This window comes from Streptomyces sp. NPDC004658 (genome assembly GCF_040609555.1).
In the GTDB taxonomy this organism is placed as follows: Bacteria; Actinomycetota; Actinomycetes; order Streptomycetales; family Streptomycetaceae; genus Streptomyces.
Genome location: NZ_JBEXKG010000008.1, coordinates 1 through 56,245, shown reverse-complemented (window position 1 = coordinate 56,245; position 56,245 = coordinate 1). Strand labels below are relative to the sequence as shown.

General features: G+C 72.8%; 49 protein-coding genes and 3 pseudogenes (1 of these 52 cut by a window edge). 25 read left to right on the top strand and 27 right to left on the bottom strand.

Translation table 11 applies throughout. The features are described 5' to 3' along the window. Positions 1-864 carry the 5' portion of an acetyl-CoA C-acetyltransferase gene (locus tag ABZV94_RS05715; protein ID WP_356337536.1) on the bottom strand. Its footprint begins 357 nt before the window's first position, so the window shows 864 of its 1,221 coding nt (coding positions 1-864); the start codon lies at positions 862-864; the stop codon falls past the left edge of the window. A gap of 131 nt (positions 865-995) precedes the next feature. After that, positions 996-2,015: an SGNH/GDSL hydrolase family protein gene (locus ABZV94_RS05710; RefSeq protein WP_356337534.1), complete on the bottom strand. Its 1,020-nt coding sequence runs from the start codon at positions 2,013-2,015 to the stop codon at positions 996-998. Between the two features lie 157 nt (positions 2,016-2,172). Here ABZV94_RS05710 and ABZV94_RS05705 point away from each other — a divergent pair, with 157 nt between their 5' ends. Then, a complete protein-coding gene (locus ABZV94_RS05705; RefSeq protein WP_356337532.1) occupies positions 2,173-3,564 on the top strand; it encodes a cystathionine beta-synthase in 1,392 nt (463 codons plus the stop codon). Between the two features lie 340 nt (positions 3,565-3,904). On the opposite strand, the gene ABZV94_RS05700 is transcribed toward ABZV94_RS05705, so the two are convergent. Further along, positions 3,905-4,759, bottom strand: a complete 855-nt coding sequence (locus tag ABZV94_RS05700) for a helix-turn-helix transcriptional regulator (RefSeq protein WP_356337530.1) — start codon at positions 4,757-4,759, stop codon at positions 3,905-3,907. Positions 4,760-4,906: 147 nt separating this feature from the next. On the opposite strand from ABZV94_RS05700, the gene ABZV94_RS05695 reads away from it, so the two are divergent. After that, complete coding sequence (locus tag ABZV94_RS05695) at positions 4,907-5,668, top strand: SDR family oxidoreductase (RefSeq protein WP_356337528.1); 762 nt, start codon at positions 4,907-4,909, stop codon at positions 5,666-5,668. Positions 5,669-6,164: 496 nt separating this feature from the next. Here the strand turns inward: ABZV94_RS05695 and ABZV94_RS05690 are convergent, their stop codons facing one another. Beyond that, positions 6,165-6,614 carry a hypothetical protein gene (locus ABZV94_RS05690; RefSeq protein WP_356337526.1) on the bottom strand — a complete coding sequence of 150 codons (450 nt, stop codon included), beginning with the start codon at positions 6,612-6,614 and terminating at the stop codon, positions 6,165-6,167. Positions 6,615-6,810: 196 nt separating this feature from the next. Here ABZV94_RS05690 and ABZV94_RS05685 point away from each other — a divergent pair, with 196 nt between their 5' ends. Both ABZV94_RS05685 and ABZV94_RS05680 read left to right on the top strand, forming a co-directional pair. Next, the gene (locus tag ABZV94_RS05685; protein ID WP_356337524.1) at positions 6,811-7,653 is read left to right on the top strand and encodes a MurR/RpiR family transcriptional regulator; all 843 of its coding nucleotides are present in this window, start codon (positions 6,811-6,813) and stop codon (positions 7,651-7,653) included. 132 nt (positions 7,654-7,785) lie between these two features. Next, entirely contained in the window at positions 7,786-8,340 is a 555-nt protein-coding gene (locus ABZV94_RS05680) for a hypothetical protein (RefSeq protein ID WP_356337522.1), read from the top strand. 7 nt (positions 8,341-8,347) lie between these two features. Here ABZV94_RS05680 and ABZV94_RS05675 read toward each other — a convergent pair whose 3' ends face one another. The 5 genes from ABZV94_RS05675 to ABZV94_RS05655 form a co-directional block, all read right to left on the bottom strand. Beyond that, positions 8,348-8,722, bottom strand: a complete 375-nt coding sequence (locus tag ABZV94_RS05675) for a hypothetical protein (RefSeq protein ID WP_030341435.1) — start codon at positions 8,720-8,722, stop codon at positions 8,348-8,350. 10 nt (positions 8,723-8,732) lie between these two features. Next, positions 8,733-9,212, bottom strand: coding sequence for a roadblock/LC7 domain-containing protein (locus ABZV94_RS05670; protein WP_356337519.1), 480 nt, complete (start codon positions 9,210-9,212; stop codon positions 8,733-8,735). A gap of 31 nt (positions 9,213-9,243) precedes the next feature. Continuing rightward, on the bottom strand, positions 9,244-10,080 hold the full coding sequence (locus tag ABZV94_RS05665) for a transcriptional regulator (RefSeq protein WP_356337517.1): 837 nt from the start codon (positions 10,078-10,080) through the stop codon (positions 9,244-9,246). Further along, a complete protein-coding gene (locus ABZV94_RS05660; RefSeq protein WP_356337514.1) occupies positions 10,077-10,460 on the bottom strand; it encodes a hypothetical protein in 384 nt (127 codons plus the stop codon). Before ABZV94_RS05660 ends, ABZV94_RS05665 begins: the two co-directional genes overlap by 4 nt. 149 nt (positions 10,461-10,609) lie before the next feature. Further along, positions 10,610-12,022: a diaminopimelate decarboxylase gene (locus ABZV94_RS05655; protein ID WP_356337512.1), complete on the bottom strand. Its 1,413-nt coding sequence runs from the start codon at positions 12,020-12,022 to the stop codon at positions 10,610-10,612. 139 nt (positions 12,023-12,161) lie between these two features. Between ABZV94_RS05655 and hutU the strand changes: the two genes are divergently transcribed. Genes hutU through hutI form a run of 4 tightly spaced genes read left to right on the top strand, consistent with a single transcriptional unit; the run spans position 12,162 to position 17,615 of the window. After that, positions 12,162-13,826, top strand: a complete 1,665-nt coding sequence (hutU, locus tag ABZV94_RS05650) for a urocanate hydratase (RefSeq protein ID WP_356337510.1) — start codon at positions 12,162-12,164, stop codon at positions 13,824-13,826. 47 nt (positions 13,827-13,873) lie between these two features. Further along, the gene (locus ABZV94_RS05645) at positions 13,874-15,076 is read left to right on the top strand and encodes an allantoate amidohydrolase (RefSeq protein ID WP_356337608.1); all 1,203 of its coding nucleotides are present in this window, start codon (positions 13,874-13,876) and stop codon (positions 15,074-15,076) included. Further along, positions 15,073-16,410 (top strand): formimidoylglutamate deiminase, encoded by a 1,338-nt coding sequence (locus ABZV94_RS05640; RefSeq protein WP_356337509.1) that lies wholly within the window; start codon positions 15,073-15,075, stop codon positions 16,408-16,410. Before ABZV94_RS05645 ends, ABZV94_RS05640 begins: the two co-directional genes overlap by 4 nt. A gap of 29 nt (positions 16,411-16,439) precedes the next feature. Beyond that, complete coding sequence (gene hutI / locus ABZV94_RS05635; RefSeq protein WP_356337507.1) at positions 16,440-17,615, top strand: imidazolonepropionase; 1,176 nt, start codon at positions 16,440-16,442, stop codon at positions 17,613-17,615. 33 nt (positions 17,616-17,648) lie between these two features. Here the strand turns inward: hutI and ABZV94_RS05630 are convergent, their stop codons facing one another. Together ABZV94_RS05630 and ABZV94_RS05625 are read right to left on the bottom strand one after the other, a co-directional pair. Then, positions 17,649-19,199, bottom strand: a complete 1,551-nt coding sequence (locus ABZV94_RS05630) for an RICIN domain-containing protein (RefSeq protein ID WP_356337504.1) — start codon at positions 19,197-19,199, stop codon at positions 17,649-17,651. A gap of 232 nt (positions 19,200-19,431) precedes the next feature. Beyond that, a complete protein-coding gene (locus ABZV94_RS05625; protein WP_356337502.1) occupies positions 19,432-20,328 on the bottom strand; it encodes an RNA polymerase sigma factor SigF in 897 nt (298 codons plus the stop codon). A 246-nt stretch (positions 20,329-20,574) separates the two neighbouring features. On the opposite strand from ABZV94_RS05625, the gene ABZV94_RS05620 reads away from it, so the two are divergent. The 3 genes and pseudogenes from ABZV94_RS05620 to ABZV94_RS05610 all read left to right on the top strand — a co-directional run bounded on the left by ABZV94_RS05620 (position 20,575) and on the right by ABZV94_RS05610 (position 22,843). Next, positions 20,575-20,952 (top strand): STAS domain-containing protein, encoded by a 378-nt coding sequence (locus ABZV94_RS05620; protein ID WP_356337500.1) that lies wholly within the window; start codon positions 20,575-20,577, stop codon positions 20,950-20,952. Between the two features lie 441 nt (positions 20,953-21,393). Continuing rightward, positions 21,394-21,972 (top strand): ATP-binding protein, encoded by a 579-nt coding sequence (locus ABZV94_RS05615; RefSeq protein WP_356337498.1) that lies wholly within the window; start codon positions 21,394-21,396, stop codon positions 21,970-21,972. Positions 21,973-22,137: 165 nt separating this feature from the next. Beyond that, positions 22,138-22,843: pseudogene (locus ABZV94_RS05610) on the top strand (LPXTG cell wall anchor domain-containing protein). A 513-nt stretch (positions 22,844-23,356) separates the two neighbouring features. On the opposite strand, the gene ABZV94_RS05605 reads toward ABZV94_RS05610, so the two are convergent. Next, complete coding sequence (locus tag ABZV94_RS05605; RefSeq protein ID WP_356337496.1) at positions 23,357-24,862, bottom strand: oligopeptide:H+ symporter; 1,506 nt, start codon at positions 24,860-24,862, stop codon at positions 23,357-23,359. 493 nt (positions 24,863-25,355) lie between these two features. On the opposite strand from ABZV94_RS05605, the gene ABZV94_RS05600 reads away from it, so the two are divergent. After that, positions 25,356-26,033 (top strand): response regulator transcription factor, encoded by a 678-nt coding sequence (locus tag ABZV94_RS05600; RefSeq protein WP_030653180.1) that lies wholly within the window; start codon positions 25,356-25,358, stop codon positions 26,031-26,033. Between the two features lie 34 nt (positions 26,034-26,067). Further along, entirely contained in the window at positions 26,068-27,339 is a 1,272-nt protein-coding gene (locus tag ABZV94_RS05595; RefSeq protein WP_356337493.1) for an ATP-binding protein, read from the top strand. Positions 27,340-27,350: 11 nt separating this feature from the next. Here the strand turns inward: ABZV94_RS05595 and ABZV94_RS05590 are convergent, their stop codons facing one another. Continuing rightward, entirely contained in the window at positions 27,351-27,854 is a 504-nt protein-coding gene (locus ABZV94_RS05590) for a GtrA family protein (RefSeq protein WP_356337491.1), read from the bottom strand. A gap of 183 nt (positions 27,855-28,037) precedes the next feature. Between ABZV94_RS05590 and ABZV94_RS05585 the strand changes: the two genes are divergently transcribed. From ABZV94_RS05585 to ABZV94_RS05575, 3 genes are read left to right on the top strand one after another with little or no spacing between them, the layout of a single operon-like run. Continuing rightward, entirely contained in the window at positions 28,038-29,177 is a 1,140-nt protein-coding gene (locus ABZV94_RS05585) for a 5-(carboxyamino)imidazole ribonucleotide synthase (RefSeq protein WP_356337489.1), read from the top strand. Further along, positions 29,174-29,698, top strand: coding sequence for a 5-(carboxyamino)imidazole ribonucleotide mutase (gene purE / locus ABZV94_RS05580; protein ID WP_356337487.1), 525 nt, complete (start codon positions 29,174-29,176; stop codon positions 29,696-29,698). The genes ABZV94_RS05585 and purE overlap by 4 nt, the downstream gene beginning before the upstream one ends. Further along, positions 29,695-30,897: a dipeptidase gene (locus ABZV94_RS05575; RefSeq protein WP_356337485.1), complete on the top strand. Its 1,203-nt coding sequence runs from the start codon at positions 29,695-29,697 to the stop codon at positions 30,895-30,897. Before purE ends, ABZV94_RS05575 begins: the two co-directional genes overlap by 4 nt. A 57-nt stretch (positions 30,898-30,954) precedes the next feature. On the opposite strand, the gene ABZV94_RS05570 is transcribed toward ABZV94_RS05575, so the two are convergent. Both ABZV94_RS05570 and ABZV94_RS05565 read right to left on the bottom strand, forming a co-directional pair. Next, on the bottom strand, positions 30,955-31,350 hold the full coding sequence (locus ABZV94_RS05570; RefSeq protein WP_356337483.1) for a VOC family protein: 396 nt from the start codon (positions 31,348-31,350) through the stop codon (positions 30,955-30,957). Positions 31,351-31,371: 21 nt separating this feature from the next. Then, a complete protein-coding gene (locus ABZV94_RS05565) occupies positions 31,372-31,740 on the bottom strand; it encodes a VOC family protein (RefSeq protein ID WP_356337481.1) in 369 nt (122 codons plus the stop codon). 86 nt (positions 31,741-31,826) lie between these two features. Between ABZV94_RS05565 and ABZV94_RS05560 the strand changes: the two genes are divergently transcribed. Then, a complete protein-coding gene (locus tag ABZV94_RS05560; RefSeq protein WP_356337478.1) occupies positions 31,827-32,333 on the top strand; it encodes a CGNR zinc finger domain-containing protein in 507 nt (168 codons plus the stop codon). A gap of 94 nt (positions 32,334-32,427) precedes the next feature. Here ABZV94_RS05560 and ABZV94_RS05555 read toward each other — a convergent pair whose 3' ends face one another. Further along, positions 32,428-33,771, bottom strand: a complete 1,344-nt coding sequence (locus tag ABZV94_RS05555) for a UDP-glucose/GDP-mannose dehydrogenase family protein (RefSeq protein ID WP_356337476.1) — start codon at positions 33,769-33,771, stop codon at positions 32,428-32,430. Positions 33,772-33,962: 191 nt separating this feature from the next. Between ABZV94_RS05555 and ABZV94_RS05550 the strand changes: the two genes are divergently transcribed. Continuing rightward, positions 33,963-35,120: an acyl-CoA dehydrogenase family protein gene (locus ABZV94_RS05550; RefSeq protein ID WP_356337474.1), complete on the top strand. Its 1,158-nt coding sequence runs from the start codon at positions 33,963-33,965 to the stop codon at positions 35,118-35,120. Between the two features lie 86 nt (positions 35,121-35,206). Further along, positions 35,207-35,575, top strand: a complete 369-nt coding sequence (locus ABZV94_RS05545; protein ID WP_356337472.1) for a four-helix bundle copper-binding protein — start codon at positions 35,207-35,209, stop codon at positions 35,573-35,575. 63 nt (positions 35,576-35,638) lie between these two features. Here ABZV94_RS05545 and ABZV94_RS05540 read toward each other — a convergent pair whose 3' ends face one another. After that, positions 35,639-36,973: an LCP family protein gene (locus ABZV94_RS05540; RefSeq protein ID WP_356337470.1), complete on the bottom strand. Its 1,335-nt coding sequence runs from the start codon at positions 36,971-36,973 to the stop codon at positions 35,639-35,641. 119 nt (positions 36,974-37,092) lie between these two features. Here ABZV94_RS05540 and ABZV94_RS05535 point away from each other — a divergent pair, with 119 nt between their 5' ends. Next, positions 37,093-37,653, top strand: a complete 561-nt coding sequence (locus ABZV94_RS05535) for an acyl-CoA thioesterase (RefSeq protein ID WP_356337468.1) — start codon at positions 37,093-37,095, stop codon at positions 37,651-37,653. A gap of 10 nt (positions 37,654-37,663) precedes the next feature. On the opposite strand, the gene ABZV94_RS05530 is transcribed toward ABZV94_RS05535, so the two are convergent. Beyond that, positions 37,664-39,031, bottom strand: a complete 1,368-nt coding sequence (locus ABZV94_RS05530; RefSeq protein ID WP_356337465.1) for an LCP family protein — start codon at positions 39,029-39,031, stop codon at positions 37,664-37,666. Between the two features lie 281 nt (positions 39,032-39,312). Between ABZV94_RS05530 and ABZV94_RS05525 the strand changes: the two genes are divergently transcribed. Next, entirely contained in the window at positions 39,313-40,344 is a 1,032-nt protein-coding gene (locus ABZV94_RS05525) for a glycosyltransferase family 2 protein (RefSeq protein WP_356337464.1), read from the top strand. 61 nt (positions 40,345-40,405) lie between these two features. Here ABZV94_RS05525 and ABZV94_RS05520 read toward each other — a convergent pair whose 3' ends face one another. From ABZV94_RS05520 to ABZV94_RS05505, 4 genes are all read right to left on the bottom strand, one after another. After that, entirely contained in the window at positions 40,406-41,992 is a 1,587-nt protein-coding gene (locus ABZV94_RS05520; RefSeq protein WP_356337462.1) for an LCP family protein, read from the bottom strand. Between the two features lie 157 nt (positions 41,993-42,149). Then, complete coding sequence (locus ABZV94_RS05515; RefSeq protein WP_356337460.1) at positions 42,150-43,907, bottom strand: LCP family protein; 1,758 nt, start codon at positions 43,905-43,907, stop codon at positions 42,150-42,152. Positions 43,908-44,159: 252 nt separating this feature from the next. After that, positions 44,160-45,341 carry an LCP family protein gene (locus ABZV94_RS05510; RefSeq protein ID WP_356337458.1) on the bottom strand — a complete coding sequence of 394 codons (1,182 nt, stop codon included), beginning with the start codon at positions 45,339-45,341 and terminating at the stop codon, positions 44,160-44,162. A gap of 124 nt (positions 45,342-45,465) precedes the next feature. Continuing rightward, a complete protein-coding gene (locus tag ABZV94_RS05505) occupies positions 45,466-46,221 on the bottom strand; it encodes a TIGR03089 family protein (protein ID WP_356337456.1) in 756 nt (251 codons plus the stop codon). 128 nt (positions 46,222-46,349) lie between these two features. Between ABZV94_RS05505 and ABZV94_RS05500 the strand changes: the two genes are divergently transcribed. Further along, positions 46,350-47,780 (top strand): peptidoglycan recognition protein, encoded by a 1,431-nt coding sequence (locus tag ABZV94_RS05500; protein ID WP_356337453.1) that lies wholly within the window; start codon positions 46,350-46,352, stop codon positions 47,778-47,780. Between the two features lie 225 nt (positions 47,781-48,005). Next, entirely contained in the window at positions 48,006-49,088 is a 1,083-nt protein-coding gene (locus tag ABZV94_RS05495) for an NDP-sugar synthase (protein ID WP_356337451.1), read from the top strand. Positions 49,089-49,209: 121 nt separating this feature from the next. Here ABZV94_RS05495 and ABZV94_RS05490 read toward each other — a convergent pair whose 3' ends face one another. The 4 genes from ABZV94_RS05490 to ABZV94_RS05475 all read right to left on the bottom strand — a co-directional run bounded on the left by ABZV94_RS05490 (position 49,210) and on the right by ABZV94_RS05475 (position 53,179). Further along, complete coding sequence (locus ABZV94_RS05490; protein ID WP_356337449.1) at positions 49,210-50,232, bottom strand: DNA-3-methyladenine glycosylase 2 family protein; 1,023 nt, start codon at positions 50,230-50,232, stop codon at positions 49,210-49,212. Positions 50,233-50,345: 113 nt separating this feature from the next. Then, positions 50,346-51,671 (bottom strand): coenzyme F420-0:L-glutamate ligase, encoded by a 1,326-nt coding sequence (locus ABZV94_RS05485; protein WP_356337447.1) that lies wholly within the window; start codon positions 51,669-51,671, stop codon positions 50,346-50,348. Further along, on the bottom strand, positions 51,668-52,627 hold the full coding sequence (gene cofD / locus ABZV94_RS05480; protein ID WP_356337445.1) for a 2-phospho-L-lactate transferase: 960 nt from the start codon (positions 52,625-52,627) through the stop codon (positions 51,668-51,670). Before cofD ends, ABZV94_RS05485 begins: the two co-directional genes overlap by 4 nt. A 33-nt stretch (positions 52,628-52,660) precedes the next feature. Beyond that, positions 52,661-53,179 carry a cysteine dioxygenase family protein gene (locus ABZV94_RS05475; protein ID WP_356337443.1) on the bottom strand — a complete coding sequence of 173 codons (519 nt, stop codon included), beginning with the start codon at positions 53,177-53,179 and terminating at the stop codon, positions 52,661-52,663. A 688-nt stretch (positions 53,180-53,867) separates the two neighbouring features. Here ABZV94_RS05475 and ABZV94_RS05470 point away from each other — a divergent pair. Beyond that, positions 53,868-54,131 carry a WhiB family transcriptional regulator gene (locus ABZV94_RS05470; RefSeq protein WP_003975777.1) on the top strand — a complete coding sequence of 88 codons (264 nt, stop codon included), beginning with the start codon at positions 53,868-53,870 and terminating at the stop codon, positions 54,129-54,131. 199 nt (positions 54,132-54,330) lie between these two features. Next, a pseudogene (locus ABZV94_RS05465) lies at positions 54,331-56,145 on the top strand (glycosyltransferase); the annotation flags it as partial. Between the two features lie 4 nt (positions 56,146-56,149). On the opposite strand, the pseudogene ABZV94_RS05460 reads toward ABZV94_RS05465, so the two are convergent. Beyond that, positions 56,150-56,245, bottom strand: a pseudogene (locus ABZV94_RS05460) (4Fe-4S binding protein); the annotation flags it as partial.

The window sequence follows — 56,245 nt, the reverse complement described above, 5'->3', positions numbered from 1 at the left end:
GATCCGGGCGAGCGGGGTCAGGCCCAGGTCGCGGGCCTTGGTGTCGGACATGATGACGAGCGCGGCGGCGCCGTCGTTCAGCGGGCAGCAGTTGCCGGCGGTGACGAGACCGTCGGGGCGGAAGACCGGCTTCAGGCCCTGCACGGCCTCCAGGGTGACGCCGGCGCGCGGGCCGTCGTCCTTGCTGACCACCGTGCCGTCGGGGAGGGTCACCGGGGTGATCTCGCGCTCCCAGAAGCCGTTCTTGATGGCTTCCTCGGCGAGGTTCTGCGAGCGGACGCCGAACTCGTCCATCTCCTGGCGGGTGACGCCCTTCCAGCGGGCCAGGTTCTCGGCGGTCTGGCCCATGGCGATGTAGGGGTCGGGCAGCAGGCCGTCCTCGCGCGGGTCGTGCCAGGTCGTGCCCTCCTGTTGGGCGACGGACGCGGTGCGGGCCTCGGCCTCGGCGAACAGCGGGTTGTGCGTGTCCGGCAGGCCGTCGGAGCTGCCCTTGCGGTAGCTGGAGACCATCTCGACACCGGCCGAGATGAAGACGTCGCCCTCGCCGGCCTTGATGGCGTGCAGCGCCATGCGGGAGGTCTGCAGGGAGGAGGAGCAGTAGCGGGTGATCGTGCAGCCCGGCAGGTGGTCCATGCCCATCTGCACGGCGACGATCCTGCCGAGGTTGTGGCCCTGCTCGCCGCCGGGGAGGCCGCATCCGAGCATCAGGTCGTCGATGTCCTTGGGGTCCAGCTCGGGGATCTTGGCGAGCGCCGCCTGGATGATGGTGGCGGTGAGGTCGTCGGGGCGCAGGTCCTTCAGGGAGCCCTTGTTCGCGCGGCCGATGGGGGAGCGGGCGGTCGAGACGATCACGGCTTCGGGCATCACGGCTCCAGTGGCGGATTTGTTCGGGCAGGGCAGGTGGGAAGTTACCCGTACGTATGGGCCAGGTCACCGGTGTCGCGGTGTGACACTGACCGCAATTGTCTAAGCGCTTGCTTGGCCGCCTGGAGAGGTCACAGCGAGGGGGTCGCCGGCTCGGCCTCCGGTACGCGGCGCCGGCGCCTCCGCTTGAGCAGGGCCCACGGCCCTCGCGGACCGGTGGGCATGGCCGCCGTCACCTCCGTGCCGGCCTCCGACGCGGCCTCGGCCGCCGCGCGGGCCACCGGCAGGAAACCCTCGCGGCGCGACACGTCCGGCCGCTCCTCCTCCGCCGGCCACAGGCCCAGCGCCGCGCACACCGTGGGCAGGACGGCCATGGCCGCGGTCGCGTAGCCCTCGGCCGACGGGTGGTAGTTGTCCGGCCCGAACAGCTCGCGCGGATTCGCCTCGAACTCGGGACCGAGCAGGTCGCCCAGCGACACCGTGCGCCCGCCCTGCTCCACCACCCCGATCGTCTGGGCCGCCGCCAGCTGCCGGGACGCCCGCCGGGCCAGCCAGCGCAGCGGCTGCTGCACCGGCTCGATCGTGCCGAGGTCCGGACAGGTGCCGACCACCACCTCGGCGCCGGCCGTGCGCAGCCGTCGTACCGCCGCCGACAGGTGCCGAACCGAGCGGGTCGGGTGCATCCGGTGGGTCACGTCGTTCGCGCCGACCATGATCACGCAGATGTCCGGGACGGGCGTGGGCGCGGACAGCACCAGCGCGACCTGGCGGTCCAGGTCGTCGGACCGGGCCCCGGGCACCGCCACGTTCCGCAGCTCCACCGGGCGTTCCGCCACCGCCGCCAGCCCCGAGGCCAGCAGCGCCCCCGGGGTCTGGCCCGCGCGGTGCACGCCCTGCCCCGCCGCCGTGGAGTCGCCGAGCATGGTCAGGCGCAGCGGAGGTTCGCCGGGGATGTCGTACGCGTGCCCGTACACGCCGTCGGCCACCGGCACCCGCCCGCCGCTGCCGTTGCCCACATGGCGCCGCGCCAGCCGCACCTCCGCCAGCACCAGACCGACGACGGCCGCGCCGATGAGCCCGACCCCGCCCCCGCCGTACGCCGCCCCGGCCGCGATGCGCCGGGCCACCCGTGCCCTCGACATCCTCGTCATGCGTCGCCGCCACCTCCTCGTAGCCGTATCCACTCCTTGCCCCGTACGGACCGTGCGCCAATCTCGACGGGCAGTGAACGACCGCTCGCGCCACGCGGCTGGCCTTAGGCTGGCGGCACCACTACGAACAGTTCTTTTGCAGCGACCGGAGACAACGGTGCGATACCACGACTCGATGATCAGCCTCGTCGGCAACACCCCGCTGGTGCGGCTCAACAACGTGACCAAGGGCATCCAGGCGACCGTCCTGGCCAAGGTGGAGTACTTCAACCCGGGCGGTTCCGTGAAGGACCGCATCGCCCTGCGCATGATCGAGGCCGCGGAGCAGAGCGGGGAGCTGAAGCCGGGCGGCACGATCGTCGAGCCGACCAGTGGCAACACCGGCGTGGGACTCGCCATCGTGGCCCAGCAGAAGGGCTACAAGTGCATCTTCGTGTGCCCGGACAAGGTGAGCACCGACAAGATCAACGTGCTGCGCGCGTACGGCGCCGAGGTCGTCGTGTGCCCGACCGCCGTGGCCCCGGAGCACCCGGACTCGTACTACAACGTCTCCGACCGGCTGGTGCGCGAGACGCCCGGCGCCTGGAAGCCCGACCAGTACTCCAACCCCAACAACCCGCTCTCGCACTATCACTCGACCGGCCCCGAGCTGTGGGAGCAGACCGAGGGGAAGATCACCCACTTCGTGGCGGGCGTCGGCACCGGCGGCACCATCTCCGGCACCGGCCGCTACCTGAAGGAGGCCAGCCAGGGCAAGGTCAAGGTCATCGGCGCCGACCCCGAGGGCTCCGTGTACTCGGGCGGCTCCGGGCGGCCGTACCTGGTCGAGGGCGTCGGTGAGGACTTCTGGCCGACCGCCTACGACCGCACCGTCGCGGACGAGATCGTCGCCGTCTCCGACAAGGACTCCTTCCAGATGACCCGCCGGCTGGCCAAGGAGGAGGGCCTGCTGGTGGGCGGCTCCTGCGGCATGGCCGTCGTGGCCGCGCTGAAGGTCGCCGAGCGGCTCGGCCCGGACGACGTCGTGGTCGTCCTGCTGCCCGACAGCGGCCGCGGCTACCTCAGCAAGATCTTCAACGACGAGTGGATGGCCGACTACGGCTTCCTGGAGGACGAGGGCCCCAGCGCCCGCGTCGGTGACGTCCTGAGCCACAAGGCGGGCGGCTCCATCCCGTCCCTGGTGCACATGCACCCGGAGGAGACCGTCGGCCAGGCCATCGAGGTGCTGCGCGAGTACGGCGTCTCGCAGATGCCCGTCGTCAAGCCGGGCGCCGGCCACCCGGACGTGATGGCCGCCGAGGTCGTCGGCTCGGTCGTGGAACGGGAGCTGCTCGACGCGCTGTTCAGCAAGCGGGCCTCGCTGGAGGACCCGCTGGAGAAGCACATGTGCGCCCCGCTGCCCCAGGTCGGCTCCGGCGAGCCGGTCGGCGACCTGATGCAGGTGCTGGGGGCGGCGGACGCCGCGATCGTGCTGGTCGAGGGCAAGCCGACCGGTGTGGTCAGCCGGCAGGACCTGCTGGCCTTCCTGGCCAAGGGCGGCACCAAGTAGCCCTGTTGTGCGAGGGGCGGGGTTCGCGGAAGTGGTACGAGCGTGTCACGTTCGCGCAGCACCCGCTTAACACGGGTCCGGCACAGTAGGGGATGTCGACGGGGAGGGAGCGGCTCCTCTCCCCGGTCGGCGCCGAACGGCGCCAAGGACCTCCGGAGCGGCTCCCGGACCTCCATGGACGCCACGGACGCGTAGGCCCGGCCCTGACCCGGCGCGCGTCCCTCGCGGGGACCGCCGTCGTCCCGCCCCCCGGAAACGGGGGTGCGGCGGTCCCCGCGCACACCTTCCCGCCCGAACGCGCGCCCCCTGCGCGGACGCGGTCGCTCCCCGTCGCGGTTCCTCAGTCGCCGGCCGCGGCCGTCGTCGCGTTCCAGCTCCCCAGCATGGCCAGCCGCTCCGCCGTCTCCGAGCCCGGCTCCGGCGTGTACACCACGATCGTCTGTTCCGGGGCCGACGGGATCGTCAGGGTCTCGTACGGCAGGGTCAGCACGCCCGCGACCGGATGCCGCACCTTCTTCACGCCGAACGCGCACTCGCGGACCTCGTGGTCCGTCCACAGCCGGCGGAAGTCCTCGCTCTTCAGGATCAGTTCGCCGACCAGCGCGCACAGGCCGGGGTCGTCGGCGTACCGGCCCGCCAGCAGCCGCAGCTGGGCCACCGTCTGCGCGGCCACCGCCGTCCACTCCGGGTACAGCTCCCGGGAGGCGGGGTCGAGGAAGACCAGCCGGGGGACGTTCCGCTCGGCCGGTGCGAGGCGGCTGAATCCGTTGACCGCGTCGCCGAGCGCGTTCCAGGCGAGCACGTCCATGCGGGGGCCCAGCACGAACGCCGGGCTGCGCTCCATGCCGTCGAGGAGGATCTGCACGCCGGGCCGGACGCGGGGCGCACCGGCGGGCTTGCGCCGCTGCCGGCGGGGGCGCGCGACCGTGCGCAGGTACGCGTGCTCGGTCTCGTCCAGCCGCAGCACCCGCGCGATCGCGTCCAGCACGGCGTCGCTGACGCTGGTGCCCCGGCCCTGCTCCAGCCGGATGTAGTAGTCGACGCTCACTCCCGCGAGCTGGGCCACCTCCTCCCGGCGCAGGCCGGGCACCCGGCGCCGCCCGTGCGCGGGCAGCCCGACCTCCTCCGGCCGGATGCGGGCGCGGCGCGAGCGCAGGAAGTCGCCCACCTCTGCTTCGTTCCAGTCCCCGTCCATACGCCGATCGTAGGGGAGCGGTGGCCGTCCATCCTGGTACTGGCAGACCCAGGAAAACCGCATCCCTGGGTACGGCGGCCGGCGGCGACGAGAGTGGTGCCGACCGCCGGGGAGCCGCCCCGGCGGGCCAGCAACGAGGGAGCACCCATGTCGTACGAGAACCTGTCCGGCCGTACCGCCGTGGTCACCGGAGCCGCCAGCGGCATCGGCGAGGCGGTCGCCCTGCACCTGGCCGCCGAGGGGGCGCGGGTGGCGCTGCTCGCCCGGCGCGCGGACCGGCTGGAGGCGCTGGTGGAGAAGATCCGGGCGGCGGGCGGCGAGGCGCTCGCGGTGACCGCCGACGTCACCGACGACGCGTCCGTGGAGGCCGCCCGGGACCGGGTCCACGAGGCGTTCGGCGCCGTCGACCTCGTCGTCAACAACGCCGGTGTCATGCTGCCGAACCCCGTCGAGGAGGGCCGGCTCGACGAGTGGCAGCGGATGCTCGACACCAACGTCACCGGTGTGCTGCGGATCATCCGCGCCTTCAGCGCCGACCTGCTGGCCGCCGCGGCCGAGGGGCGCACCGCCGACCTGGTGAACGTCTCCTCCATCGGCGCCCACGTCACCTTCCCGAACTACGCGGTGTACGGGGCGACCAAGGCGGCCGTCACCTACCTGTCGCAGAGCCTGCGCGGCGAGCTGGGGCCGCGGGACGTCCGGGTCACCAACATCGAGCCGGGGCTGACGGAGACCGAGCTGGCGTCGCACATCGGCAGCGCGGAGCTGTCCGGGCAGCTGGACGCGATGTTCGGGGCGCTCGGGGGGCTCTCCGCGGCGGAGGTCGCCGACGTCGTCGCCTACGCCACCAGCCGCCCCCGGCACGTCAACCTGCGCCAGATCATGGTCCTGCCGACCCGGCAGGCGTGACCCCGCCGAACCCGGCACCCGCCCCGACGGCCCCGCGCCCTCGACGACCCCCCGCGCCGGTCACCGTCCCGCGCCGGGCGGTCGCCGAGGTCCCGCCGGTCGCCTGTTCCGCGCCGGGCGGTCGCTGCGGTCGCGCCGGTCGCCTGTTCCGCGCCGGGCGGTCGCTGCGGTCCCGTCGGTCGCCTGTTCCGCGCCGGGCGGTCGCCGCGGTCCCGTCGGTCGCCTGTTCCGCGCAGGGCCGTCGCACAGTCCTGGGGGCCACTTACCCCGCGCCGGGCGGTCGCTGCCGTCTTGCCGGTGGCTCGTTCCGCGCAGGGCCGTCGCACGGTGCTGGGGGTTACTTGCTCTGCGCAGGGCGGTCGCTGCCGTCTTGCCGGTGGCTCGTTCCGCGCAGGGCCGTCGCACTGTGCTGGGGGTTACGCGCTCTGCGCGGGGCTGTCGCTGCCGTCCTGCCGGTGGCTCGTTCCGCGCAGGGCCGTCGCCGTCGGCCCGGTGGTCACTCGCTCCGTGCCGGGTCGTCGTCGTCGCGTCGGCGGCCGAGGAGGTCGGGGTTGAGCCGTACGGCCTGCACCGCGTTGACGCCCACGATGCCGAGCCAGGTGACCACCATCCCGGACAGCCCGGCCACCGCGCCCGCGATGGCGGACAGCGGGATCGCCAGGACCAGCGTGATCAGGGCGAAGCCGTACCGCTCGCCCCAGGAGTCGGCCGGCCTCGGCCGCCGGGTCTCGCGGGCCGTCGCCATCTGCCGCTCCGCCAGCCGACGCCGCACCCGGCGGTCCACCGCGTCGTCGATCCGCTGCTCGACCTTCTCCAGGAAGGACTCCACCAGCGCGGAGTCGTAGTCGTCGCCCAGTTCCCTGCGGGCGCGCACGGTCGCGTCGAGGTCCTTCCGGAGGTTCGGGTCCGTCCTGAGGCCGGCGTCCCGGGGGTCGAGTGTGCTCATGCCGGTGAGCCTAGGGAGCGGCCGGCTCGACGGCACTGGGGCTAGCCCCCTTTCGGAGCCGAGCCATGCGCTCTTCCCGCGCCGGGCTGTATAACTGTATACAGCGACACGCTGCCTGAATAGGTGGTCCGTGTTCGTCCATGCCTCGGCGCTGTACTCTCCCGGGGCGTCGAGGAATCCGGAGGGGGAGTACGTGATGAGCGGGACCGACAGCCCTGCCAACCGCCTGCAGGCGCTCTTCGAGGGCCACCGGCTCACGCCGACCCAGCGCCGCATCGCGCACAGCATGGTGCGCCGGGCCGCCGACGTGCCCTTCCTGTCCAGCGTGGAGCTGGCCGAACTGGCCGGGGTCAGCCAGCCGTCGGTGACCCGGTTCGCGGTCGCCCTCGGCTTCGACGGCTATCCCGCCCTGCGCAAGCACCTGCGCGAGGTCGTCCCGGCCGAACCGGCCGCCGAGGTCTCCGCCTACAACGAGTACCAGCAGGCCGTCGAGGCCGAGATCGAGAACCTGAGGCACCTCGCCGAACTGCTCGCCGACCCGCGCCCGGTGCAGCGGGCCGGCCGGATCCTCGCCGCCTCCCGCCCGCTGCCGGTGCTCGGCCTGCGCGCCGCCGCCTCCCAGGCGTACGGCTTCGCCTACTTCGCCGCCAAGGTCCACCCGGACGTCCGGCTGCTCAACGAGGGCGGCACCATGATCCACGACCGCATCGACGCCGCCGTCCGCGCGGGCGCCACCGCCCTGCTGTGCTTCGCGCTGCCCCGCCACCCCCGCGAGGTCGTGGACACCCTCGCCTACGCCAAGGACGCCGGCCTGACCGTGGTCACCGTCGCCGACTCCGCGTTCGCGCCGGTCGCCAAGCACTCCGACCTGCTGCTGCCCGCCGCCGTCGGCACCGGACTCGCCTTCGACACCGCGTGCGCGCCGATGCTGCTCGGCCGGGTGCTGCTGGAGGCGCTCTGCGACGACCTGCCGGACGCCCAGGCCCGCCTGGAGGAGTTCGACGCGAAGGCGGCGGCCCGCGGCCTGTTCGTCGAATGACCGGGCCCGGGCACTCTCAGATTCGTCTCAGGTTCTGCTATTAGCTTCCCTGCGAGGCACATGCGCTGTGGACACGTGACACGGGAGGCTGACGTGGCGCGCGGAGGACGCGGAGGACAGGGACTGGCTCGGGTGGCCGTCGTCGTACGGGCGGGGGCCGCACCGCTGTGGTGGCTCGGCGTGGTCGCCGCGGGGATCGGGGCCGTGCCGGAGGGAGTGACCGGCCGCCGGATCGGCGTGCTGGCCGGGGCGGCGCTCTTTCTGATCGGCGCGGCCGTCGTGGCACTCGTCCGACGGGGCCGGTACGGCGCCCTCGCCCGCGAGGCGGCCCGCGCGGGCAAGTACGACGTCCTGCAGGACCGGGCGGTGACCGTGCGCGCCTGGCGCCGGGGCCACCGCTGGTGGCTGCTGCTGGGCTGGGCGCTCGCGCTCGGCTCCGCCTTCGCCGTGCCCGCGGCCGGCGGCATGCTGCTGGCCGGGCTCGGCACCGGGCTGCGCCTGAAGGCGGCGTGGCTCGGACGGCTGGAGCGCGCCCGGGAGACGCTGCTGTGGGTGCGCGTCGACTGGCTCGACCGGCGCGGCGGACGCCCGGCGGGCAAGGCCGTGAAGGCCCTGCGCGCCACGGGTGTCGCGGCCGGCGACGCGGCCCCGGGCGGGGCCCGCCGCCGTACCGCCGCACTGGCCTGACCGCCCGTCAGACCTCCAGTTCCTCCTCGATCCGCTTCAGCTGGTGCCGGGCCATCGCCAGGTTGGCCCGGCTGGAGTCGAGGACCAGGTACAGGAACAGGCCGTTGCCGCCGCGACTGCTGAGCAGGCGGATCAGGTGGTACTGGTCGGACAGGGTGATGAGGATGTCCTCGATGCCCGCCTTGAGGCCGAGCATCTCCATCGTGCGCATCTTGGCGCGGATGACGTCGGTGTTGCCGGCTGCGGCCACGTTCAGGTCGAAGCTCTTGCTGCCGCCCATCGTGCCCAGCGCCATCCCGCTGGTGTAGTCGACGAGCGCGACACCGGTGGCGCCCTCTATGGAGGTGAGGGCTTCCTTCAGCGCGGTCTCGGTGTTGGCCATGGTGGTCCTTTCAGCTGTCGGTTGCGGTGCGCGCCTCGGCGGCCGTGGTGCGGGGCGCGCGGGAAGTGCGGGTCCGTGCGGGGGTGGTCCTCGGGAGCGGGCGTGCGGCCTCGGCGGCGTCCAGCAGCTCCCCGATGCGGGCGCCGGCCCGGCGGCCCTCCAGGTGCAGCCGGCCGACGTTGACCCGGTCCTCGGCGAGCAGGGTCAGGACGGCGGTGCGGCCGGCCGCGTAGGTGGCGATGTAGCCGCGCTCGCCGCGCACCAGCAGTTCCCGGAAGCCGCCGTGCCCGGTGGCGTCGGTGACCCGCACGGCGACGCCGAGCGCGGCGGCGGTGAGCGCGGACAGGCCCTCCGGGTCGACCCCGGGGGTGTCGTGGGCGACGACGAGGCCGTCGACGCCGGCCGCGAGGGCGCCGGTGAGCTGCGGTACGCGGGTGCGCAGCCGGACCAGCTCGTCCAGGACGGTCCGCAGGTCCTCTTCGGCCACCATCAGGTCTCTCCTCTCGGCGGGGCGGTGCCGTTCAAAGCGCCTCCAGCGCATCCCTGAGCCTCTTCAGCAGCGCGATGTCGGGGTCGGTGGTGACCTGGGCGAGCGGGAGTGGGGGCGGCGGGGCGGGGGGTGCCGTGGGCAGGGGTGCGATCTGCCCGGCCGCCGTGAGCCGGCGCACGTCGACCAGCGTGTGGAACGCCTGCCGGCCCAGGTTCCGGGCGATGTCGGCGGCCGTGCGGACGCCGTCCACGCGGTCCAGCACGGCCCGCTGCCGGGGTGTCACCGGGGTGGCGGGGGCGGCCCGGCGGGCCGGCGGGGTGGGCCCGGCCGGGTCCGCGCGGATCAGCGGTGCGGTGTCGGCGGCCGGGTCGGGCCACAGCCGGTGCAGCAGCAGCCGGCGGCGCAATGTCTCGCGTTCCAGCGCGACCACCGGGACGGAGGGCAGCGGGCCCAGCCGGGGGGTGGAGTCGTACCGGAACCGTCCCGGGGTGCTGCTCGGCGCCAGCGCGAAGTACCCGGCGTCGTACAGCGCGTCCAGATGGCACAGCTCCAGCGCGCCCGTGGGTAACACCCCGGAGCGCAGGAGGAGTTCGGCCGCGGGCAGGGCGCCCGTGGTGCGGGCCGCCGCCTGCTGCCAGGCGGTGGCCGCGAGGGTGCCGTGGGCCGTGAGGAGCACGTCGAGGCCAGGGGCCAGGGGGCTCTCGGCGTGCACCACCCGGCCCTCGGCGAGGTGCAGGACGCCGTGTTCGCGGACCAGGACGCCGGTGGCCCGCTCCTCGGCGAGCCGGGTGAGCATCGGGGACAGGGCGCGCCCGGCCTCCTTGTCCCGGACCGGGAGGGCCGGCGGCGGGGTGCTGACCACGGTCATCCCAGCACCAGCCGGGCGGCCATCTCACCGAGCCGGATCCGGGCGAGCGCCAGGTTGCCCTCCTCGCGGCCGAGCCACAGGTGCAGGAACACGCTGCTGTCGAAGGACGTGTCCACGAAGCGCAGCAGGTGGTAGCTGTCCCCGTTGCTGATGATCACGTCCTCCACCGGGGGCAGGTCCTCGCCGCCCGCCGCGAAGGTGCCGTGCTCCGCGGCCATCCGGGCCAGTTCGGCGGCCTCGGCCGCGGTCGTCTCGTGGTCGCCGCCGGGCGCCTCACCGACCGCGCCGAGGGCCAGACCGCTCGTCCAGTCCACCAGCGCGGCCCCCCGGGCACCGGGCAACCGCATCGCTTCCAGCAAGCACTCGTCGATTCCGGGCACCGTGGCTCCCCTCCCGCCTGGGACTCCGGCTGAGTGACGCCGACACTACGCAACGTGTGTGCGGGAGGTGGAGCCTTTGGCATTTTCCGTTGGAACATGCGTCGGGCGTACTAGTGTGGGTCAACTTGGCCGCGGTGCGCGGGAGTTGATCATCGAGGGGCGGCGGGTGCGCCGGTCGCGCCCGGGAGGCCGGTCAGCGCGGAGGCGTGCGCCCCTCCCGACTCCGCCACCACCTCCTCGACGGTCTGCGGCTCCCGTACGGTCGCGAAGGCGACGCCCTCCTCGCCGTCCGGCGCGTAGCCGTAGATGCCCGGCCGGGCGAGGGAGTTGTAGGCGTAGTGGTGGGCGAAGTAGTACGCGCCCGTGTCCAGCGCCGCCGCGTAGTCACCCTGCTCCAGCAGGGGCAGCGCGCGCCCCTCGGCGAGCAGGTCGCCCGAGAAGCAGGCCGGGCCGGCCACGTCCTGCACCACCTCCGGCCCCGCCTTCGGCCGCCCCGCGGCGTCGTACGCGGCGATCCGCAGCGGCCAGGCCCCCGGCACGTACACCGTCCGCGTCGCCACCTGCACGCCCGCGTGCGTCACCGCGATCCGGCGCCCGCCCGCGCTCTTGGCGTACTCCACCCGGGCCACCACCGTCCCGTGCTTGGCCAGCAGCGACCGCCCGAACTCGGTCACCAGCCCGTACCGCCCGTCGAACAGTCCCGGCACCTGCTCGGCCAGCAGCCGCGCGTACCGGGCGTACGACGGCGTCGTCTCCTCCGACGCGAGGTTCACCGGCAGCCCGCCGCCGATGTCGACCGTGTCGACCTGCCGCCGCCCGGCGACCGCGTTGATCTCCTCCGCGAGCGCGTACACCTCCGCCGCACCCCGCGCCAGCAGCGGCAGCGGGATGCCCTGCGAGCCGGTGTGCGCGTGCAGCCGGGTCAGCCACGGCCGCTGCGCGTACGCCCGGACGACCCAGTCGCGCGCCCCCTCGTCGCGCAGCGCCACCCCGAACTTCGAGGTCCGCGTCGCCGTGGAGGTCGCCCCGATGGTGCCGCCGCCGATCTGCGGGTTGACCCGGAGCCCGAGCGGGGAGCGGGTGGGCGTGTCGCGCACCAGGGCGTCGAGCCGGTGCAGCTCCTGCGGGTTGTCCGCGTTGACCGCGACGCCCAGGGCCAGCGCCTCGCGCAGCTCCGCCGGGGTCTTCGCCGGCGAGTCCAGTACCGTCCGGGCGGGCGGCACCCCGGCCGCCCGGGCCAGCGCCAGCTCGCCGGGGCTCGCCACCTCCGCGCCGATGCCCGCCTCGTGCAGCAGCCGCACCACCGGCACCAGCGGCGTCGCCTTCACCGCGAAAGCGTGCAGCACCGGTGTGCCGGGCGGCACGACCGCGTCGAACGCCGCCCGCAGCGCCGCCGCGGACTCCCGGATGCCGACGACGTCCAGCAGGCCCACCACGGCGGCGTCCGGGCCCAGCAGTCCCCGCTCGACGGCCGCCCGCACGGCCCGGTCCCGCCGCGCCGCCCGTCCCCGGGCCTCGCTCCCGACGTCCTCGGCGTCCTCGGCCGTCTCGATCTCCGCCACGGCTTCTCCGTCCTGTCTCGGCTACCGGTGCTTCCAGCCAAACACCCGCCACGCGCGGACGGGGCCGTCCCCGTGTATTGACTAGCTCTATTCAGGAAGACAGGATGTGAATAGACGTAGGCACAGGAGGAGGCAGACGATGTCGGGACCCCGCCCCGTACGAGCACCGCGCGGCACGGAACTGAGCGCCCTGGGATGGCAGCAGGAAGCCGCCCTGCGCATGCTGCAGAACAACCTCGACCCCGAGGTCGCCGAGCACCCCGACAAGCTCGTCGTCTACGGCGGCACCGGCAAGGCCGCCCGCGACTGGCGCTCCTTCGACGCCATGGTCCGCACCCTGAAGACCCTCAAGCAGGACGAGACCATGCTGGTCCAGTCCGGCCGCCCGGTCGGCGTGATGCAGACCCACGAGTGGGCGCCGCGCGTCCTCATCGCCAACTCCAACCTGGTCGGCGACTGGGCCAACTGGGAGGAGTTCCGCCGCCTGGAGGCCCTCGGCCTGACCATGTACGGCCAGATGACCGCCGGCTCCTGGATCTACATCGGCACCCAGGGCATCCTCCAGGGCACCTACGAGACCTTCGCCGCCGTCGCCGCGAAGAAGTTCGGCGGCACCCTGGCCGGCACCATCACCCTGACCGCCGGCCTCGGCGGCATGGGCGGCGCCCAGCCGCTCGCCGTGACCATGAACGACGGCGTCGCGATCTGCGTCGACTGCGACCCGCGGGCCATCGAGCGCCGCATCGCGCACCGGTACCTCGACGTCAAGGCCGACTCCCTGGACCACGCGCTCCAGCTGGCCGTGGAGGCCCGCGACGCGCGCCGCCCGCTGTCCATCGGCGTCCTCGGCAACGCGGCCGAACTGGTCCCCCAGCTCCTCGCGATGAACGCCCCCGTCGACATCGTCACCGACCAGACCTCCGCCCACGACCCGCTGTCCTACCTCCCGGTGGGCGTGGCCTTCGAGGACATGGCCTCCGAGGCCGCCAAGGACCCGGCCGGCTTCACCACCCGCGCCCGCGAGTCCATGGCGCAGCACGTGGAGGCCATGGTCGGCTTCATGGACGCCGGCGCCGAGGTCTTCGACTACGGCAACTCCATCCGGGGCGAGGCCCAGCTCGCCGGCTACGACCGGGCGTTCGCCTTCCCCGGCTTCGTCCCCGCCTACATCCGCCCGCTGTTCTGCGAGGGCAAGGGCCCCTTCCGCTGGGCGGCCCTGTCCGGCGACCCGGCCGACATCGCCAAGACCGACAAGGCGATCCTGGAGCTGTTCCCCGAGAACGAGTCCCTCGCCCGGTGGATCAAGATGGCCGGCGAGCGGGTCCACTTCCAGGGCCTGCCCGCGCGCATCTGCTGGCTCGGCTACGGCGAGCGGGACAAGGCCGGCGAGCGGTTCAACGACATGGTGGCGAGCGGTGAGCTGGCCGCGCCGCTGGCCATCGGCCGCGACCACCTCGACTGCGGCTCCGTCGCCTCGCCGTACCGGGAGACCGAGGCCATGCTCGACGGGTCCGACGCGATCGCCGACTGGCCGCTGCTGAACGCCATGGTCAACGTGGCCTCGGGCGCCTCCTGGGTGTCCATCCACCACGGCGGCGGCGTCGGCATGGGGCGGTCCATCCACGCCGGACAGGTCACCGTGGCCGACGGGACCAAGCTGGGCGGCGAGAAGATCCGGCGCGTTCTCACCAACGACCCCGGGATGGGCGTCATCCGGCACGTGGACGCGGGCTACGACATCGCGGAGTCGGTCGCGGCCGAGCGGGGGGTCCGGGTGCCCATGCGTGAGGGTGACGAGGCGTGACCCAGGCCCAGGAGCCGCAGCCGGGCGGGGGCAGCTCCTTCCACGAGATGTGGGCGGAGCTGCTCCCCGTCGGGCGGCACCCCGAGTCGCGCGGTTACCGGCGCTACGCCTGGACCGGGGCCGACGCCGAGTGCCGGGCCTGGTTCAAGGAGCAGGCTGAGGCCCGGGGACTGGCGTACGAGCTCGACCGGAACGGGAACCAGTGGGCCTGGCTCGGCGACCCCGCCGCCGGGGACGCCGTCGTCACGGGCTCCCACCTCGACTCCGTGCCGGACGGCGGGGCCTTCGACGGGCCCCTCGGCGTCGTGTCCTCCTTCGCCGCCCTGGACGAACTGCGCGGCCGGGGCGCGGAGTTCGCCAAGCCGCTCGCCATCGTCAACTTCGGCGACGAGGAGGGCGCCCGGTTCGGGCTCGCCTGTGTCGGCTCCCGGCTCACCGCCGGGCAGCTGACCGTCGAGCAGGCCCACCGGCTCACCGACGGGGAGGGGATCAGCCTGCCCCGGGCCATGGAGGCGGCCGGGTACGACCCGGACGCCATCGGGCCCGACCCCGGGCGGCTGGCCCGGATCGGCGCCTTCGTGGAGCTGCACGTCGAACAGGGCCGCGCGCTGGACCTGTCCGGCGACCGGGTCGGCATCGCCAGTGCCATCTGGCCGCACGGGCGGTGGCGGTTCGACTTCCGGGGCGAGGCCAACCACGCCGGCACGACCCGGCTGGTGGACCGCCGCGACCCGATGCTGTCGTACGCCGAGACCGTGCTCGCCGCCCGCCGCGAGGCCGCACTCGCCGGTGCCGTCGCCACCTTCGGGAAGATCGCCGTCGAGCCCAACGGGGTCAACGCCATCCCGTCCCTCGTGCGCGGGTGGCTCGACTCCCGCGCCGCCGACCAGGACACCCTGGACACGGTGGTGGGCGGCATCGAGAAGGCGGCCCGGGAGTACGCCGACGCCCACGGCGTCGACCTCGACGTCGTCCGGGAGTCCTTCACCCCGGTCGTGGAGTTCGACCACGCCCTGCGGGACGAACTCGGCCGCATCCTGGGCAAGGACGCCGGCCTCACGGTGCCCGTCCTCGGGACCGGCGCCGGACACGACGCCGGGATCCTCTCCGGAAGCATCCCGACCGCCATGCTGTTCGTACGCAACCCCACCGGTGTCTCGCACTCCCCGGCCGAGTTCGCCGCCGAGGACGACTGCGTGGCCGGGGTGCGCGCACTCGCCGACGTACTGGAAGGACTGGTCCGCAGGTGACGAAGGGGACCTACTGGCTGGAGCACGCCTGGCTCGGCACCTATGTCGAGCCGGGGGTCACGGTGGAGGTGGCGGACGGGCGGATCGGCGCCGTCCGCACCGGGACGCCCACTCCGCCGCCCGGCGCCGAGGTGCTGCGCGGGCTCACCCTGCCCGGGCTCGCCAACGCCCACAGCCACGCCTTCCACCGGGCGCTGCGCGGCACCGTCCAGGTCGGCTCCGGGACCTTCTGGACCTGGCGGGAGGTGATGTACTCCATCGCCGACCACCTGACCCCGGAGACCTACCACGCCCTGGCCCGCGCGGTGTACGCCGAGATGGCCCTCGCCGGCATCACCTGTGTCGGCGAGTTCCACTACGTGCACCACGCACCCGGCGGCACCCCCTACGCCGACCCCAACGCCATGGGGGAGGCGCTGATCGCCGCCGCCGCCGAGGCCGGCATCCGGATCACCCTCCTCGACACCTGCTATCTCTCCTCCGGCTTCGGCGAGCCGCCCACCGCCCACCAGTTGCGGTTCTCCGACGGCAGCGCGGAGGCCTGGGCCGAACGCTGTGCAGTTCTCAAGGAGCGGGACCACGCGCGGATCGGTGCGGCGATTCACTCCGTACGGGCCGTACCCGCCGGGCAGTTGGCGACCGTGGCGCGCTGGGCCGAGGAGCGGCGGGCCCCGCTGCACGTGCACCTGTCGGAGCAGACCGCCGAGAACGACGCCTGCCTCGCCGCGCACGGCCGCACGCCCACCCGGCTGCTCGCCGACCACGGCGTCCTCGGGCCGCGCACCACCGGGGTGCACAACACCCACCTCACCGACGAGGACATCGCCCTGCTCGGCGACTCGGGCACCGGCACCTGCATGTGCCCGACGACCGAACGGGACCTGGCCGACGGCATCGGCCCGGCCGTCGCCCTCCAGCGGGCCGGCTCCCCGCTCTCCCTCGGCTCCGACAGCCACGCCGTCATCGACCTGCTCGAAGAGGCACGCGCCATGGAGCTGAACGAGCGGCTGCGCTCCCGCACCCGGGGCCACTGGACGGCCGCCGCCCTGCTGCGGGCCGCCACCGCCGACGGCCACGCCGCCCTCGGCTGGGACGACGCCGGCACCATCGAGCCCGGCGCGCTCGCCGACCTGACGACGATCGCCCTGGACTCGGTCAGAACGGCCGGGCCACTGCCCAGGCTGGGCGCCGAGACGGCCGTATTCGCGGCGAGCGCGGCGGACGTACGGCATACGGTCGTGGGCGGCCGGCACGTCGTACGCGACGGCGTGCACACGCTCGTACCCCATGTGCCGCAGGCGCTGGCCGCCGCCGTCGACGCCCTGCGCGGCTGAGCCACGCCGACCCCCACGAGGACGACACCATGAGCAGCAGCACCGTCATCACCAACATCGCCACGCTGGTCACCAACGACCCCTCCCTCGGTGACGGCTCCCCCCTCGGCCTGGTCCAGGACGCGGCCGTCGTCCTCGACGGCGACCGTGTCGTGTGGACCGGTGAGTCAAGCAAAGCACCCGCCACCGACAACCGGGTCGACGCGAGCGGCCGGGCGGTGCTGCCGGGCTTCGTGGACTCCCACTCCCACCTGGTCTTCGCGGGCGACCGGACGCAGGAGTTCAACGCCCGCATGTCCGGCCGCTCCTACACGGCCGGCGGCATCCGCACCACGGTCGCGGCCACCCGGGCCGCGAGCGACGCGGAACTGGAGGCGAACCTCACCCGTTACCTCGACGAGGCCCTCCGCCAGGGCACGACCACCTTCGAGACCAAGTCGGGCTACGGCCTCACCGTCGAGGACGAGTCCCGCGCCCTGCGCCTCGCGGCGAAGCACACCGACGAGGTGACGTACCTCGGCGCGCACATCGTCTCCCCGGACTACGCCGACGACCCGGCGGCCTACGTCGCCCTCGTCACCGGCGAGATGCTGGACGCCTGCGCGCCGCACGCCCGCTGGATCGACGTCTTCTGCGAGAAGGGCGCCTTCGACGGCGACCAGGCCCGCGCGATCCTCACGGCCGGCAAGGCCAAGGGCCTGCACCCGCGCATCCACGCCAACCAGCTCTCCCACGGCCCCGGTGTCCAGCTGGCCGTCGAACTGGACGCGGCCAGCGCCGACCACTGCACCCACCTCACGGACGCCGACGTGGACGCCCTGGCCCACAGCTCGACGGTCGCCACCCTGCTGCCCGGTGCCGAGTTCTCCACCCGCGCCGAGTGGCCGGACGCCCGCCGCCTGCTGGACGCGGGCGTGACGGTCGCCCTCTCCACCGACTGCAACCCCGGCTCGTCCTTCACCTCCTCCCTCCCCTTCTGCATCGCCCTGGCCGTCCGCGACATGCGGATGACCCCCGACGAGGCGGTCTGGTCGGCCACGGCGGGCGGCGCGGCGGCCCTGCGCCGCACGGACGTCGGCCGCCTGAGCCCGGGGGCCCGGGCGGACCTGATGCTCCTCGACGCCCCCAGCCACGTCCACCTGGCCTACCGGCCGGGCGTGCCGCTGGTCAGCGGGGTGTGGCGCGGGGGCGTACGGGTGGTGTGAGCGGGGCCCGCCGGAGCCGGTGCGCGGCCGGTCTCACCCGGCCCCGGCCCGCCACCGCTGCTCCCGGCTGCCGTCCAGGGGCCTGAGGGCCACGCCGCGACCGTCCTGCGGGGTGACCGCCGTCTCGATGGCGATGTGCGGGCGGATCGTGCCGTCCGCGTCGACGGTGAAGCGGAGGTTCTCGCCGTTGCGGCCGTAGACCGCGTCGCACTCCCAGATGCCGACGCCCCGGTCGACCGAGCCCCGGCTGTCCAGGCAGAAGTCCTCGTCGGCCGCCGAGCGGAGCACGCCGAGGCCGGGGTCGACCCGCCAGCGCTGGGTGGGCGAGGAGGAGCAGGGAGCCGTGACGACGTCGTTGCCCTCGGACAGGTCGCCGTAGCGGATGTCCAGGCACCGGTCCGTGGCGAGGTTGACCACCTGCGCGGACGAGGTGCCCGGCGGCTGGGGCGGGGGCGTCGGCCGCGGTGTGTTGCGGTGCGTGGGCGGCGCGGTCGGCCGGGGGGAGGTCCGCGCCGGCGTGGGGGACGTCGACGGGCGGGTGGGGGAGGGGCTGGGCGACGGGGACAGGGAGGGGGACGGGGCGGGGGTGACGGAGACGGTGGCCGTCACCGTCGTCGCGGGCGGTACGGGGGTCGCCGCCGCCGGCTGCTGGTCGGCGGGGCGCGCCGGGGTGAGCGTGAACACCAGCAGCGGGGTCAGCGCCACCCCGAGGCCCGCCGAGGCCAGCAGGACGCGGCGCCGGTGCGGGCGACGGGGCGCGTCCACCGCGGCGGACCCGGCGGGATCGGGCGGCTCCTCCTGTCGCAGGTACGCCGTTCCGCGCCAGGGCAGCAGGCCCTCGGCCAGGCTCTGCCGCGGGGCGTCCCGCAGCGCCCGCAGATCCTCGAACGCGGCCGTGCAGTGCGGGCAGCGCGCCATGTGGGCGTCCAGGTCGGCGCTGTGGCGCGGGGCGTCCGGCCGTACCGCCTCCTCGATCAGCCGCCGGAAGTCCGCGCAGCGCGGGTCGTCCGAGGCGGCCAGGCGGTGCCGCAGGCAGGCCTGCGCCAGGGCCTTGAGGGCCTGCGGGGTGCCGTGGGCGACGTCCGCACGGCTCAGGCCCACGAAGGCGGCGGTGCGCTCCACGGGTTCGGCGTCGAGGACGCCGTACCAGAGCAGGCCCTGGGTGCGCGACGGCAGCGACTGGAAGGCCGGGAGGAGCGGCGGGGTCGGGCCCTCGGGGCGGCCGGTCGCGCCCAGCACCAGCAGCAGCCCCGGGTCGATGCCCGCGGAGCGCTCGTCGCGCGCCCAGCCGGCCGCCAGCCGGGCGGTGAGCAGCAGGAGCCGGTGACGCAGGGGGACGGCCGGCTCGACGCCCCTGGCCGTCTCGCGGGCCGCCGTGGCGAACGCCTCCGCCGCCAGCCTGCGGGCCGCCGGCTCGCTCACCGCGCACAGCCGGGCGTAGCCGAGGACCGCCGGGTGGTGCCGACGGCGCAGCTCCTGCAGCGCCGCGTACGCCGTGTGCGTGGGGGAGCGCAGCAGTTCGGTCAGCCGGGCGTCCGGCGCCTCCGCGTGCTCCCCTGCCGTGGCGTGGTCCCCCTCGGCCATGTGACACCCTCCGTCCCGCGAAGGCAGCTGACGTACCAGCCGGTTTGGGGGGCCATAGTGGTGGAGGAGGCGGGCGCTGGAAAGAGGTTTCCGCGGGTAACCGCATAACGGTTGGGGAGTTGGGGACCCGGCAACCGGTGGGGCAGGTCCGCCGGGGACGCGGAAGCGGCCCGGCACCGTCGGCCGAGCCGCTTTCCACACCGCTGAGGGCCGGTGTCACCGAGGGCCGGTGTCACTCCTCCAGCGTCAGCCCCTTGCGCAGCCGTACCAGCGTGCGCGACAGCAGCCGGGACACGTGCATCTGGGAGATGCCGAGTTCCTCGCCGATCTCCGACTGGGTCATGTTCGCCACGAACCGCAGGGAGAGGATCTTCCGGTCCCGGGAGGGGAGTTCGGCGATCAGGGGCTTGAGCGACTCGATGTACTCGATGCCCTCCAGCCCGTGGTCCTCGTACCCGATCCGGTCCGCGAGCGCGCCCTCGGACTCGTCCTCCTCCGGCTGGGCGTCCAGCGACGAGGCGGTGTAGGCGTTCGAGGCGGCCATGCCCTCGACGACCTCGTCCCGGGAGATGCCGAGCCGCTCGGCCAGTTCCGCGACCGTGGGGGCGCGGTCCAGCTGCTGCGCCAGCTCGTCGCCGGCCTTGGCCAGGTCGAGCCGCAGCTCCTGGAGCCGGCGCGGGACGCGCACGGACCACGAGGTGTCGCGGAAGAACCGCTTGATCTCGCCGATGATGGTCGGCATCGCGAAGGTGGGGAACTCGACGCCGCGCGAGAGTTCGAAGCGGTCGATCGACTTGATCAGGCCGATGGTGCCGACCTGGATGATGTCCTCCATCGGCTCGCTGCGGGAGCGGAAGCGGGAGGCGGCGAACTTGACGAGCGCGAGGTTGAGCTCGACGAGCGTGTTGCGGACGTACGCGTGCTCGTGCGTGCCTTCCTCCAGCGACTCCAGGCGCTCGAAGAGGGTCTTGGACAGGGCCCGCGCGTCGACCGGGCCGATCTCGTCGTACGGGGGGATCTCCGGGAGTCCCTCGAAGAGGTCGAGGGCGTCGATGGGATGATCCAGTTGTTCCGGTGGGGGTGTCGACGTCGCGATCGGGGTAGGCGATGCGTCGAGCCGGGGTGACATGGGTGTCCTCCATCGTTCTCGGCATATGGCTGCCGAAGCCAGTACGTGCACTGCGGTGTGCGGCGCCTCCGAAGCCGGCGTGTAGGGGTGTGTGTCCTTACTAGGCCTACCCGCTGCACCGAGCGAGTCGCAAGTGCGTTCTGTCGCTATATGTCCGTTTCTGTGCGGATGTTCGGGTGTCGGAGTGCGCATGGAAGGCGTAATGTTCGAGGGCATCAGCAGCCACGACCTCGGGAGAGAGACGGCATGGACCACGGGACGGTCGGCAGCGCACAGTCGGGCCGGCTTCTGGTGGAGGTGCGGGAAGAGGGCTCCAGCGCCGTTGTGACACCGGCGGGTGAGCTCGATCACCACACCGCCGATCTTTTGCGTGAGCCCCTCGACGACCTTCTGGCCAAGGGCTTCGCGCGGCTCGTGGTGGACTGCTCGCGCCTGGAGTTCTGCGACTCCACGGGGCTGAACGTCCTGCTCGGCGCCCGCTTGAAGGCGGAGGCCGCCGGCGGCGGGGTCCACCTGGCCGGGATGCTGCCAGTGGTCGCCCGCGTGTTCGAGATCACCGGGGCCGAGGCGGTCTTCACCGTCCACGACTCCGTGGAGGCGGCCCTGGCCGACGGTGCGGACTGATCCGCCCCCGGTGTTCGACCGGTCCTGCGCGGCTTCCGATGGGCGTTACATGCATCACGCCCGAAACGGGGGGTGTTCCGTCGGATCGGTCGGGCAGGAGAGGGCAGAGGAAGGCGGGAGGCGTTCTGCCGGCCGTCGGCCGTCGGTCACCGGACCCCGGGGCCGGCGGGCGCCCGGGACGGGGCGTACGACCTGCGGACGGGCGGGTATGGATCCCTGGCCGGGCGGCGGGCGGACGACCGCCGGGGCGGTGTGCGGACGCCGCGCGGACGATCGGACGGACGGCGTCCGGCGGCGTGCGGAGGAGATGCCGACCGGAGGGCGTACCGGGCGTCGGCGGCGCCAGGCCTTCCGCAGGAGTGACCGGCCGCAGACCGTCGGCCGGACTTGTTGACCGGACTTTTGAATCGTGAACTGGTGAATCGGTGAGGTGAAGCGCTGATGAGCACCACCCGGCCTTACTCGCCGGGCGACCGCGGCCCGGAGCCCAGCGGCGCTTCCGGGGCGTCCGAGGGGGCTGTGCCGGCTGTCGGCGCAGCCACGGGGGCAGCCGCGCCGTCCGTGCCGTCCGGGCCGCCGGGCCCGGCCGACGGCACCCCGCAGACCCGGGGCCGTCAGGTCCGCAGACTGCGCCTGGAAGGCGAGAGCGGGGTCGTCCCGCTCGCCCGCGACTTCACCCGCCAGGCGCTGTACGCGTGGGGCTGGCTGCCCGCCGCCGGGGCCGATCAGCGGGCCGCCGCCGAGGACGTGCTGCTCGTGGTCTCCGAACTGGTCACCAACGCCTGCCTGCACGCCGAGGGCCCGGACGAACTGCTCCTCTCCTGCGACAACAAGGTGATCCGGCTGGAGGTCTCCGACCGGGGCGCCGGCCAGCCCGCCCCGCGCACCCCGCACCGCGCCGGCCGGCCCGGCGGGCACGGCATGTTCATCGTGCAGCGCCTGTGCCTGGACTGGGGCGTGGTCCGTGCCCCCGGCGCGCCGGGCAAGACGGTCTGGGCGGAGCTGGGCGCCCCCGCCTGAGGGCCGGCGGGCTCCACCCGGGTCCCGGCCTCCACTCCGACACCGCTTCGCGCACGCCGGATCACCACGGCTCCGGCGTGTGACGTGTCTTCCTTCCTCACGGCCCCGGGCGTACCTTGACGGCCACTTCTGATGCGCCGTCAGGAATGAATGGGTGGACCGAACGTGTCGTACCCGAAACGAACCGCCGCGCTCGCGTCCGCCGCGGCCCTGGCCGGCTCGGCGGTGCTGCTGGCCGCGCCGGCGGCCCACGCCGGCGTCGTCCGACGTCGACTACCGCTGCCGGACGCCGATCGGGGTCAAGGCCGCCCTCTCGCCGATCGACATCAAGGGCGTCAGGAGCGGGAGCGGCTACAGGACCACCATGTCCTGGCAGAAGGGCGTCTCCTCCAGTCCGGTCGAACTGGGCAAGGGGGCGATGAACCCCGGCGCCACGATCAAGCTGGGCGGTGCCGACAGCGGCACCCTCGCCGTCAGCGGACCCGCCAACGACGCGGCCGTCCCGGCCGACACACCGATCAAGATCAGCGACCTGAGCGGCACCTGCACGCCGAAGAGGAGCGGCAAGGTCGCCTTCACCGCGGGCACGCTCACGATCAAGGCGCTCGGTACGACGACGACCTGTACGCCGACGAACGGTCCCGGCCCGTCCCTGACCCGGGACGTGACAGCGGCCGCCGGCTCGTCGTCCTCCTCGGGCGGCTCCTCGTCGTCGTCCTCGGCCGGTGGCACCCCCTCCGGCGGCCGGCTTCCGCAAACCGGCCCCGAGGACTCCGCGGTCGCCCTCGGCACGCTCGGCGGCACGGTCCTGCTCGCCGGCGCGGCGGGCGCGCCGTGGCTGACCCGGCGGGGGCAGACCGCTCGGCACTGACCCGGACCGGCCCTCCCACGCGCCCCGCAGAGGCCGGCCCGACCCGACCGCGACCCGGTCCGGGATGGCCCCACCGCACCCGTCCGGGCCGTCTCCCCGCACGGCGTCGCCCAGGCCCTGGCCGGACCGCACGCCACCTCCCCGGCCACCCCCCGCCGAACCGGGCGGCGCGGCGGGCGGCACGTCGACGTCGGGCGGTTCCTCGGGCTCGGCGGCGACGGGTGGCGGCGGCGGTGACGGCGGCCTCGCCGAGACCGGTGCGGGTGACCACGGCGCCCTGAAGGCACTGGGCCTGGTGGCACGGCCATCCTGCTCGGGGCGGCGGTGTTCACGGTGCTGCCACGGCGCGGGACGCGATAGCCGGCCCCAGGCCCGCGGGCGACTGCGCCGACGGCCACCGCCGTACGCCGGCCGCCGAGGCACGACCACGGCGTCGGCGCCCCGCACCCCGGCACGCACGGAGGGCCACCACGCCCAAGGACGTGGTGGCCCTCCGCCGGCCGGGTCCGGCGACTAGTTGACGTCGCCCATCAGCTTCTTCACCTTGCCGCGGTACATCCACACCGCGACACCGGCGACCACGGCGAGCGCGGCCTCCAGGGCGACGAAGCCCATCCTGTCGAGGTTGACGCCGCCGATGGCGGGGTTGGACAGCAGGGCGGTGACGGAGTCGCCCGCGGTCACCGCGAGGAACCAGACGCCCATCATCTGCGAGGCGTACTTCGTCGGCGCCATCTTCGTCGTCACGGACAGACCCACCGGCGACAGCGTCAGCTCACCGATGGTCTGCGCGAAGTAGATGCCGACCAGCCACAGCGCCGCGGCCTTGTGGCCGCCCTCGGCGATGGACAGCGGGGCGAGGAAGACGAAGAAGGACGCACCGACGAGCAGCAGACCGGAGGCGAACTTCACGATCGTGCTCGGCTCCTTGCCGCGCTTGTTCAGCCACAGCCACAGCCAGGCGAAGACGGGCGCGAGAGCCATGATCATGACCGGGTTGACCGACTGGTACCAGGAGACCGGGAACTCCCAGCCGAAGATGGTGTTGTCGGCGCTCTTCTCGGCGAACAGCGAGAGGGTGGAGCCGCCCTGGTCGTAGATCATCCAGAAGACGGCGGCGGCCACGAAGAACCAGATGTACGCGGACACCTTGGAGCGCTCGGCCGGCTCCAGGTCCTTGTCGCGCAGGATCCGGGAGATGACGAGGATCGGCACGATCAGGCCGATGAGCGTGAGCGGGATCAGCGCCCAGTTCAGGGTGAAGTGGCCGGTGCCGCCGACGATGCCGTAGAAGACGACGGCGATGGCCAGCCAGATCAGGCCCTTGCGCAGGGTGGACGCCTTCTCGGCGGGCGTCAGCGGGGTCGGGACCTCGCTGCTCCGGGCGCTCAGGTGGCGGCCGCCGAGCAGGTACTGGGCGAGACCCAGCGCCATGCCGAGCGCGGCCAGCGCGAAGCCCAGGTGCCAGTTGACGTTCTCACCGACGGTGCCGATGACCAGCGGGGCGACGAACGCACCGAGGTTGATGCCGATGTAGAAGAGCGTGAAGCCACCGTCGCGGCGCGGGTCCTGAGGGCCGTCGTAGAGGTGGCCGACCATCGTGGAGATGTTGGCCTTCAGCAGACCGGAGCCGATGGCGACGAGGACCAGGCCGACGTAGAAGCTCGCGGCGGCGGGCAGCGCGAGGCACAGGTGGCCGAGCATGATGACCAGGCCCGCGACGGCGACCGTCTTGCGGGGGCCGAGGACGCGGTCGGCGAACCAGCCGCCGGGCAGGGCGAGCAGGTACACGAGCGACAGGTACACGGCGTAGATCGCCGTCGCCGTGCCCGCGCTCAGGTGCAGGCCACCCGGGGCCACCAGGTACAGCGGGAGAAGGGCCCTCATGCCGTAGTAGGAGAAGCGCTCCCACATCTCGGTCATGAAGAGAGTGGCCAGTCCGCGGGGGTGGCCGAAGAAGGTCTTCTCGGAACCGGGGGTGCCCGGTCGGACCGAGTCCTTCGTCAGGCTGGACGCCATGGTCGTTCCTTGCTGGTCGGGACGCGCGGTGGAGCGTTGCGCGCCCGGTGGGGGTGTCGGCCGGCACCGGCGGGGTCGGCCGCCCACCCCCACGCCCAGGGGGAGTCCGCCCCGGATCGCGGAGCGGCGGACGGCGACCACCGGGATCCACGCCCTGGGACGCGTCGGTGCGTCCGGAGCCCGGCCAGAGGTCATTCCTTTCAAGGCTGGTCTGGGCCAGCCCGCACACAAAGAAGACCCTCAGCGTCAGATGCCCGCCAAAGGTCCCCGGTGTACTACAGGCGTTCAGGTCACCATACGGCAGGACACTGCCGGATATGGAAGGACTTGAGACACGGATCACAGGTGTCGCGGGAACCGCAGAACCAGATTCGAAGGTCTCTCCTACGATCGCATCCCCAGGTCAATGGTTCGTACCAACAGCATACGAAGGTAAGAGGGCCGGGGGCCGATCACACCCCGGCACCGCACGCGGGCGGTCTACCATCACCTCATGACCCGTGTACTGCTCGCCGAGGACGACGCGTCCATCTCGGAGCCGCTGGCCCGCGCCCTGCGCCGGGAAGGTTACGAGGTCGAGGTGCGCGAGGACGGACCCGCCGCGCTCGACGCCGGAATGCAGGGCGGCGTGGATCTGGTCGTGCTGGACCTGGGCCTGCCCGGCATGGACGGCCTGGAGGTCGCCCGCCGGCTGCGCGCCGACGGTCACACCGTGCCGATCCTCATCCTGACCGCGCGTGCCGACGAGGTGGACACCGTCGTCGGCCTGGACGCGGGCGCCGACGACTACGTCACCAAGCCGTTCCGGCTCGCCGAACTGCTCGCCCGGGTGCGGGCCCTGCTCCGGCGCGGCGCCGCCGAACCGCAGCAGCCGCCGGCCACGCACGGGGTGCGGATCGACGTCGAGTCGCACCGCGCGTGGATGGGCGACGAGGAACTCCAGCTGACCGCCAAGGAGTTCGACCTGCTGCGGGTGCTGGTGCGGGACGCGGGCCGGGTGGTGACCCGGGACCAGCTGATGCGCGAGGTCTGGGACACCACGTGGTGGTCGTCCACCAAGACCCTGGACATGCACATCTCCTGGCTGCGCAAGAAGCTGGGCGACGACGCGGCGAACCCCCGGTACATCGCGACGGTGCGTGGCGTGGGTTTCCGGTTCGAGAAGAGCTGAATCCGGGCCCCAGCGATCACCCAGGTATCGGATCATGCGTCGACGCCTCATCCAGTCCACCCTCGCCGTCGTCCTCGTGGTGATCGCGGTCTTCGGCGTCTCCCTGGTCATCGTCGAGACGCGGACGATCAGCAACAGCGCGCAGGAACGCGTGGAGTCGGAGGCGGTGCGGCTGGCCAGCATCGTGGACAGCCGGATCCTCGCCGCGGAGAACGTCAACGCGGACGTGCTGCGCAACCCGGTCAGCAAGGACCAGTACGCGGTCATCCGCATGCCCGGCAAGCCGCCCATCGAGATCGGCGACAGGCCCGAGGGCGACACCATCCACTCCACGCAGCGCGGTGAGGAGGGCGAGACGGTCACCGTGCAGGAGCCCCGCTCCGCGGTGACCCGCGAGGTCGGCCGGACCCTGCTGATCATCGGGCTGGTCGCGCTGCTCGCCGTGGTGGCGGCGGTGCTGCTCGCCGTACGGCAGGCCAACCGGCTCGCCTCCCCGCTGACCGACCTCGCCGAGACCGCCGAACGCCTCGGCTCCGGTGATCCGCGCCCCCGGCACAAGCGGTACGGCGTCCCCGAGCTGGACCGGGTCGCCGATGTGCTGGACGCCTCCGCCGAGCGGATCGGGCGCATGCTGACGGCCGAGCGGCGCCTCGCGGCCGACGCCTCCCACCAGCTCCGTACGCCCCTGACCGCGCTGTCCATGCGGCTGGAGGAGATCACCCTCACCGACGACCCGGACACGGTGAAGGAGGAGGCGACCATCGCGCTGACGCAGGTCGAGCGGCTGACGGACGTCGTGCAGCGGCTGCTGACGAACTCCCGCGACCCGCGGACCGGCTCCGCCGTCACCTTCGACCTGGACGAGGTCATCCAGCAGCAGCTCGCCGAGTGGCGGCCCGCCTACCGCAGCGCCGGCCGGGCCATCGTCAGCTCCGGCAAGCGGCACCTCCAGGCGGTGGGCACCCCGGGCGCGGTCGCCCAGGTGCTGGCCGCGCTGATCGAGAACTCGCTCATGCACGGCGGCGGCACCGTCGCCCTGCGCACCCGGGTCACCGGCAACCAGGCCGTGATCGAGGTCACCGACGAGGGGCCGGGTGTGCCGGCCGACCTCGGCGCGCGGATCTTCGAGCGCACGATCAGCGGGCGGAACTCCACGGGGATCGGCCTGGCCGTCGCCCGGGACCTCGCGGAGGCCGACGGCGGACGCCTGGAGCTGCTCCAGGCGCAGCCCCCGGTCTTCGGCCTGTTCCTCTCGCGCACACCCCCGCCGCGCACCCCGGACGACGACCGCCCGACGGTTCGCTGAGCCCCCCGCGCTCAGGGCACGCGCTGCGTGGGCGCCTGCTGCGTCGACTCCTGCTCCAGAAGCGATTCCGCGCTCGCCACGGCCTCCCGGGCGGGCAGCGCCCGGAACACCCAGGAGCGGTACGACCAGAACCGGAACAGGGTCGCGACGCCGATGCCGACGAACTTGAAGACGTTGCTCTGCAGCGGGCTGTCCCAGCCGAAGCCGTAGGTCGCCAGGTACAGCACGCCGTTCTCGATCACCAGGCCGATCGCGCTGAACAGCAGGAACAGCGTGAGTTCCTTGGTACGGCCGCTCTTGTCGCGGTCCCGGTACGTCCAGTAGCGGAAGCCGACGTAGTTGAACGCGATGGCGACGACGGTGGCGATGATGCTGGCCCGCACCACCGGAAGGTCGGAGACGTGCCGGACCAGGTTGAACACGCCGAGATTGACGAGGACGCCGGCGCCGCCCACGGCACCGAACTTGGCCACCTCGCGTACGAGCCGTTGCAGCCCCGAGGAACGAGGTTCCATGGCTGTGCAGCTCCCGTCGGTAGGTTTCCTCAACTCCGCCATGCTAGCCGGGCGGGCCCGCCGGTGCCTGTGGACAAGGCCAGGCTGTGGAAACAGGTCGGAAAGAGACGGGGAAGCACCGGGTAAGAGATCCGTGGGAGGGACGGGATCCGGCCGCCCCCGAGTGGCCGATACCCTAGGGGTGTGACGTTCCCGGTAGTCGGCATGGTCGGCGGGGGCCAGCTCGCGCGTATGACGCACGAGGCGGGCATCCCGCTGGGCATCAGGTTCAAGCTTCTCAGTGACACTCCTCAGGATTCCGCGGCGCAGGTCGTGAGCGATGTCGTCATCGGCGACTATCGCGACCTCGACACGCTCCGCGACTTCGCGCGCGGCTGCGACGTGATCACCTTCGACCACGAGCACGTGCCCACCGAGCACCTGCGTGCCCTGGAGGCGGACGGCATCCCCGTGCGCCCGGGGCCGGACGCGCTGGTGCACGCCCAGGACAAGGGCGTGATGCGTGCGAAGCTCGACGCGCTCGGCATCCCGTGCCCGCGGCACCGCATCGTGAGCGACCCGCAGGACGTGGTCCGGTTCGCCGCCGAGGGCGACGGCTTCCCGGTCGTCCTCAAGACGGTCCGCGGCGGCTACGACGGCAAGGGCGTGTGGGTCGTCGACAACGCCGAGGAGGCGGCCGAGCCGTTCCGCGCCGGCGTGCCCGTCCTCGCCGAGGAGAAGGTCGACTACGTCCGCGAGCTGGCCGCCAACGTCGTACGCTCCCCGCACGGCCAGGCCGTCGCCTACCCGGTGGTGGAGTCGCAGCAGGTCAACGGTGTCTGCGACACGGTCATAGCCCCCGCGCCGGGCCTGGAGGAGGACCTGGCGCTGCACGCCGAGCAGATGGCGCTGACCATCGCCAAGGAGCTGGGCGTCGTCGGGCACCTCGCCGTCGAGCTGTTCCAGACCCGCGACGGCCGCGTCCTCGTGAACGAACTGGCGATGCGCCCGCACAACTCCGGCCACTGGAGCATGGACGGCGCGATCACCTCGCAGTTCGCCAACCACGTCCGCGCGGTCCTGGACCTGCCGCTGGGCGACCCGCGCCCCCGCGCCAAGTGGACCGTGATGGTCAACGTCCTGGGTGGCGACTTCCCGGACATGTACTCCGCGTACTTGCACTGCATGGCCCGCGACCCCAAGCTCAAGATCCACATGTACGGCAAGGACGTGAAGCCGGGCCGCAAGGTCGGACACGTCAACACCTACGGCGACGACCTGGACGACGTGCTGGAGCGCGCCCGTCACGCAGCCGGCTACCTGAGAGGCACCATCACCGAATGAGCCCCGTTGTTGGCATCGTCATGGGGTCGGACTCCGACTGGCCCGTCATGGAAGCCGCCGCCAAGGCCCTGGACGAGTTCGAGATCGCCTACGAGGTCGACGTCGTCTCCGCGCACCGCATGCCCCGCGAGATGATCACGTACGGTGAGCAGGCCGCCGACCGCGGACTGAAGGTGATCATCGCGGGCGCGGGCGGCGCCGCCCACCTGCCCGGCATGCTCGCCTCCGTCACCCCGCTGCCGGTCATCGGCGTGCCCGTGCCGCTGAAGTACCTGGACGGCATGGACTCCCTGCTCTCCATCGTGCAGATGCCGGCCGGCGTCCCCGTCGCCACGGTCTCCGTCGCCGGTGCCCGCAACGCCGGTCTCCTCGCGGCCCGCATCCTCGCCGCGCACGACGAGGACCTGCTGCAGCGGATGCGCGACTTCCAGCAGGACCTCAACGACCAGGCCACCGAGAAGGGCAAGCGGCTGCGCTCCAAGGTCGAGGGCGCGGGCAGCGGCTTCGGCTTCGGGAAGTGACCGCCGTGGCCGCCCTGGACGAAGCACGCGCGCTGCTGCGCGAGTTCCCCGTCGTCGACGGGCACAACGACCTGCCCTGGGCGCTGCGCGAGCAGGCCGGTTACGACCTGGACACCCTCGACATCTCCGGTGACCGGCGCGAGCGGCTGCACACCGACCTGCCGCGGCTGCGCGCCGGCGGGGTCGGCGCGCAGTACTGGTCGGTGTACGTGCCCTGCGAGCAGCCGGATCCGGTCGCGGCGACGCTGGAGCAGATCGACTGCGTCCGGCGACTGCTGGACCGCTACCCGGCCGACCTCGCGCCCGCGCTGACGGCCGCCGACATGGAGGCGGCGCGCCGGGAGGGCCGTATCGCCTCGCTGATGGGCGCCGAGGGCGGCCACTCCATCGCCAACTCGCTCGGCACCCTGCGCGGCCTGCACGCGCTCGGCGTGCGGTACATGACGCTCACCCACAACGACAACGTGGACTGGGCGGACTCCGCGACCGACGAACCGCGCGTGGGCGGGCTGTCCGCCTTCGGCCGCGAGGTCGTGGCGGAGATGAACCGCCTCGGCATGCTCGTCGACCTCTCCCATGTGGCGGCGACGACGATGCGCGACGCGCTGGACGCCACCTCCGCGCCGGTGATCTTCTCCCACTCCTCCTCCCGCGCGGTGTGCGACCACCCCCGCAACATCCCCGACGACGTCCTGGAACGCCTGCCCGCCAACGGCGGCGTGGCCATGGTGACGTTCGTGCCCAAGTTCGTGCTCCAGGCCGCCGTCGACTGGACGGCCGTGGCCTTCGAGAACCTGCGCGCCCACAGCTTCGACCCCCTGGACACCAGCCCCGAGGCGATGAAGATCCACCGGGCCTTCGAGGAGCGCACCCCGCGCCCGGTCGCCACCGTGTCCACGGTCGCCGACCACCTGGACCACATGCGCGAGGTCGCCGGCGTCGACCACCTGGGCATCGGCGGCGACTACGACGGCACCGCGTTCACCCCGGACGGCCTGAACGACGTCTCCGGCTATCCGAACCTCCTCGCCGAACTGCTCGACCGCGGCTGGTCCAAGGCCGACCTGGCCAAGCTGACCTGGCAGAACGCGGTGCGCGTGCTCGGCGCGGCGGAGGACGTCGCCCGGGACCTCCAGGCCACCCGCGCGCCCTCCCTCGCCACGATCGAGTCGCTGGACGGCACGCGCGACGGGAACTGACCGGGGAACGCCGGCCCGGCGAAGGCCCGGATCACCGAGCCGGGCGTTCCCGGAACGTCACGACCCTTCGTCGATCCGGCACAGGCAGAACGGATGCCCGGCCGGGTCGGCGTACACCTGGAAGTCCTTCGTCTCACGGTCCTCCAGGTCCAGCGGGCGGGCGCCGAGCGCCAGCACCCGCTCGTGCGCCGCGTCGAGGTCCGCCCAGGACGGGCCCGCGTCGAAGTCCAGGTGGAGCTGCTGGCCGTTGCGGTCCGCGCGCGGCCACTCCGGCGGAGTGTGTCCCTCGGCCCGCTGGAAGGCGAGCCGGGGCCCGTCCGGCACCTGGAGCACGACCCAGTCGTCGTCCTCCGGCTGCGGCGTCCCCCCGGCCACCGCCGCGTAGAAGGCGGCCAGCGCGTGCGGATCGGGGCAGTCGAGCACGACGTTGCGGAAACGGGCGACGGACGCCATGGTGTCCTCCTCCTGGACGGGTCAGCAGGCGCAGAGACAGAACGGGTGCCCCGCCGGGTCGGCGTAGACACGGAACGTCCGCTCGCGGTCCTGCGCGTCCAGCGGCTTGGCGCCCAGCTCCAGCACGCCCTTCTCCGCCGCGTCCAGGTCCTCCACCATCACGTCCAGGTGGAACTGCTGCGAACGGTCCGCCGCGGGCCACTCCGGCGGCACGAACCCCTCCGCCCGCTGGAACGCCAGCGCCGTCCCGCCGGGCACCTTCAGGTCCACCCACGTGCCGTCCTCGGGGTTCTCCTCCACCGTGCCGCCCAGCACACCGGCGTAGAAAGCGGCGAGCGCGCGGGGGTCGGGACAGTCCAGGACGACGGCACCGAGCTTGGCGAGAGCCATGACTACCTCCTCGTAGCGTTACCTGTAGGGCCTGGTAACCAGTAACGGTTACTGCATGCTCCCGCATGGGGGGTAACGTCGCAAGCATGAGCGCGAGATCGGCTGCTCCCGGCGGCCTGGCCCTGATCGAGTCCCTGGTCAACACCCTGGACATCGAGTCGGGCGCGGACGGGCTGGACACGCCGGAGGGCCGCGCCCGCCTCGGCGTCACGGAGGACGGGCTGGCCGACGCCCGGGAACTGCGCGAGTCGCTGCGGGCCGCGCTGCTCGCACACGCCGGGCATCCGCCGCACCGCCCCGTGACCCCGCTGGGCACCCTGCTGGCGCGGGCCCCGCTGTACGTCGCCGTCGACGACCACGACGGCTCGGCACGCCTCGCCCCCGCCGACGCGGGCCCGCTGCTGTCCCGGGTCGCCGCCGCCGTCGCCGAGGCGCTCGTCGCGGGCACCTGGACCCGGCTCAAGGCGTGCGAGGCCGACACCTGCCACTGGGCGTACTACGACCGCAGCCCCGCCGGGCGCGGGCGCTGGTGCTCGATGCAGGTGTGCGGGGCCCGCGCGAAGATGCGCCGGTACCGGGCGAAGGGCGCGTGAGCGACGGCGGTTTGGTGCAGAATGCGGACAGACGCCGGTTCGGCCGACTGAGCCTCGGCCGAACCGGCGTCGCCATGAGTACGCCGTTGGTGCCCTACGCCTTCGGGCGGCCCATCGCGCGGTACGTCCAGCCGGCCCGGCGCCACAGCTCCGGGTCGAGGGTGTTGCGGCCGTCGAGGATCACCCGGGCCGCCGCCGCCTCGCCGAGCGCCACCGGGTCCAGCTCGCGGAACTCCCGCCACTCGGTCAGGTGCAGGACGACATCGGCGCCCCGCGCGGCCTCCAGCGCGGAGTCGGCGTAGCCGAGGGTCGGGAAGACCTTGCGGGCGTTGTCCATGCCCTTCGGGTCGTACACGGTCACCTGACCGCCCTGGAGGTGGATCTGCCCGGCCACGTTCAGCGCCGGCGAGTCACGGACGTCGTCCGAGTCCGGCTTGAAGGTGGCGCCGAGCACCGCGACACGCTTGCCGAGGAACGATCCGCCGCCGAGCGCCTCCCGCGTCATCTCCACCATCTGGCCGCGCCGGCGCATGTTGATGGAGTCGATCTCGCGCAGGAAGGTCAGCGCCTGGTCGGCGCCCAGCTCGCCCGCGCGGGCCATGAACGCCCGGATGTCCTTGGGCAGGCAGCCGCCGCCGAAGCCGATCCCGGCGCGCAGGAACTTGCGCCCGATCCGGTCGTCGTGGCCGATGGCCTCCGCGAGCTTCGCCACGTCACCGCCGGCGGCCTCGCACACCTCGGCCATCGCGTTGATGAAGGAGATCTTGGTCGCGAGGAAGGAGTTCGCGGCCGTCTTCACCAGCTCGGCGGTCGGGAAGTCGGTGACCACGAACGGCGTGCCCTCGCCGACCGGGCCGGCGTACACCTCGCGCAGCAGCTTCTCGGCGCGCTCGCTGCGCACACCGACCACGATCCGGTCCGGGTGCAGCGTGTCCTGGACGGCGAACCCCTCGCGCAGGAACTCCGGGTTCCAGGCCAGCTCGGCGTCACCGCCCGCCGGGGCGTGCTCGGCGAGGTAGGCGGCCAGCCGGTCGGCGGAGCCCACCGGCACGGTCGACTTGCCGACGACCAGGGCGGGGCCGTGCAGGTGCGGGGCGAGGGAGGCGACGGCGGAGTCGACGTAGCTCATGTCGCAGGCGTACTCGCCGTGCTTCTGCGGGGTGTTCACGCACACGAAGTGGACGTCGCCGAAGGCGCCCACCTCCGCCCAGTCCGTGGTGAACCGCAGCCGCCCGGTGGACCCCTCGATCCCGGCCACGTGCCGGCGCAGCAGCTCCTCCAGCCCCGGCTCGTACATCGGGGTCTCACCGCGCTCCAGCATGGCGATCTTCTCGGGTACGACGTCCAGGCCCAGCACCTCGAAGCCCAGTTCGGCCATGGCCGCGGCGTGCGTGGCGCCGAGGTAGCCGGTGCCGATCACGGTGATCTTCAGGCTCATGGGGTGCGCTCCAGCTCCGGTCCGTCGGTCCTGCTCGGTCATGCGGTGCCTGAGCATAGTCGGGCCGCCCGGCGGGCAATTTTCCCGCTGTCACCAAGCTCACGTAGGCGGGTTCACACGGGGGCTCTAAAATTCAGTTACTTAACGGTAATTAGCGTCAGTATCACTGCGTCTTTGGAGCGTGAGAGACCGTGGCCGGATCGGCTGACTTCGACCTGTACCGCCCGTCCGAGGAGCACGACATGCTCCGGGACGCCGTCCGCTCCCTGGTCGAGGCGAAGATCGCGCCGTACGCCGCGGCGGTGGACGAGGAGGCCCGCTTCCCGCAGGAGGCCCTCGACGCCCTCGTCGCCAACGACCTGCACGCCGTGCACGTCCCCGAGGAGTACGGCGGCGCCGGCGCCGACGCGCTCGCCACGGTCATCGTGATCGAGGAGGTGGCCCGCGCCTGCGTCTCCTCCTCCCTCATCCCCGCCGTGAACAAGCTCGGCTCCCTGCCGGTGATCCTCTCCGGCGGCGAGGAGCTGAAGAAGAAGTACCTGACGCCGCTCGCCAAGGGCGACGCGATGTTCTCCTACTGCCTCTCCGAGCCGGAGGCCGGCTCCGACGCGGCCGGCATGAAGACCAAGGCGGTCCGCGACGGTGACTTCTGGGTCCTCAACGGCGTGAAGCGCTGGATCACCAACGCGGGCGTCTCCGAGTACTACACGGTCATGGCCGTGACCGACCCCTCGAAGCGCTCCAAGGGCATCTCGGCCTTCGTCGTCGAGAAGTCGGACGAGGGCGTCTCCTTCGGCGCCCCCGAGAAGAAGCTCGGCATCAAGGGCTCCCCGACCCGCGAGGTCTACTTCGACAACGTCCGCATCCCCGCCGACCGCATGATCGGCGAGGAGGGCACCGGCTTCATGACGGCCATGAAGACCCTGGACCACACCCGCATCACCATCGCCGCCCAGGCCCTCGGCGTCGCGCAGGGCGCCTTCGACTACGCCAAGGGCTACGTCCAGGAGCGCAAGCAGTTCGGCAAGCCGATCGCCGACTTCCAGGGCATCCAGTTCATGCTCGCCGACATGTCCATGAAGATCTCGGCGGCCCGCGCCCTCACCTACCAGGCCGCCGCGGCCTCCGAGCGCGGGGACGCCGACCTCACCTACCTGGGCGCCGCCGCCAAGTGCTTCGCCTCGGACGTCGCCATGGAGGTCACCACCGACGCCGTCCAGCTCCTCGGCGGCTACGGCTACACCCGTGACTACCCGGTGGAGCGCATGATGCGCGACGCCAAGATCACGCAGATCTATGAGGGCACGAACCAGGTCCAGCGCATCGTCATGGCCCGCAACCTGCCGTAACCCGACATGCGGGACGCCGCTCCCCGGCGTAGGACGGAAGCACATGGGGCCCGCCCCGGGCCCCACCGGCCTTCCCTGGAGGAGCCATGACCCAGTCCCAGTCCGGAATGATGCCCGCCCTCACTCAGCAGATGCAGGACTGCATCGACGCCTGCATGAACTGCCACAACATGTGCGAAGAGGCCATGAGCTCCTGCATGCAGCAGGGCGGCCAGGCGCAGATGCAGATCATGCGCGCGCTCATGGACTGCTCCGAGACGACCCGGATGTGCGCCGACATGATGATGCGGCGCTCGCCCATGTCCGGCGAGATGTGCGCCGTCTGCGCGCGGGCCTGTGACATGTGCGCCGAGGCGTGTATGTCCATGCCCGACGACCCGATGATGATGCGCTGCGCGGAGGCGTGTCGCCGCTGCGCGGAGACCTGCCGGGCGATGGCGGGCGCCAGCATGTGAGCCCACCCCGGCACACGGCCGAGGGCACCCCGCGGGGTGCCCTCGGACCGGTGCGCGACGACCTCAGTTGCCGGAGACGGTGACCTTCTCGTCGTTGTTCAGCTCGTTCACCAGGGTCTTCACCTTGGCCTTGTCCCAGACGAGGTTGCCGCCCACGGAGCCGGAGATCGGCATGTTCATCGAGGTGCCGTCACCGCCGCTGACGCCCTTCATCGCCCAGAACATCGAGGCCAGGTCCCACAGCGACATGTCCTTGTCGACGATCAGGGAGTCCAGGCCCGCGCCCATGGTCGGGTAGAGCTTGAACGGGTTGAGGACCGTCGACGGGGTGGCCACCTGGTGGGCCAGGGCGGCCAGGAACTTCTGCTGGTTCTTGGTCCGCTGCAGGTCGGAGGCGGCGAACGCGTGCCGGGTGCGGACGAAGGCGAGTGCCTGCTGGCCGTTCAGGGTCTGCTTGCCGGCCTTGAAGTCGGCGCCCGACCACTTGTCCTTGAAGCCCTTGTCGATGGTGATGTCGACGCCGCCCACCGCGTCCACGATGCTGGCGAAGCCCTGGAAGCCGATCTCCACGTAGTGGTCGATGCGCAGTCCGGTGTTGGCCTCGACCGTGCGGACCAGCAGCGTCGGCCCGTCCTCGGCGTAGGTGGCGTTCAGCTTCGTGTGCCGCCCCTGCGCCGGATACGTCTTCCCGGACGTCGAGCCCTGGTACGACGGGACCACCACGTCCGAGTCGCGCGGCAGCGAGATCAGCGTGTCGCCGTTGTCGCCGACGTGCAGGATCATCATCGAGTCCGTGCGCTTGCCCTCGGCACCGCCGGTGTGCAGCTTCTTCTCGTCCTCCTTGGACATGCCCTCCCGGCTGTCCGAGCCGACGATCAGGTAGTTCGTGCCGTCGCCGCCCTCCGGCCGGTCGATGACCTTCGACAGGTCCACCTCGCGGCGCAGCTTGGAGTCGGCCCAGAAGTAGGTCGCTATCGAGGTGACGACCAGTACGGTCGCCAGCGTGATCGCCGTCCACTTGATCCGGCGCCGCCAGTTGGGCGCGGGGCGCGGGGCCCGGGTGGGCGCGCCCGCGGTGCCGCCCGGACCCCGGCCGCCGGAGCCGCCGTAGACCTGGCCGGTGTTGTAACCGCTGTCGTAGTCGCCGTAACCGGCGCCGTCGGCGCCGTCCTCGTACCCCTGGCCGTCGACGTACGACGGCTGCCGCGGCACGCCGGCCCCGTACGGCGGTGCCGCCGGGCCGGGGTCGCCGTACGCCGAGCGCGGTCCGGGCGGTACCGCCGGGCCGCGCTGCACCTGACGCATCACGCGGGCCCCCTCCGGCTGTGCGCCGGCACTGCCGCGTCCGTAGCGCGGGCCGCGGTTGTCGTCGGACCATCCCTCGGGCCAGTCATTCATGCGCCCCAGTGTGCAGGGCGCCGCTATGTGCTCGACAAGGGATGTGGGGAAATCAGGGCCCCGCTGTTGCGAAGCCGACACAAATTCCGCGAATGAGGCTTCGGCATAAGGTAGGGGGCATGACAGACCAGGTCACGGACACGGATCCGGAGATGGAACCAGACATCCCGGGCAAGCCGACGTCCGCCTCGCGCACCACTCTCAGCCACATCATGACCCACAACGACACCAACCTGCTGGGGACCGTGCACGGTGGCGTGATCATGAAGCTCGTCGACGACGCGGCGGGCGCCGTGGCCGGCCGGCACTCCGGCGGTCCCGCCGTCACCGCGTCCATGGACGAGATGGTGTTCCTGGAGCCGGTCCGCGTCGGTGACCTGGTCCATGTGAAGGCGCAGGTGAACTGGACCGGCCGGACCTCGATGGAGATCGGCGTCCGGGTCCTGGCCGAGCGCTGGAACGAGTCGGCCCCGGCCACCCAGGTCGGCTCGGCCTACCTGGTCTTCGCGGCCGTCGACGCCGACGGCAAGCCGCGCCGGGTGCCGCCGGTGATACCGGAGACCGACCGCGACCGCCGCCGCTACCAGGAGGCCCAGATCCGCCGCACCCACCGCCTGGCCCGCCGCCGGGCGATCCGGGAACTGCGGGAGAAGCGGGCGGCGGAGGGCTTCGAGGACTGAGGAGGCGGCCTCAGCACGTCACCTCGTTGCCCCGTACGACGCTCTGCTCCGGCTGCGCCGGGTCGTCGAACCGCACCTTGCGCACGTTCGTGAAGTCCGGGCCGGCCGTCACCTTCAGCAGCGGTCCCTGGCCGGGCACGGCCCGCAGTTCGCTGCCCGGCAGGGCGGCGGCCAGGGAGCGGGCGGAGCGGTCCCAGCGGGGGTCGTAGAGGACGACCGTGCGCGCGACGCGGGCGGGCGCGGTCACCGGGCGGCGGGTGGTGGCGAAGCCGGTCGCCGCGAGCGCCGCGTCGACCCGCTTGGCCAGCCCCACCGTGCCGCTGCCGTTCGCCACCTGGACCCGGATCGTGTCCGGGGCCACCTCCACCGGCACCGGGGTCTGCGCCGGGTCACGGCGCGGCCGCTCCCCGGCGAGCGGCTTGTCGTCGCGCAGCGCCCGGAACAGCTGCTCGGACTTGGCCGGGTCCCACTTCAGGGTCGATCCGATGCCCTTGACCGGGAAGTCCATCCGCCCGATCGGGACGGTGGTGAACTCCGACGAGGACGGCGAGAAGTTCCGCATCGCGCGGCCGAGGTCGAGCAGCTCGTCGGTGCCGAAGCCGGCGTCGGCGCGGACCGAGCCGAGCACCGCCCGGGTCACGTCCCGGAACCGCATCGGGTTCAGCAGCACCCCGGAGGAGGTCGCCTTGTCCAGCAGCGCGGCCAGGAACCGCTGCTGCCGCTTCATCCGGCCCAGGTCGCTGGCCCCGTCGACGTGCCGGGCCCGTACGTACTGGAGGGCCTGCCCGCCCCGGAGGGTGTACGTGCCGGGCGCGAGGTCGAGCCCGGTGTACCGGTCCTTCAGCGGTGTCGGCGTGCACACCTTGACCCCGCCGAGCACGTCCACGGTCTTCATGAAGCTGGTGAAGTCGACCTCCAGATAGTGGTCGATCTTCACATGGGTCATGCTCTCGACCGTGCGGATGGTCAGCTGGGGGCCGCCCTCGGCGTAGGCCGCGTTCAGCCTGACCGGGTGCGGGCCGTGCCGCTGCCCGGTGTTCTGGTCGACGTGCGCGGGCATCTCGGCGTAGGAGTCGCGCGGCAGGCTCACCACGGTGGCCCGCTCCCGGTCCTCCGCGATGTGCACGATCATCATGGTGTCGGTGCAGTGGCAGGGGGCGCCGCCCAGCCGGTAGGCCCGCCGGTCCCGCTCGCTGAGTTTGTCGCGGCCGTCGGTGCCGACCAGCAGGACGTTCATGCCGTGCCCGGCCCGGGGCCGGTTCTTCATGTCCTTGAAGGCGTCGATCCGGGCGATGCCCGCGTCCAGGCTGGCGACCACCGCGTGCCCGATCCCGGCGGAGGCGAGCACCACGACCGACAGCGTGGTGACCGCCCGCATGGCCCAGCGGGGCCGCCGCGGCGGCCGGACGGGCCGCGCGTGCCGCTCGGGCGGGCGCGGCACCCGGCGGGGCGGCCGCGGGCGGCGCTGCGGGCGGGGAGCCCCTCCCGCGCTTCTGGCGGTGGAGGAGGGGGACCGGGGCGGGCTGGGCAAGGAGGACACCTCCGGACGAGGCCGTACGTGGGATCCGTGAGCACAGTAGGCCGATACGATCTCCAGCCCGCGCCGCAGGCCCGGCGGCGCGCATCCGTATCCCCCGTTCGCGGTAACGTGAGGCCCCTATGAACGCCAAGCCCGACGTGCGGCTCCCCGCAGTGTCCGTGATCATGCCCGTCCTCAACGAGGAGCGGCATCTGCGCGGGGCCGTCCAAGCGATCCTCGCGCAGGAGTACGCCGGCGAGATGGAGGTCGTGATCGCCCTCGGTCCGTCCACGGACCGCACGGACGAGATCGCCGCCGAGCTGGTCGCCGAAGACCCGCGCGTGCACACCGTCCCGAACCCGACCGGCCGCACCCCGGCCGCGCTGAACGCGGCGATCAAGGCGTCCCGGCACCCGATCGTGGTCCGCGTCGACGGCCACGGCATGCTCTCGCCGGACTACATCGCGACCGCCGTGCGGCTCCTGGAGGAGACCGGCGCGCAGAACGTCGGCGGCATCATGCACGCCGAGGGGGAGACCGACTGGGAGCGCGCGGTGGCCGCCGCGATGACCTCGAAGATCGGCGTGGGCAACGCGGCGTTCCACACCGGCGGCCAGGCCGGCCCCGCCGAGACGGTCTACCTCGGCGTCTTCCGCCGCGAGGCGCTGGAGCAGCAGGGCGGCTACAACGAGGAGTTCATCCGCGCCCAGGACTGGGAGCTGAACTTCCGCATCCGCGAGGCGGGCGGGCTCATCTGGTTCTCGCCCGAGCTGAGGGTGTCGTACCGGCCGCGGCCGTCGGTGCGGGCGCTGGCCAAGCAGTACAAGGACTACGGCCGCTGGCGGCACGTCGTCGCCCGCTACCACTCCGGCTCGATCAACCTGCGCTACCTGGCGCCGCCGACGGCGGTGTGCGCGATCGCCGCGGGCCTGGTCGTCGGCGCCGCGCTGACCCCGTGGGGCTTCGTGATCCCCGGCGGCTACCTGGCCGCGATCGTCGCCGGCTCCGTCCCGGCCGGCAAGGGGCTGCCGCTGAAGGCCCGGCTGCAGATCCCGGTGGCCCTCGCCACCATGCACATGTCGTGGGGCTGGGGCTTTCTGACCAGCCCGAAGTCCCTGGCGAAGAGGGTCATCGCCTCCCGGCGACCCGCGGTCGTGGACGCCGCCGCCTGACGGACGCGCGAAGGGCCCCTCCCGGAGCGGGAGGGGCCCTTTCACGTGCGCCGGCGCGTCACTACCACTGGTAGGGGCCGTACACGTTCATGCAGTCCCCCTTGTCCGAGGCGTTGACGGCGTCGGTGCCCTCGGGCAGCTCGCCCGCCTGCGGTTCGGACTGCTTGGGATAGCTGCTGCCCGAGCGCCAGTCGGCGCCGACGACGACGGTGACCCCCGACACGTCGGTCGACTTCTTGACCGAACTCATCGGGATGCCCAGCGCCTTGGCCACCGCCTGCGCGTCGCCCTCCAGGTCCGCGCTCGGGTACCGCACGACCGTCTTGTCCTCGGCCAGGCTTCCCGAGGTGTCGGCCTGCGCCCGCGTGTAGCCCTTCTGCACGAGCACCTGGCCGATCGCGGACGCCCGCTGCTGCACCGGGGCCTCGGTGCCGGTCCGGGTGGCGTTCTGCACCAGCACCCCGAGCCGGCTCGGGTCGAGCGAGGGCTTCTTGGCCGGCTCGTCCTTGCCCGGGTCCTTCTTCGGCCCGGACTTCCCGCCGTTCTTGTCGAGCGGCACGTCGTCCTGGAGCATCTGCCAGAGCTGGGCGGCCTTGTCCCTGTCCGGTACGACGTGGTTGTCGGGGTCGTTCGGGTCCGGGATGTTGGGCATCGTCAGGCTGGTGATGCGGTCGGTCGGCACCGACTTCATCTCCATGCCCAGGTCGTACAGCTTCTTGACCGTGCCGATCTCCTCGGAGACCTTCAGGGACTTGGTGGCCGCCTCGGCCAGGTCCATCAGGCGGCCGGTGTCGGTGAACACGTTCTGCTGCTTCAGCGTGCGGACCATCGAGTTCAGGTACATGTGCTGGGCGCGGGCCCGCATCAGGTCGCTGCCCCAGGCGTGCCGGGTGCGCAGCCACTGGAGGGCCTTCTCGCCCTTCACCTTGTGCGATCCCCTCGTCAGCTTCAGGCCGGAGCCACCGCGCTGCCGGGGCGTGGAGTGGTCCCAGACGTTCTGGTTGACGCACACCTCGACACCCCCGATCGCGTCCGCCATCCGCACCACGCCCGCGAAGTCGATCGTCATCCAGTGGTCGATGTAGACCCCGGTGAGGTTCTCCCAGGTGAGCAGGGTGCAGCCGGCCCCACCGCGGGCCAGGCTGACGTTGATGATGTCGTTCGTCGCCGGATAGACATGGTCGGTCTTGGGGTCCGTGCACTTGGGGATGTCCACCCGGGTGTCCCGGGGGATGCTCACCATGGCGGCGCTCTTGCGGTCCGCCGAGAGGTGGATGAGCATCTGCACGTCACCGAGCGGCGGGTCGCCGACGTGGTCCCTGCTGCCGCCGAGCTTCAGGTTCTCCTTGGAGTTCCGGCTGTCGGAGCCGATCAGCAGGATGTTCAGCGGAGTCTGGCCGGCCGCGTTCGGACGGGTCCGGTGCGCCTTGGAGTCGTCGCCGTTGGCCCGCTTGCCCTTCTGGATGTTGCTGTTGAGATGCTGGTAGTAGAGATATCCGGCACCGGCCGTGCCGAGTATCACCACCGCCAGCACGGTCGCCGACCAGCGCAGCACACGCCGTCTGCGTCGCCGCCGGTCGGTCTTCGGACCGCCTGCCCGCCGTCCGCCGCCACGTCCCCCGCCGTGCCGGCGGGAACGCGCCGGCACGGCCGAGTCCTTCGGCGCGAGCGACCTCGTGTCCTCGACCGCCGGAGCCTCCCCGCGCACCTCGCTCTGCGCCAAACTCCCTGCCCTCCCCACCCTCGCGCCACGCAACGGGCCCGTCCCGCGTCCGGTTAGACGCTTGACGGGCCCCTAGGGTTACCTACGAGGCGCACTTCACCTTGTCCGCCGTGGACTTGTCGACGTCCGGGGCCTTCGTCGGCGCCGTGAGGGAGACCCCCGCTCCCTTGAAGTCCTTGCCCAGGGTCAGTGTCATCGCCGGCAGTCCCTGGGAGTTGGTCACGCTCTCGCCCGGTTTCATCGCGGCCCCGGACAGGCCCATGATCGCGGCCAGCCGGCGGGCCTGGGCGGCCTGGTCGGGCGCGTACTCCAGCGTGGTCCTGCTCAGTTGGGCGGGCGCGTTGCCCGCGTTCTCCGACTTGGTCACGCCCTCGTCGTTCTGGAGCCAGTTGAGCACCGCCTGGGCGCTGCCGGCCTGGGCCCCGCCGTTGAGGATGCGCACCCGCACCTCGGAGGCGGGCGCCTTGGTGCCCTTGAGCCGGGCGGCCTGCGCGTCCTTCGCCGCCTTCTGCTTCTTCTTCACCTCGGTGAAGGAGACGTCGTTCTTGATGGCGTCGAAGACCGCCGGTGCCTTCGACTCGTTGAGGACGACCGTGGCATGGACCTTCTCCGCCGGGTTGTCCACGACCGGCACCGTGGTGAAGGTCAGGTTCTTCGGGTCGAGCTTGCCCAGCTCCAGACCGAGGTCCTTCAGCTTGCCGATGCTCTTGAGCTTGTCGTCGACGGTGAGCGCCTTGGTGCCCGCCTCCGCCAGCTTCACCATCTTCGTCGGGCTGGTGAGCGTGTCGTTCCCCTTCAGCTTGCGCATCAGCGCGCCCAGGAACTGCTGCTGGAGCCCGATCCGGCTGAGGTCGCCGCCGAAGCCGACGGAGTGCCGGGTGCGCACGAACGCCAGCGCCTGCTCGCCGGAGATCTTGTGCGTGCCCTTGGACAGCTTCAGATGCGATTTGGGGTCGTCGATGTCCTTGGCCAGGCAGACGTCGACACCGTCGACCGCCTCGGTCAGCGTCTTGACCGCGTTGAAGTCGGCGACCATGAAGTCGTCCGGCTTGATCCCGGTCAGCTCCGTCACCGTGCGCATGGTGCAGCTGGGCGTGCGGTCGTCCTGGCCGAGGCTCTCGTTGAAGCGGACGCCCTGCGAGCCCGGGATGACCTTCTGGGTGCCGTCCTCCTGCTCGGTCGGGCAGTCCGGGACGTCCACGATCAGGTCGCGCGGGATGCTCAGCGCGGTGGCGTTGGACCGGTCCTTGGAGACGTGCAGCAGGATCGTCGTGTCGGCGTGCCCGACGCTGCCCGAGTCGCCGTAGCCCTCGTTGCCCTTGCCGGTGCGCTTGTCCGTGCCGATGAGCAGGATGTTGATCGCCTCGTCCTTGCGGAAGCCGCCGGTGCTGGCGCCGTCGTCGGACACGGAGGTGATGTTGTCGTTCAGGTGCTTGATGTAGAGGTAGCCGGCGGCGGACACGGCGACCAGCACGAACGCCATGGACCCGCCGGTCCACAGCAGCACCTTCTTCGCCGTCGACTTCTTCTTCACCGGCCGCCGGGACGCGCGCCTGCCCTGCGGTGCCTCCGGCTCACCGCCCCGGCGCCGGGCCGAGCGCGGCGCGGGCACATCGGTGCCGCGCGCCCGGGGCGTCTGCGGGGTCTGACCCGCCGCCTGCCGCCCCCGGCCGGGCACCGCGTCACCGCTGTCCCGGGGGGACGGTCTGCGCGGTCCCGGAACCGGCGACTGCGCAGCGGAAGGGCTCAGTCGCAGTTCGTATTCGCCAGTGTTCGGATTGAGTACCCACTGGTCTGCGGGGTCGATGTTGTCCGCCCGCCCACGGCCTTGCGCGTCCACGGTTGTCCGAATCCTCCGTCGGGGCCACGCGGCGCCTTCCCCCTCCAAGGCGCTCGGGTCTCGGTGAAACAGTGCACGGCCCCGACAAAGCCCGTCGGACCTCGCGGCCAGGTGCACCGGATCGCTCACACTATCCGCCCAGTTCAGCGTCGGGCGACGCTGGTGACAAATTCGACATGCCTACAACCGGGCAATCCCCCTCATTTTCTGAACGGATTTTCCGAACGACAGCTCACCACCCCGGTGCGCGGCTCACTCACAGGTCTGTTCGGCGGCGGTCCTCCCGCGGAACGTCGGGGCGGGCGAGGGGTCGTCCGCCGCGCCCGAACCCGTGTCCCCGCCGGGGACTTCCTGTGCGCCCTCCTGGGTCACCACCACCGGCTGGTCGGCCCGCAGCCGGGCGAACAGCCTCTCGGCCTCCGGCTCCACCAGCTGGTCACGGTTGGCGTCGTAGACGTACGACTCCCTCGGCACCGTCAGGAACTGCACGCGTTCGGTGGGGATGTCGCGCACCCCGCGCACCAACTGGTACAAACCGCGCAGACTTGCCAGTTCCGGATCGGTGGTCAGCGAGGAGGTCGCCGCGTCCAGCACCGGGTACAGCTTCACCGGGTTCAGCAGGACGTCATCGCTGCGCACCTTGTTGACGAGCGCGCCGAGGAACCGCTGCTGCCGCTCCATCCGTTCGGTGTCGCTGCCGTTCCCGAGCGACTTGCGGGCACGCACGAACCCGAGGGCCTGCTCCCCGTCGAGCGTGACCTTCCCCGCGGGCAGCTTCAGCTTCGCCGCCTTGTCGTCCACGGGTTCCCTCAGGCACACCTGCACGCCGTCGACGGCGTCCACCATCTCCTTGAACCCGCTGAAGTCCAGGACCACGTGGTGGTCGATCCGGATACCGGTCAGCTTCTCGACCGTCCGGATGGTGCAGGCCGAACCGCCCACCTGGAAGGCGTGGTTGAACATCGCGAACACCGGATCGCTGCGCCTGCCGTCCTTCTGCCCGCAGCTCGGGATGTCCACCATCAGGTCCCGGGGCAGGGAGACGGCGGTGGCGCTGTGCCGGTCGGCGGCCAGGTGCAGCAGGATCGTGGTGTCCGACCGCTCGGTGCCGACGTCCTTCCCGTACTTGCCGTTGCCGTCCCCGGCGCGCGTGTCCGACCCGATCACGAGGATGTTCTGGGCGTCCCGCACCAGCGCGGTGGGCCGCTCCCGCTCATAGCGCGCCAGCTCGGCGGCGGCGGCCTCGTCGGCGGTGATGTTGGCGCTGAGCCTGGCGTAGACGGCCCACCCGGCACCGGTCGCCACCACGAGCAGTACGGCCGCTCCCAGCGCGGAGTTCCGCCCCCACCGCCGCCGCCGGCGCCGTATCAGCCCGTCCCCGGTCGCGGAGGCCCCCGCCCCGGGACCGACGGGCTCGCCTGCGGTGTCGGTCACGGTAGGGCCATCCCCTCATGGCGTACGAGCGTCGCGTCCTGCACTTACGACGATGGCGGGGGAGGGGAGGGGGAGGCGCCCTTTGCTACTCCGTCCGGGTGAGGGCGGCCGCTGCGACCGGGCCCTAGCGTCGCACCGCGGTCACCCGCTCGCTCTCCACCCGCTTGGCGAGCGCCTCCTCGTCCAGCCGCTCCAGGTTCCGGCACAGCACCACGGACCCCCCGACCGCCAACGGCGAGAACAGCCCCGCGCTCAGCCCCTCCCAGGTGTCGTACGGCAGCCCCGACAGCAACCGCGACGCAGGACCCGTGAGTCCCAGCGCCCCCGCTTCGGAAGCGGCCCGCTCGACGACCTCGGCCCCGCTGAACTCGCGCCCGGCCACGATGAGCGCAGGCTCCTCCGGGCCGACCGGAGCGAACGGGACGAACCGGTCGCCCTGCCCCGGGACTTCCACGGCGTAGTCGATGAACCCGGCCGGGGTCTGCGGGAAGCGTCCGCCCAACGGCCGCAGCGCCAGCGCCACTCGCTCACCGGGGCAGGCGCGCGCCGCGTCGAGGGTGTCCGGCCCGCTCACGACGACGTCGGCCACCGCCGGATCCCCGAAGACGTCCGCGACCGCGCCCACCGACGAACAGGCCAGCAGCCACACCGCCGTCTGCCAGTGCGCGGGCAGCAGCAGCGCGACCCGGTCACCGGGCCCGGCGGCGAGGTCGCCCTGGAGGAGGTTGGCGGTCTTGGCCACCCAATTGGCGAAGGTGGCCACGGACAGTTCGACGCGTTCGCCCGTGGCGTCGTCGTAGAAGGTCACCAGCGGGCGGCCGGGGTCCGCGGCGAGCGCGGAAGTCAGCAGGTCGGCAGGGGTGCGATCGGTGGCGTTCACCCGGGACAGGGTACGCGCGGGCGAGTCCGTCCGGCGGCCGAAGGGGCCACCGATTCGGCGGAACGCTTCCCGACAGGCCGTCAGTTCATGATGGACATATATGTATGTGTATGTCATAGATCGGGTCCATGCGTGGATCCCTCACCTCCTGTCCTGGCGTCTCCCCGCTCGCCGCCTGTTCGCTCGGCCTCACCGTCGCCACGGCCCTCGCGCTCTCTCCCGCCCCGCCCGCGACCGCCGCGCCCGTCCCCCTCCGGGCCGCGGCCCCGGTCCCGGACGCCGTCCCGGGCAGCACGCGGTCGCTGCCACTCGTACCGCTGTCCCGGGAGCGGACCCTCGGCGGCGCCCCGGAACAGGGGCTGCACCGCGTCGGCCTCGGCCGGTTCTCGCTGGTCGGCGTCGTCTGGGACGACCCGGGCACCGAGTTGCGGGGACGGGTGCGGGTGCGCACCCGGTCCGCCGCGACGGGGCAGTGGTCCGGCTGGCAGGACGTCGAGACGCACCACGCCGACCACGGCGCCGACCCGGACACGGCGGAGGGCTCGTCCCGGCGGGTGCGCGGGGCGACGGCGCCGCTGTGGGTGGGGGACTCCGACGGTGTGGACGTGCGGGTGCGGGCGGAGGGCGCGGCCGGCGGGGACGGCACCGGGCTCCCTTCCGGGAGGCGGGCGGGAAGGCCCGGGGTGCCGATGCCGCGGGGGCTGCGGCTGGAACTGGTGGATCCCGGGAGCGGGAAGGCCGCGGGAGAGGGCGGCGGGACCGGTGAGGGGCTGCCCGGGAACCCGACCGGCGACGACCCGCCCCGCACCGCCCTCGACACGGAGGCGGCACTGGCCGCCTCGGCCGCCAACGCGGACATCACCGGCTTCGGCGCCACCGCGATCCCGGCACTGGACCGGTCGGCCACCGAGCAGGAACTGAACCGCCTTCAGGGACCGGTGCGGGGCAAGCCGTACATCGGGCCGCGCCCGCGGATCGTCACCCGCCGGGGCTGGGGCGCGGACGAGTCACTGCGCGAGCGCGGGTTCGTCTACACGAAGAAGATCAAGGCGGCCTTCGTCCACCACACCGCCACGGGCAACGCATACACCTGCGCCCAGGCCCCCTCCGTCATCCGCGGTATCTACCGCTACCACGTGAAGAGCATGGGCTGGCGGGACATCGGCTACAACTTCCTCGTCGACAAGTGCGGGACCCTCTACGAGGGCCGGGCCGGGGGCGTCGCCAAGGCGGTCCTCGGCGCGCACACCCGCGGGTTCAACACCGACAGCATGGGCATCGCCGTGATCGGCACCTACGGCACGGCAAGGCCGCCGAGCGCCGCGGTGACGGCCATCGCCCGGCTCACCGCGTGGAAGCTCGGGCTGTACGGGGTCGATCCGGGCGCGAAGACATATCTCACGTCGGGTGGTGGCAATCTCTACCCCAAGGGGAAGAACGTACGACTGAACGTGATCTCCGGCCATCGGGACGGGTTCGCCACCGAGTGCCCCGGCAAGCAGCTCTACGCCAAGCTCGGCACGGCGCGCTCCAACGCGGCGACTTACCAGGGGCGCTGAGGCCGGGGCGCGCGTACAGCGCCGTCGGGGGACGGGTGGGGGCTCGGGGGGAACGGACGGTCCCGGCCGGGGCCGGGGCGCGGGCGGCCGGGGGAAACCGCACGCCGATCTCGCGGGACACCGCGCGGCCATCGAAGGCGTCGTCGCACGGTCTGCATACACTGACCGGCCGAAACGAGTGTGACGAGTAGTTCGGCCGGTCCCGGCAGGAAGCAGAGACGACAGGTGACAGAAGCGATCCTCCTGGTCGGCGGCAAAGGCACCCGGCTGCGGCCGCTCACGGTGCACACACCCAAGCCGATGGTCCCGGCCGCCGGGGTGCCGTTCCTCACGCACCAGCTGGCGCGGGCGCGGGCGGCGGGCGTCGAGCACATCGTCCTCGCGACCAGCTACCTGGCCGAGGTATTCGAGCCGTACTTCGGCGACGGCTCCGCGCTGGGCCTGCACATCGAGTACGTGACGGAGGAGGAGCCGCTCGGCACGGGCGGAGCCATCCGCAACGTCGCCGCCCGCCTGCACTCCGGGCCCGACGACCCGGTGCTGGTCTTCAACGGGGACATCCTCACGGGGCTGGACATCAAGGCCCTCGTGGACACCCACGAGTCGACGGGCGCGGACGTCTCCCTCCACCTGACGCAGGTGACCGACCCGCGCGCCTACGGCCTCGTGCCCACGGACGGGACCGGCCGCGTCCTGGCCTTCCTGGAGAAGCCGCAGACGCCCGAGGAGATCGTCACCGACCAGATCAACGCGGGGGCGTACGTCTTCCGCCGCTCGGTCATCGACACCATCCCGGCGGGCCGCCCGGTGTCCGTGGAACGCGAGACCTTCCCCGGCCTCCTGGCGGCCGGCGCGCACCTCCAGGGCATGGTCGACTCGACCTACTGGCTCGACCTCGGCACCCCGGCCGCCTTCGTCCGCGGCTCGGCCGACCTGGTGCTGGGCCGGGCCCCGTCCCCGGCGGTCCCCGGCCGCTGCGGCGACCAGCTGGTGCTGCCCACGGCCACGGTGGCGCCCGACGCCAAGCTGACGGGCGGCACGGTGGTGGGCGAGGGCGCGTTCGTGGCGCAGGGCGCGCGGATCTTCGGCTCCACGATCCTGCCGGGCGCCGTCATCGAACCCGGCGCCGTCATCACCGACTCCCTCATCGGCACCCGCGCCCGCGTCGGCGAACGCTCCGTCCTCACCGGGACGGTCATCGGCGACGGCGCGATCGTGGGCGCCGACAACGAACTCCGCGAGGGCGCGCGCGTCTGGTGCGACGCGCGCATCCCGGCGGGGGCGGTGCGCTTCTCCTCCGACCAGTAGCAGGCCACCCGGCGCAGCGGCACCCGGCCGGTGCCGGTGAGCAGACACACCTCCAGTCGGCGGCAGCACGGCTCACCCGGAAGGCCCCGGTGAGCCGCCCGGCCCAGCTCGGCGAGCGGGATTACAGCAACCCGATGTCCACCCGCGGCATCTTCGGCTTCCGCCGTGCCGGTACGTGCCCGCTCAGCAGGATCAGCCGGGCCGCCCGATGCCGCTGCCCGGCATACGGCTCGAGCAGGCGCAGCATCTCCGCGTCGTCGGCCTCCCGGTCCCCCGCGAGCGCCCACCCGACGATCCCGGGCAGATGCAGGTCCCCGACGGTCACCGCGTCCGCGGCCCCATGACTGCGCTGCACCACTTCCGCCGACGTCCACGGTCCGATCCCCGGCACGACCTCCAGCCGCGCCCGCGCCTCGCCCGCCGGCATCGCCACAGCCTGCTCCAGCCGCGCGGCGACCCGGACGGCCCGCAGGATCGTGGAGGCCCGCTTGTCGTCGACCCCGGCCCGGTGCCACTCCCAGGACGGAATCAGCGCCCAGGTCCGCGGCGCCGGCATCACCCACATCGGCCGTTCGCCGACCCCCGCGGGGCCCGGCGCCGGCTCCCCGAACCGCCGGACGAGCAGCCGCCACGCCCGGTACGCCTCGTCGGTGGTGACCTTCTGCTCCAGCACGGACGGGATCAGCGACTCCAGCACCAGCCCGGTCCGGGTCAGTCTCAGCCCGGGCCGCCGGTGCCGCGCCAGCGCGACCACCCGGTGCCGCGGCACGAACGCCTCGGGATCGTCACCGGCACCGAGCAGCTCCGGCAACTGCCCCAGCAGCCACTCGGCGCCCGGTCCCCACGCCTCGCCGAGCACCTCACCGCCGTACGCCCGCACCCGCAGCGTCCCGGGCCCGGCCGGCGTACGGCAGGCCCGCCACACGGACCCGTCGGCGGTGGCCCGGAACGTCGGGTCGGCGGGTCCGCGCCTGAGCGGCCCGAGGGTCAGCCCGAGGTCCAGCGGTCCGTCCGGCACCCACCGCCGTATCCGCGCGGGCGCCGCCGCCTGCCGTGGTATCCCGGCGGCGGCCCCCGCCGGCACGGCGACCTGCCCGCCGCGCACGGTCGTACGCGTGGGCCGCTGGGGGAAACGTCCTGCCACGAAGAGTCCTGTGAGTCCCTGGAGTGCCGGTGCCGGGCCGGTGCCGTCTATGAGACTAGGCGTACGACGCGCCTACGGAGCCGCCCCGGAGCGGACCGGATCCCGCGTCGGACTCACCGCACCTCCACGAACGCCCCCGCGTCCCGCTCCGGCCGCGGCCTCGGCTCCTGAGCCGGGTGACCGACCGCCACCGCGCCCATCGGATCCCAGTCCGCCGGCAGCCGGAGCACCTCGCGCACCACGTCCCGGCAGAACATCGTGGACGACACCCACGCCGAGCCCAGCCGCTCCCCGGCCAGCGCGACCAGCAGGTTCTGCACGCCCGCGCCCATCGCGACGACGAACATCTCCCGCTCGGCGCCGTCCCGCCGGGCGTCGCCGTAGCTGTGCGAGCCGTCCATGACGAGGCACGGCACGACCAGGTACGGCGCGTTGCGCAGCACGTCACCGCGCCGGATCCGCTTGGCGATGGACTCCTCGCTCTTGCCGTCCCGGCGCAGGTCCTCGATCCAGGCGTCCCGCATGGCGTCGAGCAGCCGTACCCGCGACTCCTCCGACTCCAGCAGCACGAACCGCCACGGTGTGGTGTGGTGCGGGGCGGGCGCGGTGACGGCGGCGGCCACCGCGCGCCGGACCGCGCCGGGGTCCACCGGCTCGTCGGTGAAGGCCCGCACGGTGCGGCGCTGGGTCACGGCCTCCCGCACGGCCTCGGAGGTGCCGAGCCGGAACATGTCGTCCCGCGCGGTACGCACCAGGGCCCGGGCGCCCTCGCCGTGCTCCTCGGCCACGGTGTGGGGCAGCCCGCGCACCACGGCCACCGGCAGGCCCGCCGCCTTGCCCTTGACCAGGTCAGCGGCGGCGGCCAGCTCGTCCGCCGTGGCCACGACGGTCGCGGCCAGCGGATTGCCGTACCCGTCCGTGCCCCCGCGCAGGTCGTCCAGCACGCGCACTCCGGCGGCACCGATCGCGACATCGGTGAGCCCGGCGCGCCAGGGCCGCCCGAACGTGTCGCTGACGACGACGCCGACATCGACGCCGAGGGCGGCGCGCAGGCCGGCCCGGATCGCGCGCGCGGACGCGTCCGGGTCCTCGGGCAGCAGGAGCACGGTCCCGGCGGGGGTGTTGGAGGCGTCGACCCCGGCGGCGGCCATGACCAGGCCCTGCCGGTTCTCCACGATGCGCAGCGGGCCGCGCCGGGCCACGACCCGGACCGTCTCCGCGTCGATCGCCGCCTCCCGGTCGGCCGCCCGCACGATGCGGCCCTCCGCCTTGGAGACGATCTTGGAGGTGACGACGAGCACATCCCCGTCGGCCAGTCCCGGCTCGGTCGCGGCGATCAGCTTGGCGAGGTCGTCGCCCGGCTGCACCTCGGGGATGCCGGGCAGGGCCCAGACCCGGTACCCGGGCCGCCCGGCCCCGGTGGACGCTGTGTCGTTCACGCCCCCCGCACCTCCTCGGCCAGCGCCAGCGCCTCCCGTGCCATCTGCGCCGCCGCGTCCACGTCGGTCATCATCAGCGGCACGGCCCGGCAGCGGATGCCGTCCGCCTCGACCCGCTCGACCGCGCCCGCGTCGACGGTGTCGACCAGCCAGCCGTCCAGCAGCCCGGAGCCGTAGTGCTCGGCGACCGCGGCGGCCGTGGACTCCACACCGACGGCGGCCAGCACCTTGTCGGCCATGCCGCGCACGGGCGCGTCCCCGACGATCGGGGACAGGCCGACCACGGGCACGCCCGCCTCGGCGATGGCCTCGCGGATGCCGGGCACGGCGAGGATCGTGCCGATGGACACGACCGGGTTGGACGGCGGGAAGAGGATCACGTCCGCCTCGGCGATGGCCTCCAGCACGCCCGGGGCGGGCTTGGCCTGCTCGGCGCCGACCGGGACGACCGCCTCGGCCGGGACGGAGGCCCGCAGCCGCACCCAGTACTCCTGGAAGTGGATCGCCTTGCGCTCTCCGTCCACGTCGACGGCCACGTGCGTCTCCACGCGGTCGTCGGTCATCGGGATCAGCCGTACGCCCGGCTTCCAGCGGTCGCACAGCGCCTCGGTGACCGCGCTCAGCGGATAGCCGGCGCTCAGCATCTGCGTCCGCACGATGTGCGTGGCGAAGTCCCGGTCGCCGAGCCCGAACCAGTCGGGGCCGACGCCGTAGGCCGCCAGTTCCTCCTTGAGGTGGAAGGTCTCGTCCGTCCGCCCCCAGCCCTGCTCCTCGTTGATGCCGCCGCCCAGCGTGTACATCACCGTGTCCAGGTCCGGGCAGACCTTGAGCCCGAAGAGGTGGATGTCGTCGCCGGTGTTGCCGATGACCGTGACCTCCGCGTCCGGCACGGCCCGCTTCAGACCGCGCAGGAAACGGGCACCGCCGATGCCGCCTGCCAGAACCACAATGCGCATGCGACCAGTGTCGCAGGCGGGTCCGACAACGCGTCAGGCAGTCACCGGACGCGTCTCGCCGCGCGCCTCGCCGTGCGCCTCGCAATGGGGGGAGGTGTGCATGGGCATCTCGGTCAGGCCGGGGTAGTACACGTGCAGGCTGACCGCGGGCTCCAGCGCGTCGTTGACGACCTCGTGGACGTACCCCGGCGCGAACACCCGCTGCGCGCCCGGCGCCAGCGCGCGCGTGCCGCGTTCTGTGCGCTCGGTCAGGGTGCCCTCCAGGACGGTGAGGACACCGGACGAGCGCCCGTGGTCGTGCCGCCCGCTGCCCTGCCCGGGGACCCAGGACAGCAGCCAGACCTCGTAACCGGGGCCGGTGCGCAGCCGGTGGTACCAGCGGGTGGTGGCGTCGTAGCGGACGAGGTGCGCCCACTGGGCGCGGTCGGCCGCGATCGAGCGGGCGAGGCCCGCGAACTCGGCGACGGTGGCCGGGTGCTCGCGCGGCGGCTGGAGCAGGTGCGGGACTTCCAGGATGTCGCCGGCGATCTGGAGGTCGTTGTCGCTGTTCATCGGGGTTCGGTGGTCCTCGGTGAAGAGTGGGGGGCTGGAGCCGGGGAGGGGTGCTGGGTGACGCGTACGGTCCGCCCGGGTCACGGGCGGGCGGGGTGCCCTGGATGAGGGATCACGGAGCGTGGTGACGCGGCCGGGCCGGGATGGGCTCGGGGACAGCCGGAGCGGCTTGGCTCAACAGCTGGAACAGCAACAACAGCTACAGCGCGCGCGGGCGGCACCGAGGGACCCGGCGGTGCGGGTCGAGGTGGGTGCCAAGTTCGCGAGCATGCCCACTAGGACATCGGTTCACACCCGTACTGTCAACTCGACGCCCGGTATGTGGGACATGTTTCACCTCATCCGGTTCATCTGAAAGGTGAAAGGTTTGCTCGGCGAGGGGTCGGGACACATGGGGCACATCCGAGTGCTCGAGCCTCGCGGAACGGGATCGAACACGGAGGCGTCTTTCTCCGTACAGAGATCTGTACGGGGTCGTGGCCGCCCCGTGGGTCCTGCTGCGTGTCAAGGTTTATGGCGATTTGAACACTTTCCGCACGGCCTTGGTTCCGCAGAGTGAATAACGGACCCAATAGCAGATCTCGGCTTGACTCGCCCGGAGCAGCACACTTGTAATTTCACTCGTGTCGTTCAGCCGAAATCGGTAACGGCTACGCACGGGGACGCGAAAGACAGACGAGGGGCGCACATGACCGAGCTGGTGCAGCAACTGCTGGTCGACGACGCGGACGAGGAACTCGGCTGGCAGGAGCGCGCGCTGTGCGCCCAGACCGACCCCGAGTCCTTCTTCCCCGAGAAGGGCGGCTCCACCAGAGAGGCCAAGAAGGTCTGCCTCGCCTGCGAGGTCCGCTCCGAGTGCCTCGAGTACGCCCTCGCCAACGACGAGCGCTTCGGCATCTGGGGCGGCCTGTCCGAGCGGGAACGCCGCCGCCTGAAGAAGGCCGCCGTGTGACCGCACGGCCGGCCGCCGACGTCGCGAACGGCCCGTCGCCAGTGGGTTGTCCACAGGCGGCGGGCCGTCGTCATGGCCAGCCGATAGTGTGGTCGCTCGTCCGAGACGCCCCGCTGTCACCTCGCCGCACTCGATCCGCTCGACGCACGGGGAGGCACAGGCGTCCACCGCAGTCCATCGAACCGGGGCCCGTACCTCGATGTCCGTGCACAGCCATACGGCGGCCCGAAGCGGCACCGCCACAGCAGCGTTCGACCCAGCCCGCCCGCCCGAGTTCCCGCGCCATGTGGTGACCGCGGTCCTCGTCTCCCACGACGGCGCCCGCTGGCTGCCCGACGCGCTCGCCGGGCTGCTCGGCCAGGAGCGCCCCGTCCAGTACGCGGTGGCCGCCGACACCGGCAGCGCGGACGACTCCGCCCGGCTGCTCACCGACGCCCTCGGCGACGCCAACGTGCTGCACCTGGCCCGCCGTACCGGCTTCGGCCAGGCCGTGGAGGAGGCGAGCCGCACCGCGCCCGTCCTCACCCCGGAGGACCTGCCGTACCTCAAGCGCCCCAGCGGCTGGGACCCCGTCACGCGCACCTGGCGCGACGACGCCTACGACCTGCCCGAACTGCCGCACGGCGAGCCCGTCCAGTGGCTGTGGCTGCTGCACGACGACTGCGCACCCGAACCCGACGCCCTCGCCCAGCTGCTGAGGGTCGTCGACAACGAACTCGAACTGGGCCGCGACGACATCGCGGTCGTCGGCCCCAAGCTGCGCGGCTGGTACGACCGCCGCCAGCTGCTGGAGGTCGGCGTCTCCATCGCCAACTCCGGCCGCCGCTGGACCGGACTGGACCGCCGCGAGCAGGACCAGGGGCAGCACGACCACGTCCGCACCGTGCTGTCGGTCTCCACCGCGGGCATGCTCATCCGCCGCGACGTCTTCGAACAGCTCGGCGGCTTCGACCGCAGGCTGCCCCTCATGCGCGACGACGTCGACCTGTGCTGGCGCGCCCACACGGCCGGCCACCGCGTCCTGGTCGCCCCCGACGCCGTCGTCCGGCACGCCGAGGCGGCCTCCCGCGAGCGCCGCACGGTCGACTGCGCGGGCCGCACCACCGCCTCCCCGCACAAGGTCGACAAGGCGGGCGCCGTCTACACGCTGCTCGTCAACACCCGTACGGCCGCGCTGCCCTGGGTGCTGCTGCGGCTCGTCCTCGGCACCGCCCTGCGCACCCTCGCCTACCTCGTCGGCAAGGTCCCCGGCCAGGCCGTCGACGAGATCCGCGGCCTGCTGAGCACCCTGCTGCGGCCCGAGCGGATCGTCGCCGCCCGGCGCCGCCGCGGCCCCTCCCAGATCGACAAGGGCGAGCTGCGCCAGCTGTTCCCGCCGCCCGGCGCCACCATCCGGGCCACCGTCGAGCAGATCGCGGGCAACTTCAGCAGCGGCACCGACAGCGACACCGCCTCGGCCGGCCGGCACGGCGGCGCCGTGGAGTCCGGGCCCGGCGGCGACGACGCCGAGTTCCTGGAGGTCGAGCAGTTCGCCCGGCTCAAGCGGATCGCCCGCAGACCCGGCCCGGTGCTCTTCCTCGCGCTGCTGCTCATCTCCCTCGTCGCCTGCCGCGCCCTGCTCGCCGGCGGCGCGCTCGCCGGCGGCGCCCTGCTGCCCGCCCCGGCCGGCGCCGGCGAGCTGTGGTCCCGCTACCTGGACGCCTGGCACCCGGTCGGCACCGGCGGCGACCCCTCCGCACCCCCGTACCTGGCGATCGTCGCCACCCTCGCCTCGCTCCTGTTCGGCTCCACCGGACTCACCGTCACCGTCCTGCTCGTCTGCTCGGTGCCGCTCGCCGGATTCGCCGCCTACTTCGCCTCCCGGCCCCTGGTCACCTCCCGGCTGCTGCGCGCCTGGGCGGCCATCGGCTACGCCTTCCTGCCCGCCACCACCGGCGCCCTGGCCGGCGGCCGCATCGGCACCGCCGTCCTCGCCGTACTGCTGCCGCTCCTCGCGCGCGCGGGCGTCGCCGCCGGCGGTCGGCGTACTCGAACTCCGGTGACCAGAACAGGGCGTCGAAAGGGCAGACCTCGATGCAGATACCGCAGTACATGCACAGGGAGAAGTCGATCGC

Excerpts from the sequence above, each read along its gene's own strand:
- ABZV94_RS05500 (WP_356337453.1), top strand. The coding sequence starts at position 46,350 with ATGCGTGGATCCCTCACCTCCTGTCCTGGCGTCTCCCCGCTCGCCGCC.
- ABZV94_RS05530 (WP_356337465.1), bottom strand. The coding sequence starts at position 39,031 with ATGCGGGCGGTCACCACGCTGTCGGTCGTGGTGCTCGCCTCCGCCGGG.
- ABZV94_RS05470 (WP_003975777.1), top strand. The coding sequence starts at position 53,868 with ATGACCGAGCTGGTGCAGCAACTGCTGGTCGACGACGCGGACGAGGAA.
- ABZV94_RS05620 (WP_356337500.1), top strand. The coding sequence starts at position 20,575 with ATGGACCACGGGACGGTCGGCAGCGCACAGTCGGGCCGGCTTCTGGTG.
- ABZV94_RS05675 (WP_030341435.1), bottom strand. The coding sequence starts at position 8,722 with ATGGCCAACACCGAGACCGCGCTGAAGGAAGCCCTCACCTCCATAGAG.
- ABZV94_RS05615 (WP_356337498.1), top strand. The coding sequence starts at position 21,394 with ATGAGCACCACCCGGCCTTACTCGCCGGGCGACCGCGGCCCGGAGCCC.
- ABZV94_RS05600 (WP_030653180.1), top strand. The coding sequence starts at position 25,356 with ATGACCCGTGTACTGCTCGCCGAGGACGACGCGTCCATCTCGGAGCCG.
- hutU (WP_356337510.1), top strand. The coding sequence starts at position 12,162 with ATGTCGGGACCCCGCCCCGTACGAGCACCGCGCGGCACGGAACTGAGC.
- ABZV94_RS05590 (WP_356337491.1), bottom strand. The coding sequence starts at position 27,854 with ATGGAACCTCGTTCCTCGGGGCTGCAACGGCTCGTACGCGAGGTGGCC.
- ABZV94_RS05540 (WP_356337470.1), bottom strand. The coding sequence starts at position 36,973 with ATGAATGACTGGCCCGAGGGATGGTCCGACGACAACCGCGGCCCGCGC.
- ABZV94_RS05670 (WP_356337519.1), bottom strand. The coding sequence starts at position 9,212 with ATGGTGGCCGAAGAGGACCTGCGGACCGTCCTGGACGAGCTGGTCCGG.
- ABZV94_RS05535 (WP_356337468.1), top strand. The coding sequence starts at position 37,093 with ATGACAGACCAGGTCACGGACACGGATCCGGAGATGGAACCAGACATC.
- ABZV94_RS05570 (WP_356337483.1), bottom strand. The coding sequence starts at position 31,350 with ATGGCGTCCGTCGCCCGTTTCCGCAACGTCGTGCTCGACTGCCCCGAT.
- ABZV94_RS05645 (WP_356337608.1), top strand. The coding sequence starts at position 13,874 with ATGTGGGCGGAGCTGCTCCCCGTCGGGCGGCACCCCGAGTCGCGCGGT.
- ABZV94_RS05545 (WP_356337472.1), top strand. The coding sequence starts at position 35,207 with ATGACCCAGTCCCAGTCCGGAATGATGCCCGCCCTCACTCAGCAGATG.
- purE (WP_356337487.1), top strand. The coding sequence starts at position 29,174 with ATGAGCCCCGTTGTTGGCATCGTCATGGGGTCGGACTCCGACTGGCCC.
- ABZV94_RS05605 (WP_356337496.1), bottom strand. The coding sequence starts at position 24,862 with ATGGCGTCCAGCCTGACGAAGGACTCGGTCCGACCGGGCACCCCCGGT.
- ABZV94_RS05695 (WP_356337528.1), top strand. The coding sequence starts at position 4,907 with ATGTCGTACGAGAACCTGTCCGGCCGTACCGCCGTGGTCACCGGAGCC.
- ABZV94_RS05685 (WP_356337524.1), top strand. The coding sequence starts at position 6,811 with ATGAGCGGGACCGACAGCCCTGCCAACCGCCTGCAGGCGCTCTTCGAG.
- ABZV94_RS05625 (WP_356337502.1), bottom strand. The coding sequence starts at position 20,328 with ATGTCACCCCGGCTCGACGCATCGCCTACCCCGATCGCGACGTCGACA.
- ABZV94_RS05595 (WP_356337493.1), top strand. The coding sequence starts at position 26,068 with ATGCGTCGACGCCTCATCCAGTCCACCCTCGCCGTCGTCCTCGTGGTG.
- ABZV94_RS05565 (WP_356337481.1), bottom strand. The coding sequence starts at position 31,740 with ATGGCTCTCGCCAAGCTCGGTGCCGTCGTCCTGGACTGTCCCGACCCC.
- ABZV94_RS05690 (WP_356337526.1), bottom strand. The coding sequence starts at position 6,614 with ATGAGCACACTCGACCCCCGGGACGCCGGCCTCAGGACGGACCCGAAC.
- cofD (WP_356337445.1), bottom strand. The coding sequence starts at position 52,627 with ATGCGCATTGTGGTTCTGGCAGGCGGCATCGGCGGTGCCCGTTTCCTG.
- ABZV94_RS05475 (WP_356337443.1), bottom strand. The coding sequence starts at position 53,179 with ATGAACAGCGACAACGACCTCCAGATCGCCGGCGACATCCTGGAAGTC.
- ABZV94_RS05630 (WP_356337504.1), bottom strand. The coding sequence starts at position 19,199 with ATGGCCGAGGGGGACCACGCCACGGCAGGGGAGCACGCGGAGGCGCCG.
- ABZV94_RS05710 (WP_356337534.1), bottom strand. The coding sequence starts at position 2,015 with ATGACGAGGATGTCGAGGGCACGGGTGGCCCGGCGCATCGCGGCCGGG.
- ABZV94_RS05560 (WP_356337478.1), top strand. The coding sequence starts at position 31,827 with ATGAGCGCGAGATCGGCTGCTCCCGGCGGCCTGGCCCTGATCGAGTCC.
- ABZV94_RS05525 (WP_356337464.1), top strand. The coding sequence starts at position 39,313 with ATGAACGCCAAGCCCGACGTGCGGCTCCCCGCAGTGTCCGTGATCATG.
- ABZV94_RS05555 (WP_356337476.1), bottom strand. The coding sequence starts at position 33,771 with ATGAGCCTGAAGATCACCGTGATCGGCACCGGCTACCTCGGCGCCACG.
- ABZV94_RS05665 (WP_356337517.1), bottom strand. The coding sequence starts at position 10,080 with ATGACCGTGGTCAGCACCCCGCCGCCGGCCCTCCCGGTCCGGGACAAG.
- hutI (WP_356337507.1), top strand. The coding sequence starts at position 16,440 with ATGAGCAGCAGCACCGTCATCACCAACATCGCCACGCTGGTCACCAAC.
- ABZV94_RS05700 (WP_356337530.1), bottom strand. The coding sequence starts at position 4,759 with ATGGACGGGGACTGGAACGAAGCAGAGGTGGGCGACTTCCTGCGCTCG.